General features: G+C 51.7%; 43 protein-coding genes (2 of these 43 only partly in view). 42 read left to right on the top strand and 1 reads right to left on the bottom strand.

Annotated features, from left to right (window positions below; translation table 11 throughout):
* The 8 genes from murA to L1F29_RS31940 all read left to right on the top strand — a co-directional run.
* A protein-coding gene (murA, locus tag L1F29_RS31975; RefSeq protein ID WP_258386002.1) for a UDP-N-acetylglucosamine 1-carboxyvinyltransferase crosses the window boundary here: on the top strand, positions 1-1424 show its 3' portion. The gene continues 37 nt to the left of window position 1, outside the view; the window shows 1424 of its 1461 coding nt (coding positions 38-1461); its start codon lies beyond the left edge, outside the window; it ends in the stop codon at positions 1422-1424.
* A gap of 447 nt (positions 1425-1871) precedes the next feature.
* Complete coding sequence (gene spoIID / locus L1F29_RS31970; protein ID WP_258386001.1) at positions 1872-3119, top strand: stage II sporulation protein D; 1248 nt, start codon at positions 1872-1874, stop codon at positions 3117-3119.
* Between the two features lie 203 nt (positions 3120-3322).
* Entirely contained in the window at positions 3323-4051 is a 729-nt protein-coding gene (locus tag L1F29_RS31965) for a M23 family metallopeptidase (RefSeq protein ID WP_258386000.1), read from the top strand.
* A 183-nt stretch (positions 4052-4234) separates the two neighbouring features.
* On the top strand, positions 4235-4522 hold the full coding sequence (gene spoIIID / locus L1F29_RS31960; RefSeq protein WP_125663688.1) for a sporulation transcriptional regulator SpoIIID: 288 nt from the start codon (positions 4235-4237) through the stop codon (positions 4520-4522).
* Between the two features lie 103 nt (positions 4523-4625).
* Positions 4626-5621 carry a rod shape-determining protein MreB gene (gene mreB / locus L1F29_RS31955; protein WP_258385999.1) on the top strand — a complete coding sequence of 332 codons (996 nt, stop codon included), beginning with the start codon at positions 4626-4628 and terminating at the stop codon, positions 5619-5621.
* A gap of 212 nt (positions 5622-5833) precedes the next feature.
* Entirely contained in the window at positions 5834-6697 is an 864-nt protein-coding gene (locus L1F29_RS31950) for a flagellar hook-basal body protein (protein WP_258385998.1), read from the top strand.
* A gap of 17 nt (positions 6698-6714) precedes the next feature.
* Positions 6715-7533 (top strand): flagellar hook-basal body protein, encoded by an 819-nt coding sequence (locus L1F29_RS31945; protein WP_258385997.1) that lies wholly within the window; start codon positions 6715-6717, stop codon positions 7531-7533.
* 17 nt (positions 7534-7550) lie between these two features.
* Positions 7551-7895 carry a DNA-directed RNA polymerase subunit beta gene (locus tag L1F29_RS31940; protein WP_258385996.1) on the top strand — a complete coding sequence of 115 codons (345 nt, stop codon included), beginning with the start codon at positions 7551-7553 and terminating at the stop codon, positions 7893-7895.
* A 172-nt stretch (positions 7896-8067) separates the two neighbouring features.
* On the opposite strand, the gene L1F29_RS31935 is transcribed toward L1F29_RS31940, so the two are convergent.
* Positions 8068-10254 carry an Ig-like domain-containing protein gene (locus L1F29_RS31935; RefSeq protein ID WP_258385995.1) on the bottom strand — a complete coding sequence of 729 codons (2187 nt, stop codon included), beginning with the start codon at positions 10252-10254 and terminating at the stop codon, positions 8068-8070.
* 254 nt (positions 10255-10508) lie between these two features.
* Between L1F29_RS31935 and L1F29_RS31930 the strand changes: the two genes are divergently transcribed.
* The 34 genes from L1F29_RS31930 to L1F29_RS31765 form a co-directional block, all read left to right on the top strand.
* The gene (locus L1F29_RS31930) at positions 10509-11084 is read left to right on the top strand and encodes a CDP-alcohol phosphatidyltransferase family protein (protein WP_258385994.1); all 576 of its coding nucleotides are present in this window, start codon (positions 10509-10511) and stop codon (positions 11082-11084) included.
* Positions 11085-11294: 210 nt separating this feature from the next.
* Positions 11295-11732, top strand: a complete 438-nt coding sequence (gene fabZ, locus L1F29_RS31925) for a 3-hydroxyacyl-ACP dehydratase FabZ (protein WP_258385993.1) — start codon at positions 11295-11297, stop codon at positions 11730-11732.
* A 73-nt stretch (positions 11733-11805) separates the two neighbouring features.
* A complete protein-coding gene (locus L1F29_RS31920; protein WP_258385992.1) occupies positions 11806-13503 on the top strand; it encodes a phospho-sugar mutase in 1698 nt (565 codons plus the stop codon).
* Between the two features lie 18 nt (positions 13504-13521).
* The gene (locus L1F29_RS31915) at positions 13522-15624 is read left to right on the top strand and encodes a DUF5693 family protein (protein ID WP_258385991.1); all 2103 of its coding nucleotides are present in this window, start codon (positions 13522-13524) and stop codon (positions 15622-15624) included.
* Positions 15570-16775: a polysaccharide pyruvyl transferase CsaB gene (gene csaB, locus L1F29_RS31910; protein ID WP_258385990.1), complete on the top strand. Its 1206-nt coding sequence runs from the start codon at positions 15570-15572 to the stop codon at positions 16773-16775. Before L1F29_RS31915 ends, csaB begins: the two co-directional genes overlap by 55 nt.
* 138 nt (positions 16776-16913) lie before the next feature.
* Positions 16914-17618 carry a WecB/TagA/CpsF family glycosyltransferase gene (locus L1F29_RS31905; RefSeq protein ID WP_258389872.1) on the top strand — a complete coding sequence of 235 codons (705 nt, stop codon included), beginning with the start codon at positions 16914-16916 and terminating at the stop codon, positions 17616-17618.
* 222 nt (positions 17619-17840) lie between these two features.
* Positions 17841-18971, top strand: a complete 1131-nt coding sequence (locus L1F29_RS31900) for a glycosyltransferase family 4 protein (protein WP_258385989.1) — start codon at positions 17841-17843, stop codon at positions 18969-18971.
* A 187-nt stretch (positions 18972-19158) separates the two neighbouring features.
* Complete coding sequence (locus L1F29_RS31895) at positions 19159-23304, top strand: S-layer homology domain-containing protein (RefSeq protein ID WP_258385988.1); 4146 nt, start codon at positions 19159-19161, stop codon at positions 23302-23304.
* Positions 23305-23842: 538 nt separating this feature from the next.
* A complete protein-coding gene (locus tag L1F29_RS31890; RefSeq protein WP_258385987.1) occupies positions 23843-26860 on the top strand; it encodes an S-layer homology domain-containing protein in 3018 nt (1005 codons plus the stop codon).
* Positions 26861-27033: 173 nt separating this feature from the next.
* Positions 27034-29556, top strand: coding sequence for a hypothetical protein (locus L1F29_RS31885; RefSeq protein ID WP_258385986.1), 2523 nt, complete (start codon positions 27034-27036; stop codon positions 29554-29556).
* Positions 29557-29633: 77 nt separating this feature from the next.
* Positions 29634-30158, top strand: a complete 525-nt coding sequence (locus L1F29_RS31880; protein ID WP_258385985.1) for a hypothetical protein — start codon at positions 29634-29636, stop codon at positions 30156-30158.
* 164 nt (positions 30159-30322) lie between these two features.
* Positions 30323-30607: an alpha/beta-type small acid-soluble spore protein gene (locus tag L1F29_RS31875; protein WP_258385984.1), complete on the top strand. Its 285-nt coding sequence runs from the start codon at positions 30323-30325 to the stop codon at positions 30605-30607.
* 217 nt (positions 30608-30824) lie between these two features.
* Positions 30825-32027, top strand: a complete 1203-nt coding sequence (gene metK, locus L1F29_RS31870) for a methionine adenosyltransferase (protein ID WP_258385983.1) — start codon at positions 30825-30827, stop codon at positions 32025-32027.
* A 309-nt stretch (positions 32028-32336) separates the two neighbouring features.
* Positions 32337-36713 (top strand): Ig-like domain-containing protein, encoded by a 4377-nt coding sequence (locus L1F29_RS31865; RefSeq protein WP_258385982.1) that lies wholly within the window; start codon positions 32337-32339, stop codon positions 36711-36713.
* A 294-nt stretch (positions 36714-37007) separates the two neighbouring features.
* Positions 37008-39713, top strand: a complete 2706-nt coding sequence (locus L1F29_RS31860) for a stalk domain-containing protein (RefSeq protein ID WP_258385981.1) — start codon at positions 37008-37010, stop codon at positions 39711-39713.
* A gap of 133 nt (positions 39714-39846) precedes the next feature.
* Positions 39847-40953 (top strand): sensor histidine kinase, encoded by a 1107-nt coding sequence (locus L1F29_RS31855; RefSeq protein WP_373876578.1) that lies wholly within the window; start codon positions 39847-39849, stop codon positions 40951-40953.
* A 6-nt stretch (positions 40954-40959) separates the two neighbouring features.
* Complete coding sequence (locus tag L1F29_RS31850; RefSeq protein ID WP_258385979.1) at positions 40960-41691, top strand: response regulator; 732 nt, start codon at positions 40960-40962, stop codon at positions 41689-41691.
* 1529 nt (positions 41692-43220) lie between these two features.
* Entirely contained in the window at positions 43221-43766 is a 546-nt protein-coding gene (locus L1F29_RS31845) for a sigma-70 family RNA polymerase sigma factor (protein WP_258385978.1), read from the top strand.
* Positions 43763-44272, top strand: a complete 510-nt coding sequence (locus L1F29_RS31840; protein ID WP_258385977.1) for an anti-sigma factor — start codon at positions 43763-43765, stop codon at positions 44270-44272. Before L1F29_RS31845 ends, L1F29_RS31840 begins: the two co-directional genes overlap by 4 nt.
* A gap of 2 nt (positions 44273-44274) precedes the next feature.
* The gene (locus L1F29_RS31835; RefSeq protein ID WP_258385976.1) at positions 44275-45453 is read left to right on the top strand and encodes a hypothetical protein; all 1179 of its coding nucleotides are present in this window, start codon (positions 44275-44277) and stop codon (positions 45451-45453) included.
* Entirely contained in the window at positions 45450-46166 is a 717-nt protein-coding gene (locus tag L1F29_RS31830; RefSeq protein WP_258385975.1) for a hypothetical protein, read from the top strand. Before L1F29_RS31835 ends, L1F29_RS31830 begins: the two co-directional genes overlap by 4 nt.
* Positions 46167-46380: 214 nt before the next feature.
* A complete protein-coding gene (locus L1F29_RS31825; RefSeq protein WP_258385974.1) occupies positions 46381-47097 on the top strand; it encodes a hypothetical protein in 717 nt (238 codons plus the stop codon).
* 615 nt (positions 47098-47712) lie between these two features.
* Positions 47713-50004, top strand: a complete 2292-nt coding sequence (locus tag L1F29_RS31820) for an ATP-dependent helicase ComFA (protein WP_258385973.1) — start codon at positions 47713-47715, stop codon at positions 50002-50004.
* A 3-nt stretch (positions 50005-50007) separates the two neighbouring features.
* A complete protein-coding gene (locus L1F29_RS31815) occupies positions 50008-50862 on the top strand; it encodes a ComFC family protein (RefSeq protein WP_258385972.1) in 855 nt (284 codons plus the stop codon).
* 515 nt (positions 50863-51377) lie between these two features.
* Entirely contained in the window at positions 51378-51794 is a 417-nt protein-coding gene (locus L1F29_RS31810) for a TIGR03826 family flagellar region protein (RefSeq protein WP_258385971.1), read from the top strand.
* A gap of 104 nt (positions 51795-51898) precedes the next feature.
* Complete coding sequence (flgM, locus tag L1F29_RS31805) at positions 51899-52162, top strand: flagellar biosynthesis anti-sigma factor FlgM (RefSeq protein WP_258385970.1); 264 nt, start codon at positions 51899-51901, stop codon at positions 52160-52162.
* 24 nt (positions 52163-52186) lie between these two features.
* A complete protein-coding gene (locus tag L1F29_RS31800) occupies positions 52187-52687 on the top strand; it encodes a flagellar protein FlgN (protein WP_258385969.1) in 501 nt (166 codons plus the stop codon).
* A 15-nt stretch (positions 52688-52702) separates the two neighbouring features.
* Positions 52703-54235, top strand: coding sequence for a flagellar hook-associated protein FlgK (flgK, locus tag L1F29_RS31795; RefSeq protein WP_258385968.1), 1533 nt, complete (start codon positions 52703-52705; stop codon positions 54233-54235).
* Positions 54236-54292: 57 nt separating this feature from the next.
* On the top strand, positions 54293-55201 hold the full coding sequence (flgL, locus tag L1F29_RS31790; protein ID WP_258385967.1) for a flagellar hook-associated protein FlgL: 909 nt from the start codon (positions 54293-54295) through the stop codon (positions 55199-55201).
* A gap of 14 nt (positions 55202-55215) precedes the next feature.
* Positions 55216-55785: a DUF6470 family protein gene (locus tag L1F29_RS31785; protein WP_258385966.1), complete on the top strand. Its 570-nt coding sequence runs from the start codon at positions 55216-55218 to the stop codon at positions 55783-55785.
* Positions 55786-55886: 101 nt separating this feature from the next.
* Entirely contained in the window at positions 55887-56324 is a 438-nt protein-coding gene (gene fliW, locus L1F29_RS31780; protein ID WP_258385965.1) for a flagellar assembly protein FliW, read from the top strand.
* A gap of 14 nt (positions 56325-56338) precedes the next feature.
* Complete coding sequence (csrA, locus tag L1F29_RS31775; protein ID WP_258385964.1) at positions 56339-56587, top strand: carbon storage regulator CsrA; 249 nt, start codon at positions 56339-56341, stop codon at positions 56585-56587.
* Positions 56588-56702: 115 nt separating this feature from the next.
* Positions 56703-57494, top strand: a complete 792-nt coding sequence (locus L1F29_RS31770) for a flagellin N-terminal helical domain-containing protein (protein WP_258385963.1) — start codon at positions 56703-56705, stop codon at positions 57492-57494.
* 150 nt (positions 57495-57644) lie between these two features.
* A protein-coding gene (locus tag L1F29_RS31765) for a flagellar protein FlaG (protein ID WP_258385962.1) crosses the window boundary here: on the top strand, positions 57645-57671 show its beginning. The gene runs 330 nt beyond the window's last position; the window shows 27 of its 357 coding nt (coding positions 1-27); the start codon lies at positions 57645-57647; the stop codon falls past the right edge of the window.

The raw sequence follows: 57671 nt of genomic DNA, 5'->3' as shown, positions 1-57671 counted from the left end.
CCGGAAACGTTCGTGTCAGCGGCGCCAAGAATGCCGTACTGCCAATTCTCGCGGCCACGTTACTTGCCCAAGAGGGAGAAAGCATCATTTCCGATGTGCCTTCTCTTGACGATGTTAATACCATTCAACAAGTGCTTGCCGCATTAGGGGCCAGCCTAACATACGAGAACGAAACAATGCGAATCTCGGCGCAGCAGCTTACAACCTATGAAGCGCCTTATGAGCTTGTTCGTAAGATGCGCGCTTCCTTCTTGGTTCTGGGGCCGCTGCTTGCCAGACTGGGCAGAGCCAGAATTTCGCTTCCTGGCGGCTGTGCGATCGGCACGAGGGCGATCGATCAGCATCTGAAGGGCTTTGAAGCGATGGGCGCTGAAATTGTTCTCGGTCAAGGCTTTATCGATGCCCGTTCCGACGGTAAGCTAAAGGGCGCCAAAATTTATTTGGACGTTGCCAGCGTAGGCGCAACGGAGAATATTATGATGGCGGCGGTGCTTGCGCAAGGAACGACGACGATTGAGAATGCGGCCAAGGAGCCTGAGATCGTTGATCTGGCCAATTATTTGAATGCCATGGGAGCCAAGGTTCGCGGAGCCGGTACCGGTGTCATCCGGATCGAAGGCGTGGAACGGTTAAGCGGCGTAGCACATACGGTGATCCCAGACCGCGTGGAGGCGGGTACTTATATGATCGCCGCTGCCATTACGGGTGGCGATGTTCATGTGGAAGGCGCCATTGCCGATCATCTTGCCCCTGTCATCTCGAAGCTGCAGGAGATGGGTGTGGAGATCGAAGAATCGGATAACGGCATCCATGTCAGAGCGGCAAGTCCGTTAAAGTCGGTTGACGTGAAGACATTACCGTATCCAGGCTTTCCGACTGACATGCAATCGCAAATGATGGCGCTCTTGATGGTATCCGAAGGCACGAGTATCGTAACGGAAACCGTCTTCGAGAACCGCTACATGCATGTGGAGGAATTCCGCAAGATGAGCGGACAAATCAAGGTGGAAGGTCGTACGGCTATTATTAGCGGCGGTCTACCGCTTGCTGGCGCGAAGGTATGCGCAACCGATCTTCGGGCGGGTGCGGCCCTTGTCTGTGCGGCTCTTCATGCGGAAGGCGAAACGGAAATAACCGGCATTCACCACGTCGATCGGGGATATGTCGATATTACCGGCAAGCTGGCAGGCTTGGGAGCGGACATCAGGCGGTTTGAAGCGGCAGAAGAATCGGCAAAAGCCGATGCGATGCAGACGTTCACTTCCAGCGTCGAAGCAGCCGTCAGCGCGGTTACGCAAGCCGATGCGGTTATCGCTGTTTCGGCATCCGACAAATCCGATAAAACCGATAATGCGGCCGAGAAGACGGACTTCAAGCGTGAGAAGGATGTCGCCCGCATTAAAGCACAGCCGACGTGGGCTTAATAAGACCGGCGTCGACAAGGAATCACAATTATACGTCCTGATGGAATCGGACGACCAAACCGGAACCTGCTGGCTGTTTTTAAGCGAGCAGGTTCTTTTATTTCGCTTTTAAATAACATAACGCTCCGATAAGACGCCGCAGTTCTCCTGATACTATCCGTTTATAACGGTAACCCCGCAATCTATCGTTCCAGCACCGCCCCGCCTCTTTACAGCCCATAGTGAATTCATATTTAGACCCGATATTGGATTGGAATAGTGAAGCTGCGAGACTCTACCGGTCTGGCGGCTTTTTAACTATGCGCGGGCGAAAGCTATCAAGCGAGACTCCGCTATGGATGAGCGGCTTGCGTTCTATCCTAGCAGTGCGGTTCATAGACTATAGCAGGACAAGAGGTTAAGAGTCGCGAGAGTTTCAAATCCATACTGGGCGTAAAGGAGAAATTCATGGAACGTATGAGATGGAGAACGGCGCGCCGGAGAGGCTTGCGGATAGGGACAAGACGTTGGTGGATCGGATTTGCGGGCGGAGCCCTTGTGATTCTGATTGTGAAGGGATTGCTGGTTTCGAATAACACGCCGATCCAAAATGGCAAGCAGCATGAGAGTATGGAGTCAGCTCCGATCATTCAGCTTGAGCCGTCAGACGGGAAACGTCCGGTTGACGATAGCAGCATAAGTCAATCCGGCGATACGCCGGATTCACAGAATGCCGACGCGCCGAAGGGCGGGGAAGGACCCGGCAGACAGGATGCGGCTTCTTCCGTTCCAGATCGTCAGGCGTCCGGGCAGCAGCCGCAAGCTAATGAGGCGGAGCCCGTATTGGCTCAGAGCTGGTACGACCGGCTGCGGGTTCGCGTTTACTTGACCGATGAGAAGAAAATTGAAACCATGCCTATCGAGCTCTATGTACGCGGCGTTCTCGCCGGAGAGATGCCGCTCGATTTTGAGCTTGAAGCCTTGAAAGCACAGGCTATTGCGGCGAGAACCTATATCTATCGGAGAATGAGCAGCGGCGACCGGAGCGGCTTGAAGGCGGTGAAGGCCGATGTGAACAATACGGTCCAGCATCAAGTCTATATTCCGCTGGAGAAGCTGTTAACAAGATGGAAGGGCGAAGCGAAGGAAGACAATCTGGCTATATTAAACCGAGCTGTAGAGGAGACCAAAGGGCAGATCATCACGTATAACGGCGAACCGATTCAAGCGGCTTTCTTCTCGACAAGCAACGGGTACACGGAGAATGCGGCAGATTATTGGGAGATCGACCTTCCGTATTTGCACAGCGTTGCCAGCCCATGGGATAAAGAAATTTCACCGCGATATAAGGAAACGGTTACGATGAAGCTCAGCACGTTCGCGGGCAAGCTCAATGTCAAGAAGAGCGCCGTTCCTTCCATGCGCGTCTTAGAGAAGACGGAGGGAAGACGGATCAAGACAGTGGCGGTAGGGAACAAGACATTCACGGGTCGGGAAATAAGAGAGAAGCTTGGTCTTGCATCCTCTCAATTCAGCTGGAAGATCGGTGACGGCGAAATTGCGATCACGACGTACGGGTTCGGCCATGGGGTCGGAATGAGCCAATGGGGAGCCAATGGCATGGCGCAAAGCGGCAAGTCGGCGAAGCAAATTGTGGAATATTATTACTCGGGCGCGAAGGTCGAGCAAGCTTCGAAGCTTCCGATGCGGTCATAGAGCCGTCGTCTCTGACTTTCAACTACTCGGCCATACCCCCCGCCTATAAAGTTTCTGGAGAGCTTGCTAGAGTCCGTGAGGCTTCAAATTCCCGGTCTAGCGGATCCAATCATAGAGCATGAAACTTGCAATCTTAAAAAATCCGAATCCTCACGTATAAACTGCTAGGTTGTGGCAACAATGGCTAGTGAGGTGATCAAACAATGAATGATCAAAACAAACCAAAGCTGAAAGAAGAATCTCCCAAAACTGCAATGGGAGGAACTGCCGTCAAACCTTCTGCATGGAGAAAGCTGCTGTCGAAAAAATGGGTGGCACCAGCAGCATTCGTGGCCGCGGCAGCAATCATCGTAACCTTAATGTGGATCTATCGGGGAACGGAAGAGACACCTACGACAGCCGGCAACGACAGCCTCGAAATCACCGAAGGTACCGATGAAGTCGCGCTTGAAACTCCTGTCGACGACACGCTCGAAGTCGCATCTTCCAACGAGACGCTGCAATGGCCGGTGGTCAACCGCAGCGAGCTGACCGTAGCAACGCCTTTCTATGAAGCAACCGCATCGAACGAAGAGCGCCAGGCGGCGATGGTCCAAACGGGCAACACCTTTACGCCTCATACGGGTCTGGATCTGACGAGCGCCGACGAGAAGCCATTCGACGTCGTAGCCGCGCTTAGCGGACGCGTCATCGTCGTTGACAAGCACCCGATTAACGGCAATGTCATCGAGATTAAGCATGCGGACGGTATCGTCACGGTGTATCAAAGCTTGAGCGAAGTACAGGTGAAGGTTAACGAAGAAGTGAAACAGGGTTCCCTGATCGGGAAATCCGGCCGCAGCGAGATCGAGAAGGAATATGGCAACCATCTTCACTTCGAGGTTCGCCAGAACGGCACTTCGATTAACCCGAATACGCTTTTGGAGCAGTAGACAGCAGACGAGCTCCCACAATAAAGTTTTGGAAAGGCAGGGAAATCCCTGCCTTTTTTTATTTTTCAGCGGTCTTTTTTGAAAATATTTGCACAACTGGGCTTGTCACGCTTGGACACAAAGAATATATACCCGTACCCCTCATATAATGTACCAAACTATCTCGAGTAGGGAGGCGGGAGCGTGCACGATTACATCAAAGAGCGGACCATAAAAATCGGCCGTTGTATCGTCGAGACAAAGCATACGGTTCGAACGATCGCCAAAGAATTTGGTGTATCCAAAAGCACGGTGCACAAGGATTTAACCGAGCGATTGCCGGAAATAAATCCCGATTTGGCAGACCAGGTTAAACATATACTGGAATACCACAAATCGATCCGGCACCTGAGGGGAGGAGAAGCGACGAAAATAAAATATAAGAAGAGCACGGGCCGCAAACGCGAAGTGCTGGCAGCCGCTAAATCGTAAGCGATTTTTTCAACAAAAATAGAGGATTTTCGTTCGAATTAGCGAATACTGTACGATATCAGTTTTGGATCGACTACTATTCGCTTTGGGGGACTTACGACTTATGTTTAGTAAGGATATCGGGATCGATTTAGGCACGGCTAATGTGTCCATTCATGTGAAAGGAAAGGGTATCGTTCTGGATGAGCCTTCGGTCGTCGCGATCGAAAGCGAAACCAAGCGCGTGCTGGCCGTAGGAGAAGAGGCCCACCGCATGGTAGGACGTACGCCAGGGAATATCATCGCAATCCGGCCGCTTCGCGACGGCGTTATCGCCGATTTCGAAATCACGGAAATTATGCTCAAAGCGTTCATCGATCGGGTAGGCGGACGCTCGTGGTATAGCCGTCCACGCATCCTGATCTGCGCGCCGACCAATATTACGTCGGTCGAGCAGAAGGCCATCCGTGAAGCGGCCGAGCGAAGCGGGGCAAAAGACGTCTTTCTGGAGGAAGAACCGAAAGCGGCTGCAATCGGCGCAGGAATGGACATTTATCAGCCAAGCGGAAATATGGTCGTCGATATCGGCGGGGGGACGACGGACGTAGCCGTGCTTTCCATGGGCGACGTCGTTACCGCCTCTTCTATTAAAGTAGCGGGCGATAAATTCGACTCCGCGATTATGAAGTACATCAAGAATAAGTATAAGCTGTTGATCGGGGAACGCACGAGCGAAGATATCAAAATCAAAATCGGTACCGTATACCAGAGCGGCCGCAGAGACGAAATGGACATCCGCGGCCGGGACATGGTATCCGGCTTGCCGCTGACCATGACGATCCATTCCGACGAAGTGCGAGAAGCGCTGTGGGAATCCGTGATCACGATTGTGTCGGCGGCTAAGTCGGTTCTGGAGCGTACGCCGCCGGAGCTGTCGGCGGATATTATCGACCGCGGCGTTATTCTGACAGGCGGCGGCGCACTGTTGGACGGGCTGGACGCGCTGCTTGCGGAAGAGCTGAAGGTCCCTGTGCTCATTGCGGAGAATCCGATGCATTGCGTCGTGAAGGGGACAGGCCTGCTGCTGGATCATCTGGACCGGTCTCCCCGCAAGCGTTAAGCCAAGGGAGCCGCAATAAGGGACAAGCTCAGCGAAGACGTCAAGAGCAATCGTCTCTTGTTATTTGTGCAGGTAGGACGCTTAATAGGGGGGCGTGCCGAAGCGCAAATGGGTCTAAAGACGCATGGCCAATCTATTCAGCTCTTCAATATGGATGCCGATATATACGATAGAACTATACCATAAGGGTTAATCCTCAGGAGGTCGGCTCCATGCTGAGAGGTCTTTATACGGCTGCCGCGGGCATGATTGCCCAGCAGCACCGTCATGATACCGTAACGAATAATATTGCGAACCTGAATACGCCCGGATTCAAGCAAGCCAATGCGGTGACGCGCTCCTTTCCGGAGATGCTGCTCTCGCTTACAGGTGTGGAAGAGGGACAGGGCGGAACAGTCGGGCATGTCAATACGGGCGTGTTCGCCGAAGAAAGTCTGTCGATCCAGCTTCAAGGGGATTTGACACAGACGAATCGCTCCTCCGATTTTGCCATTATTTCCGATATCGAAGTGCCGGGGATGGCGTTCGATTCATCCGGGAAGTACGTCGCGCCGGACGGACAGACGACCTTCCGGCCCCAGGCTTTCTTCACGGTTCGGGACGCTGCCGGAGAAACCCGCTATACGCGCGGGGGCAAGTTCTCTCTGGATACGCAGGGCTTCCTGATTACAGGCGACGGCTCGCAGGTGCTTGGTCAAGGCGGCACTCCGATTCAGCTTCCCGCGAATGTATCGCTGGATCAGGTGACAATCACGGCAAATCGCCAATTGGCAGACTCGCGGACAGGAGCGATAGTGGGCCAGCTCCTTATTACGCGAGTGGATAATCCCAACGACCTTGTTCGGGAGGGCGACGGCAAGTTCCGTTTGATGGGGGATCCCAATACGGCACGGGCCATCGCAGCGGGAGACCGCGTTGAAGTGCGCCAAGGGTATATTGAGCGCTCTAACGTCGATTCCGCCCAATCGATGATCGACCTGATGTCGGCATTGCGAGCTTATGAAGCGAATCAGAAAGTGGTTCAGTTCTATGACCGCAGCTTGGACAAAGCGGTCAATGAGATCGGACGCGTATAACTTAAGGAGGCCGCCGCATGAATGGCTCAATGATCAACGCGATGGTATCCATGAACAGCCTGCAGCAAAAATTGGACCTGCTGGCGGATAACATTGCGAACGCAAATACGGTAGGATATAAACGTAAGGAAGCCTCCTTCGAGGATCTGCTGTCCACGAAGACACAGCAGCCGAGCGGCTTCTCGCAGCCCGGCCGATTGACGCCGCTAGGGTTCAATCAGGGCTGGGGCGCAAGGCTTGGCATGATTCAGCCGGATCTTGCCCAGGGACCGCTGAAGCAGACGGATGAGCAGTACGACGTGGCGATTACCGGCGATGCGCTTCTCGAAGTCATAACGGATACTGCGGGCACGCGTGCTTACACGCGGAACGGGGCTCTTCAGTTAACGATGGACAATACGGGCTCCTCCTTCCTCACGACGAAGGATGGTTATGCGATTTCCGACGTAGACGGCAACCGGATTGAAATTCCGAGCGAGGTTCAATCGCTGCGAATCGATGCGGACGGAAGTCTAGTCGGCGAGACGGCGGCAGGGGCGGTTGCGCTTGGCCAGATCAAGCTGGTGCAAGCGTTGAAGCCTGCTCTTCTTTCGCAAGTGGCAGACAATTTATATACGGTGGCAGATGGCATGAATGTGGCGGACGTTCTTCGGACGGTAACAGCTGCCGCGGATAACGACATCTCGATCCGGCAAGGCTATTTAGAACAATCCAACGTCAACTTGGCCAATGAGATGACGGAATTGATTAACGTGCAGCGTGCCTATCAGTTGAGTTCAAGAGCGCTGTCCTCGAGCGATACGATGCTGGGACTGGCCAACAGCCTGCGCGGGTAAGAAATGAGTGGAGCATGATGGAAACGAAGAAAGAAACGGCCGCAGCGCTGGAAGGATTGACCGCTGCTGAACGTACCGGCTTGCAGGGAGCTTCATCTTCCTATAAGAGTACCGGCGCTCCGCAGCAGCGAAAGGCCGACAAGGAACAGCCCGGCAAGAGCGAAGTCCGGGTCAAGCGCAATCCGGCGCTGCGCGTCTTCCTTTGGCTGCTTCGCAAAAGCATCGTTCCGCTGCTCTGTCTACTTGCAGTTGTAGGCGGTCTTTATATCGGTTTCTCCGTTATAGGCAAGCAGCCTGGAAGCGAAGTGTTCGAATGGTCGACATGGAGACATATGTATGACCTCGTATTTGCGGATTCATAATTATTGCGGGAGAAGAGGGACAGCCCTTGACTCCTGCTTTTTTTTCTTAGGAAGAGGAGGTTGGCCATGCGGTCAGCCTCCTCATGCTTTGTATAGGGCTCCTGCTCGCAGGCCCAAAAAAAATCGGCCCACAGTAATATCTGTCGGCCGATTTACAACTATTCCGGAGGAGTTACTTTACCGTGACGCGCATCGTGATGCTCTTGCCTTCGAACACCGCTTTAATGGTCGCAGTGCCTTTGGCGACGGCCGTTACGACACCGCCTTCCACTTTAACGACAGAAGCCTTGGATGAGGTCCACACGGCGCTCTTCGTGGCGTCGATCAGGCGTCCGTTCTCGTATTCGCCGGTGATCTTGAATGTGCCGGTGCCGCCGATCGCGAGCTGGAGCGATTTATCCGAAGCGGTCAGCTTCTTCAGCTTCTGCTTCACGATGAGAGCAATTTGAACGACTTTGCCTTGATAGCTGCCGGTCAGCTTGCCGGTCCCTTCCTCTAACGCCTTGACAGTGGCTCCCTTGACGGTAGCGAGCGTATCCGGATCGATGGTCCAATTCATCTTGGATCCAAGGGAAACCGATTTGCCGCTTTTGTATACGCCCGTCACTTTAATGGACTTGGAACGTCCAGGGTTCAGCAGCAGTGAATTCGCCTCTACATAGATCTTCGTAATCTCTTCTTCCACGGTCACGCGGACGGTCGTGGACTTGCCCAGATAAGTGGCCGTCAACGTAGCGCTTGTTTTGACGAGGCCTCTAACGTTCGGCGCTTTAACAAGAATGTTGGTGGAGGTCGTCTTCCATGTAACCAGGCTGCTCACGTCTTCTTCGTTGCCGCTCTCATAGGTTACGGTAATCTTAGGAAGCTTCACTTCCTGGCCGATTACGATGGACATATCCGTTACTTCCGGAATTAGAATCAATGGCTTCTCATTGACAGCGACCTTGACGGTTACCGTCTCCCCGTCAATTTCGGCGGTCAGGACGGCGGTGCCGACCTTCTTGGCGACCCATTTGTCCTTCTCCAGACGGACAACCGAGTTGTCGTTGCTCGTCCAGGTGACGAGATCGGAGACATCCACAATCTCATCGGTAAGGGAAGTTGCATTTACTTTAGGCAGCGTAATATTATCGTCCACAAACACTTCGACTTTGTCTTTGGCCGCTTCAAGCTTCGAGACGGTCGGGTAGACGTTTACGACGACTTGACGGCTGAGTCCTTTGTATTCCGCTTTAATCGTTGTTTTGCCGACAGCCTTAGGCGTTACGAGGCCGGTATCGCTTACCGTAGCGGCGAATACGTTATCCGATGTCCAGGTAGCGGATGACGTTACATCCTCCGCTTCTGCCGGAGGGTCGAGCACTTCAACCTTGAACTGAATGCCAGTGCCCTTATCCTTCAGAAGGATATGCTGTGCTTGATCGGGACTAATGCGCATCGCTTCGAAAGGCGGGCGGACGACGACCGTGAATGAATCGCTTACGCCAAGATAATCCGCCGTGATGGTTGTCGTTCCGGCGCCCACCGGCGTGACGACGCCTTTCTCAACGGTTGCGACGGCGGAGTTCGCGCTTAGCCACGTTACCTTATCCGTCAGCGATTGGTCTGTGCCGCCGTCAATCAGCTCGGCCGATACCGTAACAGACTTGGCCGCGTTGCCGATTTCGAATTCCATCAAGCTGCGGGGCGAGATCGTCAGCTTCTTATAAGGTGAAGTTACTTTCAGCTTAACCGAATCGCTTCTTCCTCTATATTTGGCCGTAATCGTCGTTTCCCCCGCAGCCAGCAGCGTAATCTTGCCTTCTGAAACCGTCGCGACCGCTTCATTGGAGCTGGTCCATGAAGCAAGCTTCGTAATTTCGCTGTCGACGTCGTCCTTGGTGGCGGTCAAGGTGTAGCTCGGATCTTGGCCGAGTTTGACCTCCTCTTTGTCTTCCAAGGCCGCACCGTCCGACTTCATGGTAATCTTGTCGTATTTGTATTCGGATGTCATGATAACAGATACGGTGAAACCTTTATATTGGGCCCTGATTGTCGAGGTGCCTTTCGAGACGGCTGTGAGCACGCCTTTGTCAACTTTGATGGCAGAGGTATTGGAAGATGTCCAAACCGCATCGAGAGTCACGTCTTTAACGGATGTTGCGCCTGAGATCGCAGCATTGACGCGCAGTGCCATGGTCTCGTCATCGATATACAGCTTGGCGGGCGACGGCACAGTCTCGAAGGCTATGCCGGTTACGGTTTCTTCGGCAGCGATGGCTGCTCCGGACATGGCGGACAACATCAGAACAAGTGCAAGTCCTGCAGCAAGCGCGGCGCGCAGCGTCCGTGCCGGTGAAGACGTCGGTCTACTTATCATAGTTTTTAGGTTACCTCCAGCTTCTTGTGATTTCTTCTCCTTCTGTTATTAACGGTATCCATCCGCTAAAATTGAAGACATGTGGAAAAAGACGCCCATTTATTTTGCATAAACAGGACCCAGGTCGGGGGGGATACACGGGTTTATGAAGCTGCAAGTGGTTTTATTTTTGCATACGTAGAGGTATAATGATTGAGGAACTTTGCGGCGTCATCCTTAGAGAAACAATAGAAAAGGTTGGGGGGGCGTGACAGTTGAATCTGCCGAATTTGCTCACGATGCTGCGATTCGCGCTCATCCCCGTCTATATCTCTGTCTTTGCATCGGGACAATTGATCGGGGCCTTCGTCATCGTCGTTGTCGCCGGTCTGACAGATATATTGGACGGATACTTGGCACGCAAGCACGGTCAGGTGACAACCGTAGGTGCCATGCTGGATCCGCTCGCCGACAAAACGATGATGATCACGGTTATTTTGTCGCTGTTAATTACGGGACATATACCGTGGAGCGCAGGCGCGGCGATTTTCATACGGGATTTAGGCATGATTGCCGGATCGGCATTTTTCCATTTTCGGGGGAAGAAGACGGTGCCGGCGAATTGGATGGGCAAATTAACGACGGTGCTTTATTATTTTGCCATCATGTTCATTTTCTTCGAGCTTCCTTTTGCCCGTACCTATCTATGGGGGGTCATCATTTTTTCGTTTATTACCACGTTTATCTACATATTCCTGTTCGTTGCGCTTAACAGAGAAGAGTGGACCGATGAAGCCGCCGCGCAGCGGATGGAAGAGGAGCAAGCCCGGGACGATACGCATCAAGCTTAGGCTGCCTAGGGGGATAGCCGGAAGCGGGGGACGAGAGGCAGAGGATAAGGCGATAACAAAAAGAAGAAGCTTGGCCGTCGACGCTTTTCGTCTCTTTCGGCCAAGCTCCCTTATCTTAACCCCCATGACTGCAGTTTCACGAAGGATATGGTCTAGTGTGGCACAATTGAATGAAAATTAAACGTGAATCATGAAAGGAAGTATGCATCGATGCTCGATATTCAACAAATTCAAGAAATTATACCTCACCGTCCGCCATTTTTGCTCGTTGACCGAATTCTGGAGGTAGAAGAAGGGAAGCGCGCCGTAGGCCTTAAGAACGTTACGATGAATGAGCCCTTCTTCGCCGGTCACTTCCCGGAATATGCGGTCATGCCGGGCGTTCTTATTGTGGAAGCGCTGGCACAGGTCGGGACCGTCGCCATCTTAATGGTTGAAGCGAACCGGGGAAAAATCGGCTTCTTCGCCGGAATCGATAATTTCCGCTTCCGCGGGCAGGTAACGCCGGGCGACACCCTCATCCTTGAAGTGGAGATTACGCGCTTGAAGGGGCCGATTGGCAAAGGCCAGGCTACGGCGAAGGTTGGAGACAAAGTCGTGGCGGAAGGCGAAATCATGTTCGCCTTGTCTGACCCTAAGAAAGCATAAGGATACGTAAACATCTAACTTGATATATATTTATTAGGAAACAAGACAGAACTGGAGAGGACGGTAAGGAACTATGACTCTAACCGCACAAGAACGTTATGAAGCATGGCTGAACGATCCATCGATCGATAAAGCTACGAAGGACGAACTGTCCGCTCTGGCAGGCAACGCAAAAGAAATCGAGGACCGTTTCTATCGGGATTTGGAATTCGGGACGGGCGGATTGCGCGGCGTTATGGGCGCAGGCACGAATCGGATGAATCCCTATACGGTAGGGAAGGCGACGCAAGGCTTGGCGAACTGGCTAAACGGGAAGAGCGCAAGCCCATCGGTTGTCATCGCGCATGATTCGCGGAACAACTCGCCGGAATTTGCGCTTGATTCAGCGCTGGTGCTGGCGGCTAACGGCATCACGACTTATTTGTTCCCGTCGCTGCGGCCCACTCCGCAGCTGTCGTTCGCGGTACGCGCGCTGGGCGCCGCAGGGGGCATCGTCATCACGGCGAGCCACAACCCGCCGGAGTACAATGGTTACAAGGTATATGGCGCGGATGGCGGCCAGCTTGTTCCCGCCGATGCGGAGCAGGCAATTAGCGCAATACAGCAGGTATCGGGCTTCGATCAAGTGAAGCGGATCTGCCGTGAGGAAGCGGAAGGCAGAGGCCTGCTGCGCTGGCTGGATGATGAGGCGGATCAGCAGTATGTGGATACCGTTGTACAGCAAAGCTTGAACGGCGATCTGCTCAAGAGCGGCCTGGGCGAAAAATTCTCGGTCGTGTTCACACCACTGCACGGCGCGGGGAATATGCCGGTACGCCGCGTATTGAAGCAGGCTGGTTTCACGAACGTACATATTGTTGCGGAGCAAGAGCAGCCTGACGGCTATTTCAGCACTGTGAAATCGCCGAATCCCGAGGAGCGCGAAGCCTTCACGCTCGCGATGAAGCTTGGCGAAGAAATCGGTGCCGACATCATTATCGGTACGGATCCGGACTGCGACCGGATGGGCGCGGTCGTGCGCGACAACGAAGGCAGCTACTTCGTGCTCTCCGGCAACCAATCCGGCGCCATTATGGTCCACTACTTCCTGAGCACGCTGCAGGAACGCGGTCAGCTGCCCGGCAATGGGGTCGTCGTGAAGACGATCGTTACCAGCGAGATGGGGGCGGATATTGCCCGTCATTACGGAGTAGACGTGGTCAACACCTTGACGGGCTTCAAATACATCGGGGAAAAAATGACGGCGTACGCCCAAACGGGCGAGAAGAGCTTTCTATTCGGTTACGAAGAAAGCTACGGCTATCTGGCAGGGACTTACGCTCGCGACAAGGATGCGGTAATCGCTTCGATGCTCATTGCGGAAGCGGCTGCTTATTATAAGAGCCAAGGCAAGACGCTGTACGACATCCTTCAAGAATTGTATGCACAGTTCGGCACTTATATGGAACACTTGGAATCCAGAACGCTGAAAGGAATCGACGGCGTACAGCAAATTGCTTCTATTATGAACGATTGGCGGAGCAGCCCGCCGTCCGAGGTGGACGGCGTGAAGGTCGAGAAGGTTCTCGACTACGCACCCGGGTTGGATGGGCTGCCTCCGGAGAATGTGCTGAAGTTTATGCTGGCGGATGGATCGTGGTTCTGTTTGCGTCCGTCAGGGACGGAACCAAAGATCAAAGTATATTTTGCCGTTTGCGGCACATCGCAGAGCGAAGCGGCTGCGGCGATCAAACGCCTGACGCAGGCGGTTATGAAAAGGGTCGACAACTAGGCTTAAGGAGTGGAAGGCGTGCAACAATCTTGGCAGCAATGGAATCGTAAGGCGCGGGCATTGATGTGGGTGCTGACCCTCGTGGGCGTCCTGGCGGCTCTGCCGCTAGGCGCAACGCGCTGGCAAATGGAAGAAACGGCGAAGAAAGTGGAGTTCGTCTTCGATTATCGCGCGCTCGTCCAGGTGGCGTCCTATCAAGCGCATCCGAAGGCGTTCATCGACGAGCAGCTAACGAATATGAAGGAAGCTGGCGTTCACTCTATGGCTGTGTACGAGAGCACGCTGGAAGAGATGATATGGTCGGGCCGCCTCTCGGTCTACGATACCGAGAGCGCCAGCGAGCTTACCGGCGAGCCAATTCCTGGCGATGAAAATTTCACCTATATCTTGTTCGCGGGTAAAGAAGAAGAAACCGCACTGCGCCCGATGATCGAGGCAACGTTCGAGGGCTGGGACATTCCCGTTCGGCCTTGGAGCTTCGAAGGGCGTTCCGGGCTAGTGCTGGAAACACCAACGGCGAATGCGCTCCTCAAGCCGATGGATCCGGATCCGCTATCGGTCCAGAAGATTCGCGACAAAGGACTGTCTATCGTGCTCCGTCTGTCTGACCGGATGGCCTACGATCAGGAGGAAACGGAGAAGCTGCTTTCTGATTATAAGGAGATGGGTGTGCAGCGGATCCTGTTTGAAGGCAATGCCGTCAAGGGCTACCGCGATAACCCTGAGAAGAAGAGCATCGCCGGCTTTGCTTCGCTTCTGAAGGAATATGGTATTGGAATCGTAACAATCGAGAATTCTAAGCAGCAGAAGGGCATGAATTCACTTGCTTATCTGTCGGATTACAATGTCGTCCGGCTGTATTCGCTGCCTGACGGCGATGCGGCGACCATGAGTCCGGAGGCGATATCCGACCGGTTCCAGCTGGCTGCCAAGGACCGAAACATCCGGATGTTCTTCCTGAAGGCGGCACCGTCCCGCAACAGCGAGAAGGCGTCTGTGGTGCACCCGCTGAACAATATTTATGAAGCGTTGAAAGGGCCGGAAGGCGCGGTAGCGAAGCTTGAAGGGCTTGGGTTCACGATGGGCCAGGCGGAGCCGTTCGAACATACTTCGCCATCCTGGCATAAGCCGCTGAAGGCGATCATTTGTCTTGGGGCGGTTGCGCTCATTGCCCTGTTAATCAGTGCATTCTTGCCCGGCACCGCCATTCCGGTGTTCCTGCTGGGGCTTATCGGCAGTGCCGGACTGTATGTGGTCTCGAAGCCGATGCTGGAGCAAGGACTTGCGCTGGGCGCAGCCATCAGTGCGCCGACACTTGGGATTATATGGGCTGTTGGCCGCGTAAAAGCCCACACAACCGGACATTTGCGTCCGATAGGGGGAGCGGGCGAGACACCGGCGGGGGGGATGAGATGGTTCTTCCCAGGTCTATCGGCAGGACGCCGCTTGGCCATGGCGCTCTCGATCTTTGCCATGACCGCTGTCATCTCGATGCTAGGGACTCCATACGTATTCGGACTGTTGAACAATATTACGTATTCGCTTGTACTGGAGCAGTTCCGCGGAGTCAGTCTGCTTCATCTGGCGCCGATCGCTTTATCCGCGCTGTATGTATTCCTGTATACCGGCGATTCCGTGATCGGCAATCTTCGCAAGCTGCTCACGATGCAAATTACCGTGCTGTGGGTCGTCATAGCGGCCGTGCTCGGTGTCGTGGGCATGTACTATCTGTCCCGGACCGGCAATGAAGGACAAGCTTCTCAGCTGGAGCTGGTCTTCCGCAACATTCTCGAATCGACGTTCGGCGTGCGGCCGCGCTTCAAGGAATTTATGCTGTCGCATCCGTTATTCCTGTTCGGGCTGTTCCTGGCGCTTCGCTACCGCGCGGCGTGGGTATTCTTTATCGTAGGCTCAATCGGCCAGCTGTCGATGGTTGACACGCTTGCCCATATTCACACGCCGCTCTACATTTCACTCATTCGCGTGGCTCTCGGTCTCGGAATGGGCGCGATTATCGGACTGGTGTTCATTGCGGTATGGCAGGTACTGGAAGGGGTTTGGAATCGATGGCTATCGCGCATCGCGCTGAAGGTGCAGCACAGTTTCAAGTCCGGCGCGTAGTCGTCTCCGGTTATTATGGATTCCGCAACAGCGGCGATGAGGCGGTCTTGAAGTCTGTTCTTACCGCTCTTGCGGAAGAGGGCGCAAGTACAGGCATCCGGATCGAGCCGATCGTCTTGTCGATCGATCCGGCCTGGACGAGCGAGATGTACGGCGTCGAGTCCGCACACCGTATGCGTCTGCCGGATGTGATCAAGGCCATCCGCAGCAGCGACGGGCTCATCAGCGGCGGCGGCAGTCTGCTGCAGGATGCGACAGGTGCGCTGACGATCCCGTATTACACGGGCATCCTGCGGCTCGCGCAGCTGCTGCGCAAGCCGACGTTCGTGTACGCGCAAGGCATCGGGCCGGTGAACCGGCGGTGGATGGACCGGTTGATCCGCGGCGTTATGCGCCGCAGCGCGTACGTGTCCGTGCGAGACGCCGAATCCGCCGCCTTGTTGGGGCGGATGGGCGTGGAGCAAGGCCGGATCGAGGTTGTACCCGATCCGGTGATGGGGTTGCCGCTGCCGGCGCCGGGCGAAGCCGGCACGGCAGGGGGCGGCGGTGCCGCGGGCGCAGCCGCGGGGCCGGCCGCCGCAGGCGGCTTGGCGCCGGGCGAAGCGGCGCAGGCGCCGCTGGTCGGCGTGTCTTTGCGCCATTGGCGCAAAGATGGGGCCGACCTGGCGCGCGCAGCCGCCGCGCTTGGCGCGCTGGCCCGCAGCCGGGCGGTAAGGCTGCGGTTCTTGCCCTTTCACACCCCATCGGACGTGGAAGCGTCGAAATGGGTGATCGGGCAGCTCGGCGAGCTGGCCCCCGGCATTACGGCCGAGCTCGCCGAGTCAGGCGACAACCCCCAGCGAATGCTGCTGGAGGTGAGCCGGTGCGACTTGCTGTTCGGCATGAGGCTCCATGCGTTAATTTATGCCGCTAATCAATCGGTGCCGATGCTGGGGCTGTCTTACGATCCGAAGATCGACCAGTTCCTTAACCGGCTGGATCTGAAGCCCGTCGGTACGACGGAGTCGCTGGATCCCGAGGTATTCGCCTCCGAGGCATCCCGTCTCCTGGATCATCGCGGCGAGTGGCTGGAAACGCACCGGGCGGGGATCGAACAATTGAAGCAGGAAGCGCGCAGGCCTGCGCAACAAATCGTCCATCTGCTTCGTTAATACAAATTGAGGTGAAATACGTAAATGAGCCAGTCCACTTCCAAGCGTCAAACAAACGGCGAAGCGCCGGTAAGAGCGGCCGCTGACGCCGGAATTCCGACCGTATCGATCTATGGCATCCCTTTCTCGAAATTGAATATGGCCGATACGGTTCGCTTCTTGACGGAGCGCGTGGACAATCGCATTCTAACTCACGTCATTACAGGCAATCCCATCATGGTTATGGCCGCGATCGAGAATCCCGTCTATGACCAGGCGATGAGGGCGGCGGAGCTGGTCGTTCCGGATGGAACCGGCGTCGTATGGGCGGCCTCCCGCGTGGGGCAGCCGGTAGCGGAGCGGGTTGCGGGTTACGATCTCATGCATGAGCTGCTGCGTGCAGGCGAGACGCGGGGCTGGCGGGTGTTCCTGCTCGGATCCTCGCAGGAGGTTATCGAAGAAACCGCCAAGCGTCTGAAGCAGCAGTATCCGCGAATCACGATCGCAGGTTACCGGAACGGCTTCTTCGGACCGGAGCAGGACGAAGAGGTCATCGCTCAAGTGCGTGAGACCAAGCCGGATTTGCTCTTCGTCGCCCGGTCCGTCGAGACGCAGGAGCCTTGGTTGTCCCGTCATAAGTCAGCTTTGGACGTGCCTATCATGATGGGCGTCGGCGGAAGCTTTGACGTCATTGCCGGCGTCGTCAAGCGTGCTCCGGTCGTTTTTCAGCGGCTGCGGCTGGAATGGTTTTACCGGCTGATAAAGCAGCCGACGCGTTACAAGCGGATGCTTGCGCTGCCGAAATTCGCAGTGAAAGTGATGCGCGATAAAGAGAATGTCACGAAACATCGTCCTTCCACATGAAATTTTCGGGTATATCGCAAAAATTGCTTGAAAATGAGAGTGGAGTTTCGAATTAAATCGGAGTATAATTCATTCCGGTGATAGTTTGTTTTAGGCGGATGTTCCATTTTAGTCCCAATTATACTGTCACAGGTAGCGAATCGGATTGTTTTTCGGCCTTTTTGTGTACGACAAGGTCGAATGCGGAAGCATCCCGGTTCCTAACATGAGAGGGAGATGAAGATGGCTGTTGGCTTTCTTTACGCAATCGGATTTATCATTTCATTATGTCTTGCGCTTGTTTTAACCCCGCTTGTCATCAAGCTGGCGTACAAGGTGGGGGCGATCGACAAGCCCAATCACCGTAAAGTTCATACGAAAATCATGCCGCGGCTTGGCGGTTTAGGCATATATGCTGCTTTCGTGGGCGGTTACTTCGCCATCAAGCCTTTCCTGCCGGAGGGGCTGCTTCGGAATTATGACAACAATCTGATCAATGCCATGCTGGCGGGCGGAACGATTATCGTCATTATCGGCGCTCTGGACGACCGCTTCGAGCTATCGGCGAAGGTGAAGCTTCTGGGCCAGATTATTGCCGCATGCGTGGTCGTATTCGGCTTCGGCATTAAGATCGACCTGCTGAATATTCCATTCGGCGAGACAATGCAGCCTGTTGCATCATGGATCAGCATTCCATTGACGATTCTCTGGATCGTCGGCGTCACGAATGCGATTAACCTGATCGACGGACTGGATGGCCTCGCGGCAGGCGTGTCCGGTATCGCGATTGGCACCATACTCGTCATGGCCATATTTATGGGCTTTACTCCCGTCATTCTGCTTAGCGCCATTCTTCTTGGCGGGGTTATCGGCTTCCTGGTCTATAACTTCCATCCTGCGAAGATCTTCATGGGGGATACGGGCTCGCTGTTCTTAGGCTTCGGGCTGGCGACGCTCTCCATGCTCGGCTTCAAGCAGGTTACGATGGTATCGTTCGTAACGCCGCTCCTGATCATCGGCGTACCGCTGTCGGATACGTTCTTCGCGATCGTGCGCCGCTGGATCAACAAGCGTCCGATCTTCGCGCCCGACAAGGGCCATCTGCACCATTGCTTGCGGGAGCTTGGTTACAGCCATCGCCGCACGGTGCTGATCATCTACGGTATCGCTGCATTCTTCGGTCTGTGCGCGATCTTCCAAGCGGTTATCGTCCAATCGGATGCGGCCAATTGGATTACCTTCGCCGTCATCTGCGTGCTCTTGTTCGTGCTCCAGATCGGCGCCGAGTTTATCGGCATTGTGGACAAGACGCGGCGTCCCGTTCTTAACTTCCTGCAGCGCGTATTGCTGCGAACCCAGCAGCGCTCGGAATAAATATTATTATATGTCTGCGACGTAAGCCTCGGCTCCTACATGGAGTCGGGGCTTTTTTCGTTACCGCAAGCAGGGGCATGCATTTCCTCTTTCAAATCTGCTGTAAGCCTAAACTTTTACCAATCCGAGGCCGATAAAAGCAATACAACAAAATTCGATGATGGACCAGATTTGGAGGAGGTTTACCGTGATTAAGAAACTGGGTATGTGGCTCGTAATGCTGGCATTAGTCGTTCAACTGCTGCCTGCGGGCAGTGTGCAGACGGCGACAGCGGCCGTGGGGAATTTCAATTTCCCGGGCGAAAGCGACGTTATAAGCTCGCCAAGAGTGACAACAGATGAACGTATCACCTTGTCGGGTACACTTAGCAATGTCGATCCGAAGTCTATTTCCTATAATGTGTATCAGATCATAAACCCGGCCACGGAAGAAGTGGGCAACAAACGGGAGAACCTCACCAGCAACGTTTCGGTGAACGGGTTCGCAATTCAAATTTTCAACATTCAGTTGTTCCCGGGACTGAATAAAATTACGTTCAAGGGTACGCAAAGCGGTGGAGAAGTGTCAAACTCCATCTATGTCGATTACCGGAATGGACCGATGCTGTATGATTTGACGGCATCGCTCGACGGCAATAACTTCCCTGTTGTAGAAGACGGCACGACAGTCGTCCAATCCCAGACCTCCAGAGGCAAAGGCAGTGCCGATATTAGCATCACCGGTAAAGCGCCGAACGCGCAGCAGGTGACGATCATTGTTAACGGAAGCAGCAAGACGTACTCGGTTAACAATACGAACAATAACACGTTCGCGGCATCGCCAATTACGCTCCAGAAGGGCAAGAATCTCGTTACGATTAAGATTTCGAATGGAACGCAAGTGATCGAGACGACGAGAGACATTGCTTTCTATAATGGCAGCGTTACTTTCTTTGATGTCAACATTAATGAAGATGGAACCTCAAACTCCGCTTCGATTGAGCGCAGCCCTAACTTTGCTGTGTCTGCAGGCAGTAATTTGACATTAACAGGTAAGGTTATCGTGCCGAATAGCCCATATGCGGATCCGGGCGATCCTACTATTAAGCCTCACCCTAATCCGATTCCAAGTCTTGGCGGAAATCCGGATACGCTGCTTGGCTTTATGGCTTATAGTAAGAAAGTATCTGATTCTGCATTTAATAATATTTCGGGTAATATCACGTATGTGAAGGTCTTGGGCAATCCGGCTGTTAACGATAAGTTCTTCACCTATGAGTACCGAGTAGATCTAGGTCCGGTCGGCAGTTATGCGATGGACGAGCTCTATAATATCAAGCTCACAACTCGCAATGAAGAGAATATCCACAATAATCTGACGCCAACAGACGAGGGTACAGACGCGCTTTTCTTTACTCTCCGTGATAAAAACAAGCCTTTCATTAGCCAAATTAATTATTTGCCAGGTTACAAGTCGGATAACTATGAAGGTATTGAGGGCGTATCTTTGAACGGGAAGAACCTTCATGGTCTGCCTGTCGGGATTGAAGTGTTGATTGCCAATCCTACAACTACGAATAGTGTTGTAACGGTCACCGATATTAAGAATGCATCCAACATTAGTGCCAATCCGGTTCCCGCGCCCGCAGTGAAACCATTGGTACAAGATAGAATTACAAAGATCATTAATGGTGAAGCGCAAACGTTCCAGCGTGTCGTTCTTGAATTCGCCAAGATGCCTTTTGAAGGCACGCAAACGATCTTGATGAACTTGAACACGAACAGTGTTATTTCCCAGGCTACATTCACGCTGCTGTACGGGCCGTATGTCAACTATACGAAGATGTACGACGGCATGACGATCTATGACGACACAACGAGAACAACGGGAGATCGAATCAAAGATATTATCTTTGATTCCGCCGCACCTACGCCTGCGGACGAGAAGTCCAAGCTGGGTCTGTTTGAAGGTGAATTGCAGAACATTAACAACACGAGTGAAATACGTTACGACGCAACAGTAGGACCAAGAACGGTCTATTTCTACATCAATAACAAACCTTTTGAATTGGTACCGATTAACGGCGCGAACGACACGCGCTTCAAGCTGAAGGCAGATTTGGCGGATGAAGCATTGGATGCGATGTTCAGCGGCGAGAATATTATTAAGCTCGTCTTCCAAGGCTCGAAGACCTATTACGAGAAAGCTGTTAAGGTTAATCTGATTCCAACAAATCTACCTGTCATACCGGTAGAATCCGCCGGTGTCTATCCTTTCACCTATCAAGATACGGTGACGGATCCGAAGCCGATTCCCAATGACCCGAAATTCCCTAAACAGGGCGCGATCTTTACGACAACCGAACCGTATATGAACATCTTCGGTACATTCGATTTTATCGACTTGGGGAGATCGCTGAGTGAAGTGAACAGCAATATGACTCGTCTGCTGACCCCAGGCACTAGCGGTACGCGTCAAGCAGATGACTACATCTTCAAGATTACCGGATCAACGCTTACAAACGATATTGTTTGGAAGCTCTCCGACACTTTCCAGGTCGTCGATGGCGATACGGTGTTGGGAATGTACCCGGCATCAGGCAGCATTACGGGCGATTTGGTTGTCAGGTATGATGTGAAGACCGAATCGTTCTCCTTCATATTAAAGCGTCAAGAGCTGACTGCAGACGGCAGCTCAAGCGTCTATGTGTTTAATGTTTACAACAGCGGGGAGACAGGTCCGAAAGCTACCTATCGCCTGGAAGTAGACCCAACCGTATTGCCTTACAAAATCTTGCGTCCGTATCTGCCGGCCGAAGCTATTGTAAACAAGAACTTTGTTGACGTGATTATCAATGCCAAAGGCGCCAACAAGGTGACGATCAACAAGCAAGTCGCAGATAAATATGAGTACGACTATAACAACGACGGCGTTATTCAAGACGGGGTAGACTACCCTCACGCATTTAAGGCTACCGTATCCGGTCTTAAGCCGGGCAAGAATAAAATCAGCTTTACCATTGAAAGTGGAACCGATAAGGTTACGAACTTTTTCGAAATTACCTATACACCGACTTCTATTCCTGGCGCACAGCTGCTCGAGGAAATGAAGAACAGCAACAAGGTGTTCGACGGTGCGCTCACGCTGACGTTCCCGAAAGGAACTTCGCTGATTCGTCGCGATTATAATGTCCCTAGCGAATTCAAGGGCCAAGTCTTTACCGGTCATAAGCTGATGTTTGCGATCGCTAACCCGGAAGACGGTGTGGTAGATCGCCGCGAGTATGATAACCCGCCTGCAGGCTTTGACCTGATCATGCAAAACTTCGGTACGCGCTTTAGAGTATCGTTCCCGACCCGGTTTACGAAGTCCAGTCCTGTCTTCTGGATCGACTCGGGCTTAGCGGATGATTTGTCTACGCCAGGTTACGACCCGCTTACGCAGGGTGTAGACCCTTATCAATATCCAGGGGCGAAGGGTCCGAACAATACCAAGATTCCAACGTACGACGAGCGTCCGGATGACCGGGAGCTGGTTGCATCCAAGCGTGGTACGCTTACCCTTTCCTATGACCCAAGCATGAGAGATGGAATCGGAACGATCGTGTCCGTCTTCCGCTATGATGTGAAGAACAAGTTCTGGGTTAACCTGGGCGGAGTCGTAGATACGAAGAAGAATACGATCACGGTTCCGTTCGATCAGTTCGGATACTATGTTGTTGGCAAGATGGTCTATTCATTCGCTGACGTAACGAATCATCCATACGCACGCAATTATATGGAAGCGATCTTCTCGAAGGGTGTCATGAACGCTGCTAATTTCGATGATTTCGGTGCCGATTTGTTCACAAGCCGTGGTGAATTCGCCCGGATGGTTGTGAAGGGTCTGGAGATTCCGCTCAACTATGAGCTAAGCAAGCCGCACTTCGACGATGTGCCGCCGATCATTAACCAAGATGCGCTGTGGGACTACAGCTACATTGAGACAGCAGCTAGGAACGGTATCATTCGCGGTACGCAGCCGCGTGCGTTCGAGCCATCCACAAATCTGTCACGTGCAGAAGCTGCTGTTATTCTAGCCCGTGCGCTTGAGCTGAAGCTCGAGACGGATCCGGTGAAGATCGATAAAGGGCTGCAGAAGATCTTCAAGGATTACGGTGATATTAGCTACTACGCCAAGTCTTCTGTCCTGGCCATAGCCAAGAAAGGCTATATTCAAGGCTCGCCAGTCGATGCGAATGACAAGAAGAAAGGCTATGTGTTCGAGCCGCAATCGCAGCTGCTTCGTTCCGACGCAGCTATCATTATCGGCAAGGTGCTAGCGGATCAGAAGCGTCTGCCGAAGCTCAACTAGCCTTAAATTAGAGTAGCGGCCGTGCAGGAAAACCCTGGGCGGTCGCTATGCATGTAATTGGTAAGAGCTATTATAAATTGGCAAATGTTTTATATCGACGCCAGTTGGGTAAACAAGCTATACTGATTAGGTGATCGACAAAGTATTACACGATTGGCGGATAACTCGATCACAACCCAGAATACATATGGATCACGCGAATGATGGAGTGCAGTAAGACAACGAAAAAAGTTTTTCAAAGTTTTTTTAGCAACATCGCAACTTTTTAGAAACTACTGCGTTTAATTACATGTAACACAAAACAACACCACAGCAACGGGGACTCAAGAAGCTTGGTACATATTCTCAAAAATCTCTTTACTGGTTAATTGACCCATTGTATAATGTTAAAGTGGTGTGACAACTCTATCGATCTTTTCTGGATGATTTTACTAGTTTCCAAGTTTCTGCGACGTGTTTCTCTCGAATTCGACAGACATGATCGTAGACATTATTTATAAGAACTAGGCTCAGCTCTGGGAAGGGGGTGAATCACCTGATGAGTGAATCGAGCAAACAATATTCTAAACAAAACACTCAAGACCCGAAACACATTAGAGGAGGAGAAAAAAAGGTTATGAAGAAAAGTTTGTCTGCAATCCTAGCCGCTTCTATGGCATTCTCGATGTTCGCATCTGCAGCATTCGCTGCTGAAGACACTAAGACAACTGAACAAAAATTCCAAGAAATGAAAACAGCTGGTATCTTCCAAGGCTACCCGGACGGTAAGTCCCACCTGGAAGAAACAATGACTCGCGCTGAGTTCGCTAAAGCTCTGGCTGCTCTGCTTGGTCTTGAAGACGACGCAGCTGCTGCGAAAGTATACAGCGACGTTGCTGCTAACCACTGGGCAATCGGCGAAATCGGTGCCTTGACTGCTGAAGAAATCATGAACGGCACTGGCGCTGGTAAATTCGGTCCTAAAGTCAACGTTTCGATCGAGCAACTTGCTAAGATCGTAGTTGGCGCTATGGGCTTGGAGCCTAAAGAAGACGCTGAAGTAGAAGGTAAAACTTCCGCTTGGGCAACTGGCTATGTAGCTGCAGCTGTTGAATCTGGCCTGATCACTAAAGTAGAAGACTACACGGTTCTTGCAACTCGCGGTAACCTGGTAGACGCTTCTTACACAGTGTACTCGAAGGGTCAAATCTCCGTTAAATCCACTAAAGTAGTCGATGCGAAGAACATCGAAGTTACTTTCTCGGATGACGAAGTAGTTAAGAAAGAACTGGCTGAGCCTTTGAAAGTCGGCGTAGCTACGAAAGTAGAAGTCGAGCACAAAGGCGCTAAATACACGGTTGAAGTAACGCTGGCTGAACTTACAGCAGAAGCTAAAGCTGCTGGAGCGAAGAAAATCGAAGTTAAGTTCAACCAAGCAGTTGATACTGCAAAAGCGAAGTTTGAAGTTAAGAGAGGAAGCTCTGCTGTAACAGTAAGCAAAGCAACTTTCTCTGACGACAAAATGACTGCAACTCTGGAGCTTGACTCCAAAATCGTTGTTGGCGACTACACAGTAACGGTTAAGGAAGTTTCCGAGACTGCACTTACTTCGACATTCAAGGGAGAAGCTGAAAAGCTTACTGCACTTGAGTTCGTAGGTGAGAAGCTTGCAGTGACGGATAACACGTATTCCCAAGCGTCGATCTCTTACAAGATCACGAACCAATACAAGGAAGATGTAACGAAACAATATGGCGGCAGCGTAACTTGGACGCCTTCCAAAGGTACTGTGAAATCCAATGTCAATGGTAAATTGACGATCGGTTTCAACGCTAACGACAACATCAAGTATGTAGTTGGCGAGCAAGTTTCCATTGCTGGTATCCACAGCTCCGGTCTGACTGTTTCTCAAGTTCTTTCCGTAGGTTCCGAAGCAATGGTTGAGACGGTTACCGTTAAGGAACTGTACCATCCAGAGAAGAAAGGTCTGACGACTTCTTCGAACTATTCCGAATTCGTATTGCTTATCGAAGCTAAAGACCAATACGGCAACATCATGAATGCTAAAGACGTCAACGATGATGTTCTGTTCATGGCTAACAACCCGGCGATCTTTAACATTGCCCAAGGATCGGCTAAAGACGATCAAGGTGCTAACAAGGATACGGTTGGTATTCCTTTGGTGAACCCAGTTGGTAATATGCGTCTGGATGGAACGAACACAATTACTTTCATCTCGAAAGCATTCACGAAAACAACGAAATTCGATGTTGAAGTTACGAAGGGCGCAACGCTGCATAACTTCACTCTCGAGAATCCGTCTTCAGTTGCAGCTAACGATGGAACGATCAGAATTCCATTCAGCGCTACTGATGCCAATGGCGGAACGATTACGAAATATGACGATCTGAATGGCAAAGTATCGCTGAGCTCCAGTGCAGGTACTTTCGTAATGAAGAAAGACTTTGCTACGGGCAATGCTTACTTGGAGTGGTCGGTGCCAGCTCAAGGCAGATATACGCTGACTGCCGTTCCTAACACTTCGTTCCAACCAAGCACAATCTTTATCGACGTTCAAGCAACAGCAGTACCTACTACTGTTGAAGGCGTTAAAGACTTCGACGTGAACATCATGTTCACAGGTGCTAATCAAACTTTTGACATTACGAAAGACAACATTGTAGTGAAGGATCAATACCAACGTAATGTTGATTTGAATGCTGCATTCTTCGCGAATTATGAAGTGGAACTTGTCAATGTTGATTCTTCTGCTGATTTCAATGGCTATGGTAAAATCACGTCTGCTACTGGTGCAGGCAGCAAAATCACACTGACGGCTAACGCAGCTGCTTCCGACAAAATTGCCATCAAGTTGATTAATACAAGTGGTGCTCAAGATGTAACTGTATCTACCCGTGAAATCACTGTATCTACAGTGGCGCAAAGCAACCTGAGCAATTACTCTGTAAATGATATTGGTAAAATTTATTACGAAAACCTTGCAGATGTTAAGGTAGTTGCTAAGAACATCTATGGTGACACAGTTACGATTCCTGCAACGGCGTACAACATTTCTGCAGTAGCTCCACTGACAGTTAATGGTGGTAAGCTTGATGCAACTGCCTTCACTTTCAACCAGAACGAAGATACGAAAAAAGCTAAATTTACCGTAACATTCAACGACGGTACTGTAGCACCAATCACTAAAGAGCTCGAAGTGACTAACGTTGCTCCAGTTGCTAAGACCGTTGAATTCAAATCGGCTGCTGGCTACGCGGGCGATAACTATGTGATTACTGCTCCAACAACTATCGACAGCATTGATGATCTCTTGAATGCTGTTACAATTAAGGACCAGTATGGCAAAGTGATCACTAACCCAGCAGTAAATGCTCAAATCTCTACCGTTAATAAAGTTCAAGGTTCGAACCTTGCATTCCAAGTCGGTGGGAACAATGCTACATTCGGCGCAGCATCTGCTATTAATGTTACAGGTGCAACCGCTGGTGATACATTCAATGTTCAATTCATCGTTGGTGGAGAGTTCCAATTCACCGTTCAAGTTAAAGTTCAATAATACGACTTTAACTAAAGAAGCTCGGCATAGCCGAGCTTCTTTTTTTTTGTCAAAGTAGAAATGAATCAAGCCAATATGTTCAAAGTGTTTTTATAGCAACCTGAAACTTTTGGGAAAAAATCTCGTCTAATTAAGTAAGATACTTTAAATGTATTCAAAGGAGACTTATGCGAATGAACAAGGTTGTGAAAATAACATGCGGCACCATGTTGGCTGTGACATTATTGAGTTCTTCCCTTACATATGTGCCTACGGCGGAAGCAGCCGGTACGGTAACGAAAGCTCCGGTAGCCTCGTTGCAACCCTTTGGAGGCACCAAACTTAAAACATTTATGATTTCCTCGAAGAGCTATGTTCAAATTAAGGATGTTTATTTTCTGTATAACAATAATGAAAAAACAACCCATTACACCATAACGGTCTATAACGGTGATAACACTGAGATCGATTTCAATGATTATTGGGTAGAGATGCATTCTGTGAACGGCGGCAAGTATAACGTTACACCAAATCCGGCAAACAAGAAGTCCAGTAAAGTAGCGCCGAAGACATCAGAGGAATTTAGCTTCTATTCCAAGGTCGATCAAAAGGTCAATTATACCGACTTGAAGTTCCGCTTGGTGAAGTGGGATTTTAATGCGCCTAATTATACGCGCACATTAGGTGAGACAAGGATAACCTCGGCTTATAAAAACTCTGTACCTACTAATAACTACTATATCCTGCGGAAGAACAACGAAAAGATTAAAACCAATTTTGAATCCGGAACACGCTTTACAGTAGGAGACCAATCACAAATCCAAGTTCGCTTTAAAATGGAGAACATTGGATTCACAAGGAAAGATCTCTCTTCCTACCAATTTAGTTTAAAAACAAAGCAAGGGTACATAATAAAACTGGAATCGGATTTACAAGCAGACCAAAAACTAGATCCTAGTCAATCCGTATCTATCTTACTCACTGGATCGTTAAAATCAAATGTAGATGTAAACGGTGCACAATTATTGCTAAGTTCGATAAGTGACGGAGAAACAAAATTTGAATCGCCGGTTTCTATTTATAATGTTGTGTGGTATGCCAGCAGTAATTTCGTAGCTCCGACAAATACAGCAAAAAAATACACAGTTAATGGACAAAATATTCAAGCTATTATATCTAGCGTATATCGGGAATCAAATGATGCAAGTGACACGATTTCGATTAATATGAAGTGGCTGAACAATGGTAAAAAGGCAGTTAAGCTTCCAAAATACGAATATGTTCTGTTAAGTTCAAACGGTGCTCAATATCCGATCACAGTTAAGGATGAAGAGATTCAATTGCTGCCTGGTGTTGAGAAGGAAATGGAACTTAAAGTAAAAATTCCGACAGCGGCAACAGCTGGAATGACTCTGCTCATAAACCAGCCTAAAGAAGAGAATAAAACAAATGGTTACATAGCTGCAGCATTTAAAGTTCCACCAGTTACGACAACAACTCCTGTTTCCAAGAAAACTTATCGGAATGCGACTGGTGCTTATGAGTTTGAAATTAAAAAGGTTGAACGCTTGCCTTGGGGGCAAGAGGACCTGTTAAATATTTACGTGACGGTCAGTAACGATCATGCTACCAAGTCATTGGTTATTCCTGATATCAAAAGCAAGTTAAATTTGAACGGTGTAAATATTGATGAGAAAGCAATAACAATGATTAAAGCGGATGACCAAATATTGCTTCCAGCTAAAAGCTCTACCAGTTTTATTGTAAGCACGAAAGTACCGTATAATTATAAATTCAATGAAGTTCAATTGACATTGCTAGACCAAATATCAGAAGAGACGAAAGAAACTATCGGATTGTTTACAGCCAAAAATGTAACTGAGGTACCTAAAAGAAACCTTCAAGATCCATTTAAAATTCAAACGATGGGTCGAAAAGCTACTTTGCAATTTGAGAATGCAACCGTATTTGAAGGTAAGTCGTCGGATCTATATTATGCTGAATTCAGCTATACCAATGATGAGATGAGATTTACTACTCTGCCGGTTCTGAAAGCATTCTTCAAAACTAATGATAATCAATATATTGATGCCGATTTGCCGAATATTAAAACGAAAATCAGCCCTACCGGCAAGGCTCTGCTTGTTGTATCGGGTAGAGTTCCAAAATCCTTCTCCAAAGAAGGAGCAAAATTGATTATCGGTGAAGGTATAACGGAAGGGAAATTTAGTACTACAGAAGGCACGCCTGATAGAATGATTAACGGAATTTCATTTGATCTGCCTAAGCTTGAGAATACTGTTAGTAAAGAACTGAAAGATCTAATTATTAATCCTTACAAGTTTACGGTTAATAGTATTGATTCTGGACTTGAAGGCTTGAATACATTGAAGCTAGATATGAATTATACGCTCGAGAATCTTAATGCTTATGAAGTGAATGAAACAAAACGCAAATTAACTTTTGTCGTTAACGATGGTGTGAATGAGTATGAGCAATCATTGGAGCTGGATGCTGCTGAAGGCGGTTTGAAACCAGGTATCAAGAAAAAGGTCTCCGTATCCTTTACCGGTAATGAAATCGGTAGTGTATTGTTTAGAGGATATAAGCTATCAGTATATGAAGAGTATAATAGTCATCGTAAGCTGCTTGGAACGAAAGAATTCAGCTGGTATTCAATTGAAAAAGAAACACCACAGACTCCAGAGACACCATAACTCTAGCGATATGGGCTGACAATCTTTGCTTGAACTAGTATGCTAAAAGTAAGATACTAGGAAGGAGCTTGGCAAATTTGAACAAGAATTGGGCGAAACTCATTATGACAGTAGCCCTAATAAGTACAGTTATCGTAGCAGGATCAACGTGGTCGTCCCAAGCCGACGGTGAAGATGCGAGCACACCGGGGTCGGTACAAGATCCGATTGTCACGAAGAGCTATGTGGAGCAGCAGGTCGCCGCTCTGGTTAAGGCTGAAATGGCCAAGCAAGGCTCAGGTTCGGGTTCTAGCGGGGATAAGGAGCAAGTCGGAGGAGGCGCGGAATATAAAGTTGTGTCCGTTCCACTCGGTAAGAAGCTCATTGCGAAGGGGAGCGCCGAATTCGTTGTCCGGGCCGGCAAGCCGGTTGCCTTCGTACCGGATACGAATGGCATCGCCAATCTGACGGAAGGGACGGATCTGACCAACGGGATGACCGTTCCGATCAATCATCAGATTCTTGTCCCGCGCAGCGGTCGGGGCATTATGTCGGCTGAAGGCGCGAAGGCTGGACTGGTAGTCATGGTACGTGGTCCGTACGAGCTGCAAGCTCAAGAATAAGAGTTCAACATTAGCCTGCTGTGTAGAATATTCTGCGCGGCGGGCTAATTTTTTTATTATCAACTGCATTAGGTATTTTTCCCCGAACTGTCAACATGTTATGCGCTTCGGAACGCTGAGGTCGGCGCACACTACGTGTATCAACTTCAGGAGGTGCTTGAACAATGGCTAGTCGTTCGAATAAAGTGGTCGTTCCGAATTGTAAGGAAGCGCTGAATCAAATGAAGTACGAAATTGCAGCAGAGCTCGGGCTTACCTCGGGTGCCATTACACCGGACCGGTTGGGCATGACGGAGTTTGCTTCGGATGATTTTGGTTCCGTTGGAGCGTCCAGTGATCCAAGCAGCGTACCATGGTCCCGCTTAGCCACACGAGATGTCGGTCAAGTCGGCGGGTCGATTACTCGTCGTCTGGTGGAGCAAGCCGAGCGTGTCTTGAACGGTCTGTAGCCCCAAGCATCCGTTATTGACACAAAGCGACAGTTTCGGTATCATATTGTTTTAGAGAGTTGACTAGAGACCTTTTCCACCTCGGAAAAGGTTCATTTTTTGGAATCGAAACGTTACCGTTAGATCCATGTATGGACGTCGACTTTTCTATTGTCCCGAAGCCATGCATGAACTATCCATCATACTTACTTATTTTTAACTGTAGGAGGTTGAGCAAATGTCTCTTAAAGGAAGACACTTGTTTACATCGGAATCGGTTACAGAAGGACATCCCGATAAAATCTGTGACCAAATATCTGACGCGGTATTGGACGCGTTCTTGGAAGCTGACCCCTATGCACGCGTAGCTTGCGAAGTTTCCGTAGCAACGGGTCTTGTTCTCGTTATTGGCGAAATTAGCAGCCGTGCGGATTATGTCGATATCTCGGCGATTGCACGCCGTACCATCAAAGAAATCGGCTACACGCGTGCCAAATATGGTTTCGACTCCAGCACTTGTGCTGTATTGACATCCCTTAATGAGCAATCGGCTGACATCGCGCAAGGCGTTAACGCTGCAATCGAAAGCCGCGATGGCAAGAACATTCGTGAAGAGAACGAAGATATCGGAGCAGGGGACCAAGGTCTGATGTTCGGCTTTGCGACTAACGAAACGCCGGAGCTAATGCCGCTTCCGATCGCCCTGTCTCACCGTATCGCACGCCGTTTGTCAGAAGTGCGGAAGAACGGAACGCTTGAATACCTCCGTCCAGACGGCAAAACGCAAGTCACGATCGAATACGTAGACGGCCTGCCAAAACGTGTCGATACGATCGTCGTTTCGACGCAGCATGCGGAAGAAGTAACGCTGGAGCAAATCCAAGCGGACATCCTGGAGCATGTCATCAAGCCGGTTGTTCCAACAGAGTGGTTGGATGACCAAACCAAGTACTTCATCAACCCAACAGGCCGCTTCGTTATTGGCGGACCGCAAGGCGATGCAGGTCTTACAGGCCGTAAGATCATCGTCGACACGTACGGCGGTTATGCACGTCATGGCGGCGGCGCGTTCTCCGGTAAGGATCCAACAAAAGTCGACCGTTCTGCAGCTTATGCAGCCCGCTATGTTGCGAAGAACCTGGTCGCTGCCGGTCTTGCCGACAAATGTGAAATTCAGCTTGCTTACGCAATCGGCGTAGCCAATCCGGTATCCATCAGCGTGGACACGTATGGAACAGGCAAAGTAAGCGAAGAGAAGCTGGTTGAAATCATCCAGAAGAACTTCGACCTTCGTCCTGCCGGCATCATTAAGATGCTCGACCTTCGCCGTCCGATCTATGGCAAAACAGCTGCTTACGGTCACTTCGGCCGTACGGACATCGATCTGCCATGGGAACGCGTAGACAAAGCGGAACAATTGAAAGCCGACGCAGAAGCTTAAGCCGCATATTAAGATTTGTATTCCAACCGCTCCTTAACCGGAGCGGTTTTTCTTTTGCCTTTGAACGAATGTAAGCAGGCGGAGCAGGAAGAATGATTCTGAAGAAGCGTTAGCGTTCGCCTTTGTTCACGGAATTCGACCACTATCCAATCATTCAAGGAAATCCGGGAACAACAGCGATCGGAGGAACATTCTTACTGCGGAGCAGCTGCTTTTTCCTATATTAGAAAAAGCGCTCCAACTCTTCATTTCCACCCCCCTTTAACCGAAAAATAAAGTACGAGTGTCTTTATAGGGAGTGGGTTATTGGTGATCCGTAATCGGAAATGGTTGATTTATTTTATGGCGGCCCTTCTAACGTTTCAAGTTGGAACCGGCAGCTTACTGATCCTGCCGCAGCAGGTAGAAGCAGCATCATCAGGACCGGTAAAGCAGAGCGTGTCTCCGTCCTCCGGTGCGAGCAACGTACCCCTGAATGCGAGGCTGGTCCTGACCTTTGACGAGAATGTCAAAAAGGGAACCGGAAATGCGATGATTTACATTCGCGAATTGGGCAGCGGAGCAATGTTCGATTCGTTCTCCGTGACAGACAGCCGGGTGATGATCGGTCCATCCAGCAAGAATGTGGTCACGATCACGCCCAAATCGTTTGCCCTAAATACGAGCTATTATGTGTATATCGATCCGGGCGCATTCCTCAATGAGTCCAATAGCGCTTCGTTCGAAGGGCTTACCAGTACGATGGACTGGAATTTCAGTACGGTAAGCGCGGTGGACAACACGCCGCCGAAGCTGGACACGGTATCGCCGCTTTCACCGGCAAATGGTGAAACCAACGTATCGATCGGAACCGCATTGAGGCTGACCTTCGACGAACCGGTCTATGCCGTCAACAACAGCATCACGATCCGAAATACGGCGACCGGGCAGAGCAGCGATACCCAATACATACCTGTCGTATCCGCCAATGTGACGGGCAGCGGTACTAGAACAATCACGATATCGCCACTGTATCCGCTCAGAGGGGACAGCCCGTATGAGGTGACAATTCCATCCGGCGCCTTCCAGGATGCATCCGGTAATGCTTTCGCAGGTATTAGCACTGGAAATTGGACATGGCGTACGGCAATGCCAGCGCTGGGGATCCCGGAATTATCGCCGATGAATAATTCGTTCGGATTCCCTGTCGATAACGATCTGGTCATGATGTTTCCCGGCAATATTGCCAAAACGGGAACCGGATGGATTTCGATCAATCAGGTATCGAATAATGAACTGTTCTATCGGGTGGCTGCATCGGATGTAAATATTAACGGTAATAAAGTTACGATTAATCCGTCAAGCAATCTGAAGCCGAATACGAGTTATTATGTGCTGATCGATCCGGGCTCCTTCAAGGATGCCGGTACCGGCACGAATATCTATGAAGGCATTACAGATGCGCGAAAATGGACGTTCACGACAAACTCGGGCTACGATACGCAGGAGCCGCGTTTGTTGGAGCGCAAACCAGCCGCAGGCGGAACGCAGACAACAACCTCCTTCGACCTGGAAATGACCTTCGATGAACCGGTGTACCCGGGTAACGGCAACATCGTCATCAAATCGCATCCGAACGGTGCGACGGTAGCGACGATTCCTGTCACATCCAGTAAGGTGACTGGCGGCGGAACGACGAAGATCACGGTCAAGCCAGGTATCGTGTTTACGAATAACGTGTCCTATTATGTTCAAATCGACAGTCAAGCTTTGGTCGATTCCAGCGGCAACCATTTTCCAGGCATCTTGAACTCGTCCGGCTGGAGCTTCAGAGTGACGCAGGATAGCGTGAAACCGACTCTGTCTACGGTTACGCCCGCTAATAACGCCACTGAAGTCGGCATTACGGGAATCGTGCTCTCCGCTACCTTCAGCGAGCAAGTGCAGCCAGGCAATGGTGCTATCAAGGTGAAACGGATCTCAGGCACCGGTAATACGGAGTACGCCACAACGGTAACCGTTGACCCGGCCAATAACCGGAAGCTGAACATCGCCATTAACGGCACACTAGCTGCGAACGCAAAATATTACGTCGAAATACCCGCTGGCGCTGTTATTGATATGGCGGGCAATCCCTATGACGGAATACTGAATCAATATCAATGGACGTTCAGTACGACCAGCGCAACAGGAGCGCCGGCGCTTCTGAAGTCCGAGATGTCCGGTACATCCAGAATCGTACTGACGTACAACAAAGCGATTAATCCCGCTATCGATGCGGTACCGCTGCCGGCAAGCTTCTATGCGACAGTAAACAATTCCGGGCGCAGCGTTACAAAGGTCGAAGTTTCCGGACAGACCGTGATCTTGACTCTCTCGAGCGGAATTGTGTACGGACAAGTGGTAAAGCTGTCTTATACGCCGGGCACGACTTATGCGATTCAAGATTTGACCGGTTTGAAGGCGGTTGGATTTTCGAACCGTGATATAACGAACTCGCCGGACACCACGCTGCCAAAGCCGCTGCATGGCAGTGTACAGGGCAATACCATTACACTGACGTTCAATGAAGATCTGCAGGCGGTAAGCTCATATGCGGAAAGCCAGTTTTCGGTCAATGTGGCCGGCTCCTACCGGTCCGTAACCTATATTTCAGGATCGGGCAGCGTCCTGTTCTTGACCTTCAACGGCAGTGCGGTAACGAGCGGCCAGAATGTAACGATAACCTATACCGCCTCTTCCTATCCATTGCGTGACTGGGCAGGTAATAATGTGTCTTCGTTCAGCGGCTTCTACGTTCAGAATGGCCAGGATACGAGAACGCCGGTGCTGCAGACGGTAACGGCTGTGTCATCAACGGTTACGCTAACCTATGACGAGCCATTGAACCCGAATGTAGTCCCGTCAACCAGCTCCTTCGCCATTACAGTAAACGGAAGCGCCAGATCGGTGACGAAGGTGACGGTATCGGGCGCCCAAGTGATTCTGACGCTGTCATCGGCGATTACTTCGGGTCAAGCCGTTATTGTCACTTACTTGGGCGGTTATCCGGGTATAGCGGATTTTGGCGGAAATACGGTACCGGCATTCAGCGGAATGACGGCAAATGCGGGTTCGAATGTAAGTTCATTGTACGGGGCAGTGGTCAAGGGAAGCCTTCTGACCATGACATTCGCTTCGACGATGAACAGCAATTACAAACCGGCATCCTCCCAGTTCACCGTCAAAGTGAATGATGTGTTCCGGAATGTATCTACTGTATCGATCGTTGATTCGAACGTGCTGCTGACCCTTTCCACGCCTGTTGCGATCGGAGACCGAGTGTCGGTCAGTTACGCAACATCCCATGGAACTTCCATGCAGGAGACGAACGGCAGTATCATTCCTGCATTCGCGGACGTCGGGGTGGCCAACCAAACCACCTGGATCGATAATCCGAATGGAGATTACGAGACGGCGGCCGACGGAGGAATAGGGATCAAGGTATCGGTGGCAACGACGCAATCGGATATTTCGCCGGCGAACCGCAATGCCAAGCGATATGTGCTGTCGGCCGACAAGGTTGCCGGCGCATACAGCACGGCTAGCACGGTAGGCGGTACGGTGCCGCGCGTCGTGTTCACGGTACCTGAGAGTGAACAGGCCGCTATTGTGGCGGTTCCGCTAAGTACCTTGTACGATGCCAGGAAGAATGCAGCGAACGCCTCTTTTGTCGTGGTCTATCGCGATTCGACCTATGAAATCCCGTTGAGCGCACTGGATGTTCTTCAACCGAGTGCCGGGACGGGGTCGCAGCTGCTTATCCAGATCGACACCAATGCCGGAAGCGTTACGCCGCAGATGATTACGGCGCTTAACGGCTCGCGGGCTCAGCAGCTTGTCAGCCCGGTCAATTTCGAAGCTAAGGTTGTGACAGGCAGCCAATCCAAAGTGATCGAGGCCTTCAGCGGTTATGTAAAACGCTCGGTCTCTACCGCTTCAGCCGTTGATCCGCGCTCGACTGCCGCAGTCTGGTTCGATCCGCAGACCGGCAAGCTATCCTATGTACCGACTCGCGTAGAGACGAAGAACAGCAAGTACGTGATCACGTTCCAAAGCAAGGGGAACGGCACCTTTGCCTTTATTAAAGGATCGGTTATCTATTCGGATCTCGGCAAGCATTGGGCGCGCAACGACATTCTGCTGCTCGCCAACAAATATATTGTCGAAGGCCGGACATTGACAGCATTCGAGCCGGCAAAGCCGATCACGCGGGGCGAATTTGCGATGTTTATCGCAAAAGGTCTGGGACTACCCGGCGATAAGCAGGCAGCGGCGAAGTTCAAGGACGTAAATACGTCCACCGTTCTTGCCGCATACATTGGCGCGGCATCGAAAGCGGGTATCGTGCAGGGGATGACGGATGGAACGTTCAAGCCGAACAGCCCGATTACCCGTGAACAGATCGCGAGCATGATGGTTCGCGCGGCAGGAGCAGCCGGCGTGCAGATTAACCTGTCTCAGGATGCGAATTCGATTCTGAAACGGTTCACGGACCGTACCAAGATCGGCACCTGGGCGCTGAACGATGTCGCCAAGGCTGTTCAAGCGGGTATCATTAACGGGATGTCGAATGGCGCATACGGAGCTAAGTCGAATGCCTCGCGGGCAGAAGCCACCGTCATGATTAATCGGCTGCTGCAATATGTCGATTTTATTGACGGCTAACGTATGGCTGGAATGGAATGGGATGGGATTAAGAGAAAACGGAGCGCGAGAGGTGGCTCCGTTTCGCCATTCTTATTTGCATTCAATGTCATCGGTAACGAGTGACAAAGATAATAGAGTTCACACTTTGGCAATCGGAATGGTATAAAATACGAATATTCTGACGAATTATAGCAGATAGTTTATTCTTTTCGGTCGTAATTTGTTGATAGGAGTCTTCTATCAGCCGTAACTTTCTCCCTATGACTTGAGTCTATAACTATTAGATTTCGAGAATGGGAGAGTTGCTAGTTTATGGATAATGGAAGATTCACTCAGGCACAAAGTCGCAGAAGAGAAACCCGAAAAGCAAATAAAAAAGCAAAAAGAAACGTACAGAAGCTGCTCGTTATAACGCTTGGAGCGGCGCTTCTCGTGCAGCCGATCAGCCTCGCCATACCGCTGTCAACAGCTGCAGCCGCTGAAGCGGTTCAACAGCAGCTGTTCAAGCAAAACGAAGAGATGATCACTTCCGGTGCGAAGCGCATCGATTATAAATGGACGAAGAGCAAAGGCGGCTATTCCAACGTTCATGTCATCGAAATCGACTTGACGAATCCCTATGTTAAGCTGGATGTCATGAGCGGTAAGCAAGGACTGGCAACGGGCTTGGGCTCTGTCGGCAGCATGGTGAAGAATAGCGGCGCCGTTGCCGGCGTAAACGCCGATTTTTTCAATACCTCAGGCAAAGGCTCCACGCTGGGCGCACAGGTGACGAGCGGCATGCTGGTTGCGAGCCCCTCCCAATTGAAGGGGATGTATGCCTTCGCCGTGACGAATGAGCGCAAGCCGATGATTGATTTGTTCAGCTTCGATGGAACCGTTATCTCGGGTGACGGCGCATCCTTCCCGTTGGCGGGTATTAACAAGGCTGCCTACCGGACGGAACCGGGCGACGGATACAGCCATTCCAATGCGATGTATATCTATACAAGCGCTTGGACGGCATCGCGGCCAACGGTTGCCGATAGCGCCACGACGCCGACGGAGGTGCTGGTCGTGGACGGGGTCGTTCAGCAGATCGTCGAGAACGGGACCATTCCCGGAACGCCTCCGGCAAACGGATACATACTTCGTACACACGGGAAAGCGGCCGTCTTCGCGCTCGAGCATCTTCAGATCGGGCAGTCGGTGAATGCGACCTATGCGCTGACGGCCCAGACGACGGGGCAGAAGGTGGATCCGGCTTCGCTTCAAATGCTGGTCGGCGGCCACACGATTCTTGTCGATCAAGGCAAGACGACAGCATTCTCCCGGGATACGAGCGGCATTAGCGGGGCCTATGAACGCTCCCGTACTGCGGTCGGCTACACGCAGGATAGCGGGAAGGTCATGCTTATTACTGTGGAAGACGTAGGCAGCAGTGAAGGGATGACCTTGGCAGAGCTGCAGAAGATGATGGTGAAGCTAGGCGTGTGGCGCGGGATTAACCTCGATGGAGGCGGCTCGACGACGATGATTACCCGCCCGCTTGGAGAAGTAGAGACGGGGCTTGCGCATCCGACAGAGAATGGCTCCCAGCGCGGAGTAGCTAACGGAATTGGCGTGTTCACCACGGCGCCGCAAGGCCAGCTGCGCGGTATTACGGCGAGCGGCAGCACCGAATTGTTCGTGGGACAGCAAGCATCCTATCAGCTCAAAGGATATGATACCTACTATAATCCGATCGATCCGGGCAGCCTGACGCCGGTATGGAAAGCGGAAGGAGGGGCTGGCGCATTCAGCGGCAACGTATTCACGGCCTCCAAGCCCGGCAAAGCGACCATCACGGTCAAAGCGGGCGACATTAGCGACAAGCTGGCCGTTGAAGTTATCGGCGGCGAGCAAATCGCCCGCATGTCGATCGATGCCAGCTCGCCGGTATTGGAGCAGGGCAAAACGATATCCGTTCCCGTCAGCGTGACGCTGAATGACGGACGGAAGCTGCAGCTGCCGGCATCTTCCGTTAAGTGGGAGCTGCGCGGCTTCAGCGGCACCGTCAAGGATGGCGCGTTAACGATCGGTGCTGTAGCCCCAGGCGCGAAAGCGGGCTATGCTATTGCGCGTTACGACGGATTCTCCGCCGTAACCGTGCTTGCGACAGGAGCAGACAAGAAATTTGAAGATTTTGAAGCGCCGACGTACTCAATTAAGTACGAAGGTACGAATAATGTAGTGGGCAACGTCGGTCTTGTGACCGGCTTGACAGCAAGCAATGCTTCCCAAGCGCTTCAATTGAACTATGACTTTACGGGAGCAACGGGTACGAAGGTCGCTTATGCCGTCTTGAACGGATCAGGACGCCAAGTCGAAGGCTCGCCATCGGCTATGACGCTGGACGTGCTGGGCGACGAAAGCCTGAATTGGCTGCGGGCCGAGTTCATTGACAAGAACGGGAAAGCCCATCTGGTAACCTTGGCGGACAAAGTGACGTGGAGCGGCTGGAAGCAATTGAAGGTGAACCTGCCATCCGACAAAATGGCGTATCCGATTACATTGAAACGATTGTATATCGCTTCGATCGAAGAAGGCCAGGATGAACGAGCGCTGTCAGGCAGTATTGCGTTCGACAACATAACCTTCCAATATCCGGCATTGGTGCCGGAGCCGGCTAGGCAATCGATTCTATTAACCATTGGCTCCAAATCGGCGAAAGTCGGCGGGAAATCTTATACGCTGGAAGCGGCGCCGATCGCTCTCGAAGGAACGACGTACTTGCCGCTGCGCTTCGTGACAGAAGCCATGGGCGCTCAAGTCGACTGGGATCAGAAGCTTCAGCGGGTTACCGTGCTGCGCGGAAGCAGCTTGATGGAGATGTGGCTCGGCAAGAAAAGCTTCATCCTCAATGGCACGAAGATGGATTCGGAGGTTGCCCCGATCGCGCGCAGTGGGCGCACATTGGTTCCGATCAGGCTTGTATCGGAGCAGCTGGGCCTGACGGTCAATTGGGATTCGAAAACCGACCAGATTACCGTTCAATGATATGGACGCACCACGGCCAATGTATGATATGATAGGAACGTAACGCGTAACGCCAGAGAAGAAAGTGAGCGGTCCCAAAGTGGATTATCGAATAACCGATCTCGATCGCGTGATCAAGAACGCCGTTCTCGTCATGGAAGAAAGCAAATATCAAATATATGAAATATGCGAATCGGCACGCAAGGAACTGTATTCGCTCGGCCAGGAACTTAACCAAGTCCTGGCCGAAACGGCCGAGATTATCGACAAGGTCGACAAGCTCGAGCTCGATTACCGACGGGCGCGTATCCGGCTTACGGAAGTAAGCCGGGATTTTGTCCGGTATCAAGAGGAAGACATCAAGAATGCCTATGAGAAAGCCACGCATCTTCAGCTCGATCTGATGGTTTTTCGAGAGAAGGAAGGCTACCTGAAGGCCAGGCGTGATGATTTGCAGAAAAGGGTGCGCAATGTCGAGAAATCGATCGAGCGCGCCGAATCCATCGGGTCACAGATTAATGTGGTGCTGGAGTACTTATCCGGCGACCTTAATCAGGTGACCCGTATTCTGGAATCGGCCAAGAACCGACAGCAAATCGGACTGAAGATTATTTTGGCCCAGGAGGAAGAGCGCAAGCGTATTGCCCGGGAAATTCACGACGGGCCTGCGCAGTCCTTGGCGAACATAGTTCTTAGGACGGAAATTGCAGAAAGATTGCTGAGTAAGCAGGAATTTCAAATAGTGCAGGAAGAATTAATAGATTTGAAGGGACAGGTGCGTTCCGGCCTCGAAGAAATTCGAAAGATCATTTTCAACCTGCGTCCTATGGCCTTAGATGATTTGGGACTAGTGCCAACAGTTAGGAAGTTTGTCCAGGACTTTGAGGAGAAAACAAGAATTAGGACGAAATTCGACACGTTCGGCAAGGAAATGAGATTGCCCTCCGCCATGGAGGCAGGCATCTATCGAATGATCCAAGAAGCGTTCAGCAACGCATATAAGCATGCGAGCCCCACTTATGTCGCGCTGGAGATTACGTACCAGGCACAAATGGTGAAGATTGTCGTTCGAGATAACGGCAGCGGATTCCATGTCGATCTGATCGAATCCCGAGCGAAGGACAGCACCCATTTTGGATTAATCGGAATGCGTGAGAGGGTCGAGCTATTAGAAGGGAGGATGGAGATCGATTCGGCCATAAATGAGGGGACGAAGATAACCATTCATGTCCCCATTAACGCGGAGCTAAGAAAGGAGTAATTGACGATGGAGCTAAAGCCAGCAGCAGGCGGCAAACGGAAAATTAAAGTATTAATCGCCGATGATCATCAACTATTCCGTGAAGGCTTAAAACGGATTCTCAACATGGAGGATGACTTGGAGGTCATCGGAGAGTGCAATGACGGGATTCAAGTACTGGAGTTCTGCAATCATACGAAGCCCGAGGTTGTTCTCATGGATATTAACATGCCGATTGAGAACGGGGTAGTCGCAACCGAGCGGCTCCGGGATATGTTCCCGGAAGTGAAAGTCATTATTCTGTCCATTCATGATGACGAGAGCTATGTATTCGAGACGCTGCGCAAGGGCGCAAGCGGATATTTGCTCAAGGATATGGAAGCGGAAGCACTCATTAATGCAATCCGTTCCGTTGTCGGCGGCCATGCCTACATCCATCCGAAGGTGACCGGCAAGCTGATCAATCAGCTGCGCCGGATGACGTACCTGGATGATATCGGCGCTGTTTCGGGAGCGGCTGCAGGCCGTGAAGCAGGCGTGAAGTTCATCGCCGGCGAGAATAACCCGCTGACGCGCCGCGAAGCAGAAGTGCTGCGGTTGATGGCGGAAGGCAAGAGCAACAAGATGATCGGCGAATACTTGTTCATTAGCGAGAAAACCGTTAAAAACCACGTCAGCAGCATTCTCCAAAAAATGGAGGTCGACGACCGTACGCAAGCGGTCATCAACTCGATCAAATTCGGATGGGTAACGCTGTAAGATTTTGATTCTACATAATGGCAAGGCAATTAGAGCTTCCGTCACCCAAGTGGGCGGGGCTTTTTTTGTTTTGGTATGTTGAGAGGAGCATTTTGCATTCGTCTGATCGGGTGGGATTTTGGAGGCGGGCGTTCAAGATGAGGCATATGTTGATGAAGCGTGCTGTACAAAGCGGGCATATGGTAGATGCAGTGTGTTGCAAAAGTGAACTCATGGCAGATGCAACGTGAGGTATAAAGTGAGCTTGTGACAGTCGAAGAGTGACAACGCGAAGTATATAGTGAGCTTGTGGCAGGCGAAGAGTGATATAAAGTGCCGTTTAAGGTAGCACTACTGGTAGACGCAGTGTGAAAAGCAGATGCAACGTGAGGTATAAAGTGAGCTGGTAGCAGGCAAAGAGTGATATAAAGTGCCATTTATGGTAGCACTACTGGTAGACGCAGTGTGAAAAGCAGTTGCAACGCGAAGTAAAAAGTGAGCAGGTAGCAGGCGAAGAGTGATATAAAGTGCCGTTTATGGTAGCACTACTGGTAGACGCAGTGTGCAAAGCAGATGCAATGTGAGGTATAAAGTGAGCTTGTGGCAGGCGCAGCGTGATATAAAGTGAGGCTCACGGTAACTGGTAGCTGCTATTCGAAAAGCATATGCAACATACAGATAAGTGAGCTTATGGTAGGTGCAGCGTGCTAGATCCAATGTGTTGTATAAAGTGCAACAATATAGTGTGATTTAAAGCTAAACCGGATTATTGTTGCACAATATGCAACAATGTAGAAGCATTTGCCTCTCGACTGGAGGAACTGTTGCATCGAATACAACAATTTTCGGATATCCGGGCTGCTGACCGTTCAATGTTGTATAACATACAAGATTATGGATTTATCACGGTGATAAAGGTGGCCTTATACAAACAGTTATTGAAGTAATAGTGGTGTGCACAAGAGTGCCGACTGCCCGAGATTCAGCTGATTCAGTCGATGCAGAATAAACGAGATGAACGAAGTTCCTTTGCAATATGCGGTCGACCGACCGCCTTCATGCAGCGAAAACGCGCGCTGAGAGCTGCGTACTGTGCGAAATAGCAAGCAGCAGCAGAGGAGGCGTTGTTCCACAGTATCTTCAAAGGTTAATTGAGCAGTGTCCGCAATCCTGCTTGGGAGCCGTAAGTTCCTTCTTTTTGCAAGGGAATAGGATCAGCTTACTAGAAAACGGTTGTATGTAACCGTACCAGAGTGGATTGGGTTCTGAAGGATAGAAATTCGATGGGGTGCGGGATCGACACCGAACATATGTGAACATTTTGCTTGCGCAGCGGTTTGCGATCGCATCACGGAAATTTTTTTTAGAGGGACGCAGTGCTAATGGCGGTTTGATTCGTCTTATTTAGTAGAGGATGAGGCGCGGATGAAGGGAGGGAGAGAACGATTCAGGACGAAGAATGGATAAGCCTCGTACAGGGCGGCGATCAGGAAGCGTACCGGAAGCTTGTTGAGAGACATCGCGATGCGCTGTACGGCTTAATATGGGGCGTGCTTCGCCATACGAAGGATGCGGAGGATGCCTTGCAGGAAGCATTCGTGCGGATCTATCTTTCTCTCCCGCAATACCGCGGTCAAGGATTCAAGGCTTGGGCTTCGCGGATCGCGGTGAATATAGCCATCGATGCCCAGCGGAAGCGCATGCGAAAAGCCGAGGTGCTTATCGGTTCCTATGAAGGCTCTGCGCACACGACGGGCGATGGGCATGCGGGCGGCGAACGGAGCCGGCTGGGGAGGACTTCGGACAATGCGGCCGAATCCATCGGAGCGGGCACCCGGGGAACCGGTGCGATTGCCAATCATTCACCGCCGGCGGAGGTGGAGGTGCTTGAGCGGGAGAGATGCGAGCGAGTCCGTGAGCTTGTGGAAGAGATGCCGGTCGGCTATGGCAGTGTCGTACGGTCTTATTATTTGGAGGATAAGAACCAACGGGAGATTGCCGCTCAAGAGCGGATCGAGCTGAAAAGCGTAGAATCGAGACTTTATCGTGCCAAGCGTTGGATGCGCAAGCATTGGAAGGAGGAGGACCTGGAATGAATCACCCTGCGGAATCGATGTGGAAAGCATTGGCGGATGACCAGCTCTCTGACCAGGATCGGGAATGGGCCTTTGATCACTTGGCGGAATGTGATGAATGCTTATCCATCTATATTGAATTAATGGCGAGCCTGGATACCGTGGAGGAATTGAATCCACTGCGGGCAGATGAGTTGACGGACCTGGTCATGGAACGGGTTGGCGACTTGCCGCGATCCACAGTGGAGGCGCCTTCCAATCCAACCGGAAATAGAAGAAGGGTTATACGCAGCGGCAGCCGTCGCCAGAAGGTGCTGCACGGTATCATTGCCGTGTGCTGTATGCTCGTGCTGATGTCGGCGGGCGTGTTCGACAGATTAGCGGATCAGCCGAATCATTGGCGGGCGGAACGGAATGAACCGGAGCATAAATCGCTGACAACGGCCATTATGAAAAAGACAACATCCGTAATCGGGGCCTTGGTTGAGAAACCGGTATCCCATCATCCAACTGGAAAGGAGCAATAAGAATGGTTCGAAATCCGATTATCGCCCTGCTGCTCGGAATTGTGCCGGGACTGGGCCATCTTGCCGTCAACCGAAAGGGGAGAGCCTTTGTATACCCTTTTCTGTTTTTTGGCGCGCTGGGCTTTGGTTTTCTGTTTCTGTTAGCGAATGAAGAAGAAGGGGTTATTCTTGCGTTGATTGCGGCGGCCATAATCTGGGCGATCAACATGCTGGATTTGGTCATCTGCTTGCTCCGGCATGGCGGAGGGAACTTCAATGGGGCTACTTATGGGCCGGGATATGCAAACGGCGGCGTATATACACCGGGAGATGTGCCGCCGCCGTTAGGGGAGCACGACGGTTCTTTTGGATACGGCGCATACCCTGGCGGCACAGTCCCCCATCCAAGACGGGATGACGCAGGGGAACGCTTTTTTACGATATTACTGTCTTTCGTTCCAGGACTGGGGCATCTGCAGCTTGGACTGATGCAGCGCGGAATAACGCTGTTGATCGGCTTCTTCGGCCTGTTGACGATGATTCTGTTCGTGTCCATTCTGGCGCATGAAGAAGGCTTCCTCGTCTTTCTGGTGGCCCTGCCGATCGTGTGGCTCTATGGGATGTTCGATGCCATTCGACACGTTCAGCGCAAGCAGGCCGGGGAAATGCTCATTGACCGGTCCATTATGGAGGATTGGGACGATCACCGCCAGGGCGGCAAACGCAGCCGCTGGTTCGCAACCGTTCTTTCGATCATGCCGGGTGCGGGCCATATGTACCTAGGACAGCAAAAACGCGGACTGCAGCTGATGGCGGGCTTCCTGTTGTCGATTTATTTGCTGGATGTGCTTCAGCTCTCCTTATTTCTGTTCATCGTGCCGATCATCTGGTGCTTCTCGTTCTTTGACTCGCTTCAGCAGCAGTCCCGGTACGCCACCGAAGGCGGGTACGTAGAGGATGTTCCGGTGGTGGACGGGCTCATGCATCGGCAAAAATGGATCGGGATTATCCTGCTCCTGCTCGGTTTATATTATATGGCGGACCGGCTGCTCATCGATTTCATTCAAAGGGTCTTTGATAATTGGCAGCTGACGAGCGATATCCGCTATTACATGAAAACCGGCTTCATGTCGCTATTGCTTGTCGCGGTAGGCTTAAGATTGCTTGTCGGCAGCAAGGCCAAAGGAGGCTCGCCGGAATGAGGCAGTGGCGAGTAGGGACATGGTCGATGGGAATCGCGCTGACGATCATGGGCGTGCTGCTGGTCACTTCGCAGTTCAACGGATCGAAATGGCTTGATCAGGGTCTGCTGTGGTGGCCGCTCCTCTTCATGCTCGTCGGCTTGGAGATCCTCGTGTACCTGTGGCGCAGTCCGGGTGAGCACCCGGTGCTCCGTTATGATCTGTTCAGCATGTTTTTCATCGGTCTTATAGGAGCGGGCAGCCTTCTGTTCACGACCGCCAGCGCAACGGGAATCGTGGATGAATTGCGCAGCGCGATCGGGGCGCGCGAGGTTCGGACGGAGGTCAAGCCGATACAGCTTGCAATCCCCCCGGAAGTAGGGCGAATCGTCGTGCAAGGGGAGCACAACTGGAATGGACGAGTGCTGATCGATCCCGTCAAAATGAAGAGTCCGGAAGTCAACGCATTCGGAGCTTGCCGGTATACGATCGGCAAGGACGAGCAGCAGCCGGAAGGAATGACGATGATCAGCACCCATCAAGCGGGAGACACGCTCTACCTAACCGCGAGCCGGCCGATTGAGGAGCGATTGCTGTTTAACGAAAGCAGTTCTTCTTGTACGCTGACGGTCGTGCTGCCTGCCGACACTGCCGTGGAGGTCCAGCAAAGCTTGAATGCCTCGCTGGTGTCCGAAGCCAAGCTGCCTGCAAAATGGAAGTTTACCGCTTACTAACAGTTGGCCGAGCGTGTACCGTGCGGACTGGACTGGTTTTCTTATCGTAGAGAGAGACTTGAGATTATTTGCTTCGAGGGAAGGGCTGGCGATCGATGCCGGCCTTTTTTAGTTTGCGGGAAGGCGGTTGCCTGTTTCCCGCGACTTGTCCGTCAATGTCTGGAACCACTAGGCGGAGCGCAGCATATCATGTCACAAAAAGGAGGTGGCGGCCATGATTCCAATCCTGCTCTGGGTTTGCGGTTGTTACGCCTTAGCTGCGATAGCTGTGCATACGGCGTTCCGATATACATCGAAGCAAGAGCGGAAAGTGAAACATTATGTTCTTCTGGCAGGCAACGAGCAGCAGCAGATGGAATGGTATATGCGATCGCTGCGAAGGCATGCGATGCAGACCGGCAAGGAGGTGCAGGTGACGGTCGTCAACCGCGGCTCCAATGACGAGACGATGGATATCGCGCGGTTATTCGTGCGCCGGGGAATGAACGTGAACATCGCGACGGGAACGCCCTTCGGCAGCTCCGGACGAATCGGTTACGGGGTACATGAATTCGGCTTTCATACCGGGAGCTTCGGAGCCGGCGATGATGAGGGCTGGGGCGGATCCGGAGGAGATGAAGGCTTAAATTATCGCCCTAAGCTCATGGCGGATCGAGAGCCGGGAAGCGATGCTGATGAGATGGATATGGATCGCGAGATTCGTTTGGATACGTTTGCCGTGCAGAAGCGCTCTTCAAAATGGCAACGCTTTCGCAATAGGTTCATTGCATCCCGATTTATAGGAAAGGGTCGGGAAGGAGTGCGCGGGGATGCCTTGGAGCCGACCCATCTCATGTGGATGTTGCAGGCGGAAGGGATTATAACGGAGGCGGCCCACGCGGTTCTCGTCGATTTAAGAGACCCGAATGATCTCTCGAAGCTCCCCTTGTAGGCGGGCGGCACAGTTGTTCAGCAGGAGCGAGACGAAGGAGGGGGAATAGACGGTCTGGAGGATTGATGCGGCAATTGTGATGAAAAGGAGTAACAAGACATTGCACCGGGGACGGAGGCCATGTATAATGAGGTCATCGAATACGGACGAGTGAAGCACACGCGTACGGCTGCCGGGGGCAGCTAACGCTGTGCTTTTTTTGTTGCCATATCGTATGAACGATATCGGGGCAGTCGAGTGGGGAATCGTCTGTGTTCCCTGGAATTCATTCGAAGATGGAACTCTAGGACATAGGCGGGTTAGCGGTTGCAAGGTCATTGAACCTGTACAGCAGCGGAATGAGAGAGAAGCCGGAATTCATTCGAAGATGGGATTCTAGGACGTAGGCGGGATAGTGGTTGCAAGGTTATTGAACCTGTACAGCAGCGGTATGAGAGAGAAGCCGGAATTCATTTGATGATGGGATTCTAGGACGTAGGCGGGAAAGTGGTTACAAGGCTATTGAACCTGTTACAGCAGCGGTATGCGAGAGAACATTCTTTCGGTTTATGAAATCGGATGTTGTGCGTACGGCGTTTGCGGAGAGCTTAGGGAAGGTCGCGAAGGAGGCGATGCATGATGAAGGTGCATGTTTATGTAGTTGTGGACCGCGGGATGGCTCAAGTCCATTGGACGATCGCTCCGGAGCTTGATTGTGCCTATTGGCTGAACTCGGGCTGCAAAGAGACGGCAGAGCGGGTGGCGGCTGCTTGGTCTGGAGGGACTACTCTAGAAGGGATCGGAATACGAGACGGTGGCTCGGCTTGGGAAAGGAATTATGGACGAAGGGAAGAAGGGCATTCCGGGCGCAAATGTCTGTTCTGGTCAGAGCCGATTCCGCTCGGTATCGCGGTTGGTCTGGCCGAAGCGTGGCCGGGCGGTGCATTGAGGGAATGGGACGAGTCTTCTGCGTCAGCTGCGTTCACAGACCATATGAGGAAGGCCTTGCAAACCGATGAGGGCAGCAGCCGCGGAGGGATGAGGAGTCCGAGTCATGTTGGCGTGCGTTCTAAGGAAGGGAGTTATCCGCACGCTGCGGGAGAGCTGCAAATTATTGCTGCAGCGGATCGGACCGATCTGGATATACAAGCATTGGCAGCGCATGCTTGCCGATTATCCGCGCAGCTGCGAGGACGGGCGCTGCTTGCCGCCGAGCTGCTCGCCTTGCTCGAAGTCGCAGACGGAGCCTCTGCGGCTACCGACTTCCGCGCGGCGGCGCCCGCGCTCCAGCTGGCCGCGCTGCTCGGCCTGCTGCGCCTCGGGCGCGCGCTCGCGCCACAGCGGGCGCCGCGCAGCCTGCTGCGCAGCATGCGGGCTGCGCCTGGCGCCCGGCCGCCCGAAGGGCGGCTCCGCTGCCTGCGCTGCGGCAGCGGCGAAGCGCACATGCGCCGCACGCCATGCGCAGCGTGCGGGCGCATGTGCGCCTATTGCGAGGCGTGCCTCGCCATGGGCCGCAGCCGCGAATGCGGGCTGCTCATCCTCGGCACGCCAGCGGCTGCGCAAGCGCCGGGCCAAGTTCCGGCGCAGGGCGCCCGGGCAGTTGGCGCGCCGCCAACCCTCGGCGCACAGGCGATGGAAGCGAGGCTGGCGACATGGAAGCTCAGCCCTGCACAGGCGGCTGCGGCCGCAGAAGCGCTTCGGTATATCGAAGCGGGTGAAGCTGCGGGCGGACGCCCGATATGGAAACGATGGAAGAGCTCCCGGCTCATCCAGGCAATGACTCGGCTGTTAGCCAGATATTCCGCCTCCACACGGCAGAAGCCGGTACAGAAGGAACCCACCTCACGTCACACAAACACCGCATCTCCAGCCGTTGCCGAATACGCTGCCATACCGCGGCGGTCATTCCTATTATGGGCGGTCACCGGAGCCGGCAAGACGGAGATGATCTTCCCGCTCGTCGAGGCATGCTTGCAGCGGGGCGGACACGCGCTCATCGCTACGCCTCGGCGCGATGTCGTACTCGAGCTGGATCCGCGGCTGCGCCGCGCCTTCCCGCAGACCACAATCGTGACGCTGTACGGGGGCAGCCCGCAGCGATGGGAGAACGGCGGCATTACGCTCGCGACGACACATCAGCTTTTTCGCTTCCAGCATGCATTCGAGCTTGTGGTGATTGACGAATTGGATGCTTTTCCTTATCACGGCGATCCCCTGCTGCATTATGCGGCAGCGAAAGTGTGCAAGCCGGAGGGAGTCACCGTGCTGTTATCGGCCACACCTCCGGCCGAGCTCCAGGCTGCAGCCAGGCGCGGCCGCCTTCCGCATGTCCGGGTGCCGGTCCGGTTTCACCGGCACCCGCTGCCTGTTCCGATATACATACCGCTGCCGCCTGTCAGGCAGCTTGTTTACTTGAACAAACTGCCCAAGCGGCTGGTAAAGGCGATTCAAGCTTCCGTCGACAGAGGTGCTCAGCTGTTTGTTTTCGTTCAACAGATTCGCCATATCGATCCGTTCGTCCGTCAGCTGCGCCGGGAATTTCCCGGTATCGTGATCGAGGGCACATCGTCCAAGGATGATGCGCGCGGAGACAAGGTGCATCGATTCCGTGATTGCCAGATCAGACTTTTGGTGACGACAACGATACTGGAGCGGGGCGTCACGGTACCCAGGAGCGACGTGTTTATTATGGATGCCGACGGAAGGCTGTTCGATGACGCTTCGCTCGTTCAGATGGCCGGGCGCGCGGGAAGATCGAAGGATGATCCGGCGGGGAAGGTATACTTTTTCGCCCCGTCCCGCAACCGCGCCCAGCAGCTGGCAATAAGACAGATCACGGGCATGAATAAGCTGGCCAAACGGAAGGGCTACCTGCTCCAAGATCCAGGTGCCATTTCACAGCCGTCAGCGAAGAATAGGAGGCCTTGAAGCATGAGTTCGCTTCTTCATTATGTACGACATATCGTTCCGGGAGCCTTTCGTGCCACGATCTCGATGCTGGCGCCAACTCCATCGGCATGCTTGACCTGCAGTCGTACCTATCGCGAGAGCCGCAGTCAAGCACAAGGAGGGCTCGACGATTCCATCGTTTTTCAACGCTTATGTCCGGAATGCCGCTCCTCGATTCCATGGATCACCCGTATTGCGTGTCGGGTTTGCGGACGACCGGGCCCGTGCGGAGACTGCAAACGCAGATTGGACTCTGCCTTTGTATGCAACCGCAGCGCGGTAAGCTACGACGAGGCGATCCGCGGCTGGCTCGCGCTCTATAAATACCGGGGTCACGAGGCGCTGGGGCAGCTGTTGGGCGAGATGCTGCATGCTGCATACGTCAGGATGTACTCGGAGCTGGCGCAGCGCCAAGCAAATTTCCGCTTCGATGCGGCCATACCCGTTCCCCTAAGCGACGCGAGGCTTCTCGAGCGCGGCTTTAACCAAGCGGAGCAGCTTGCTACAGCCGTGGCGGTGCGCAACCAGCTCCCTCTTGTACGAGCGCTGCGAAGAACCCGCCACAGTGACAAGCAGAGCTATAAGACGCGTGGCGCGCGCCTAAGCAGCACCCGCAATTTATTTGCTGCCGAAGAAGCGGCGCTCCGGCCTCTGGTCGGTCTGCTTAACGATGAAGCGGTCATCATGAACAGAGCGCTGCGCCTACTGATCGTTGACGATATCTACACGACGGGGAGTACCGTTGATGCATGTGCCAGGGCGATTCTTGATACAATGCAGCGAGATTATCCTGGAATTCATACGGAAATCTATGTCCTGACGCTTGCCCGTTCATAAGGCAGGAAAGAGGAAAAGCTTCCTTGTGATACGACTTGCGAAAGCTTCAGCAACGGCACCTATTTTAATAATCACTATGATCGTTCCTAGTTACCATGGAGCCGCAAGGATACTACGGTGACCGCAGAAGGTTTCTAGGTCTTTATTCCTTATTCCTTATTCCTTATTCCTTATTCCTTATTCCCTCCCCCTGTTGAATGAAAGGAACTGAACGCGAGTGGAGCGGGAAGAATGATTCTGGAGAAGCGATAGCGTTCGCCTTTGTTCCCGAATATCCACCATACTCGTGGGATTCAAAGATATTCGGGAACAACAGCGATCGGAAGAACATTCTGCCTGCGCAGCGGTTTAAGTTCACATCATTCTATTATCTTCACTCACTCATACATTTTATCTTTCATTCAATCTTCCATCCCTTCAATCGTTCCCTCTCAATAGTAAAAAAAAGATGAATTTTGTCGATATAACTGATAGAATATGGGCAACTATATGCTGCCTGAAGGGGGGCAAGGACATTGGAACTCGACAATTGTCCTAAATGCGGAAAACTATTTGCCAAGAACTTTCGTGAGATTTGTCCAGCTTGCATCAAGGAAGTGGATGCGCAATATATGATTTGCGCGGACTATCTGCGCAAAAACAGAGGCAGCACGATTCACGAGCTGTCCGAAGCGACCGAGGTGTCCGTCCCGCAAATAACGAAATTTATACGTGAAGGCCGGATTTCATTGATCGGCGCCCCGAATTTGGGATATCCATGTGAGGTCTGCGGAACGCTGATTCGTGAGAACAATATGTGCGCCAACTGCAGAGCGCGGCTGCTGCAGGATGTGAACAAGAACAAAGGGAAGCTTTCCAAAGAATCGGAGAGCGCTCCTACGTCATCAATGGCCTCCTATCGGATTAAGGATAGTCTTAGAGACCGAAATTGACGGTTCGGTAACAATTTCTATAAATTTTGAATGGATTATGCCGATAATACTCTTAAAGAGTTTATCGGTTTTTTATTGTCGTCAACAGGTTGGAGGGATGAAACATGAAAATAAACGAACCACAGCGAATAGGCGCAGTGAACCCATATCAGAAGCACAATGAGCATCGAACCGGCGAAATGGGACGCAAACGTAAAACCGACGAAGTGCAAATTTCGGCGGAAGCGCAGGAGATGCTCTCATACAGCCGCGTGAACAATGCAGAGCGGACGAAGCGGATTGAAGAGCTGAAGCAAGAGGTCAGCACCGGTACCTATCATGTGGATGCCGGCAAGATTGCAGAGAAAGTATGGCCATTCTTGAAATAAGGGATTGCGGAAGGTGAGGCATACGTGAACAGCGCTGCTATCGTCGAAACATTAGAGAAACAAGTGCAGATATATCAAGCGCTATTAGAAACGTCCAACCAGAAGAAGCCGATTCTGATCAGCAATGACGTCGAGCAGCTCAATGCGCTAACCAAGAAAGAACGGCAGCAGATGCAACAAGCGGAAGCGCTTGAGCAGCTGCGCATTCAACAGGCCAATCAGTACTTCTTAAGCTTCGGCATTATCCGGACGAGGGCCGGAAGTATTACGGATATCATAAGAATCGTAACGAACGCTCAGGATAAGAAGCGGCTCCTCGAGCTTCAGCAGCAGCTGTCGGACTTATTGGATGAACTGAGAAGAACGAATGAGTTGAACCAGCAGTTAATTACCCAATCGTTGCGGTTCATTGAGTATTCGCTCGATTTGATGGTCGAGGATCCAACCGAAGATATTACCTATCAGCATCCGAAGAATCCAGGTTACGGTAACTCCAGGAACGGTTTGTTCGATACACGAGGATAGAGGGGGAACGCCAGCATGAGATCTACGTTTCATACGCTGGAGACGACGAAGAGAAGTCTTTTCACACAGCAAGCGGCTATTAATACAGTGGGGCATAACATTGCCAATGCCAATACGGAAGGCTACTCGCGTCAGCGTGTGACCATGGTGGCTTCACGTCCGATCGAGGCATTCGGCATGAACCGTTCGACTGCTCCAGGCCAGCTGGGCACGGGCGTTGAATTTACGGCCATTTCACGGATCCGCACCGCCTTCCTGGACGACCAGTTCCGCAATCAAGCGAAATATGTGGGTAACTGGTCCGTGCAGACGGATACGTTAAGCAAGCTGGAGGCCATCGTGAACGAGCCTTCGGACAGCGGCATTCGCACGGTCATGGATAAGTTCTATCAAGCTTGGTCCGATTTGAGCAAGGACCCGGAGAACGTGACGGGACGTAAGATTGTACGCGAGACGGCTGTAGCCCTTACCGACTCTTTCAATCAAATCAGCAAGCAGCTGACAGACTTAAACGCCGACCTGACTACGAATATTGAGGTCAAAGCTACGCAAGCCAATACGATGTTGAATACGATTGCCTCGCTTAATGCCGAAATCCGCAAGATTGAGGCGCTAGGCGACCATGCGAACGATTTACGGGATCAACGGGACTTGCTGACGGACCAGTTATCCCAAATTGTGAACGTTCAGGTGGTGGAGCAAGCGGACGGTTATTCGATTTCCATGGGAGGAACGAATCTCGTGGAAGGAGACGTGGTAACGGAGCTTTCCTCCGCTTCGCTCACGGCTGCGTTTCAATCGGGTGATTTGAACAATGGCGAAGTGTACGGGATGTTCGTTGCCCGGGATGTATATGTAGCCGATTACCGGCGTCAGCTGGATACGATGGCTAACACGCTTGCTAATGGCGATATTCAAATTACGCTTCCGGCCGGATCGGTGAAGCCGGGAACGACAACACCGATTACGGCTCCTGAGACGATAACGGTTAAGGGCATTAATGGACTGCATAAACTGGGCTATACGCTGGAGGAACCGGCGACAACGGGCCTCGATTTCTTCACTTTCAAGGCTGGAGAGAATGGAATAACGGCCGCAAGCATCCAGCTGAATCCCATCATCAGCGCCGATACGAATAAGATCGCCAGTTCCATGCGGACTACGACAGCGAATGGGGTAACATCCGTCGTGAAAGGGAATAACACCCTGGCTCTCATTATGTCCGAGCTTAAGGATACCCCGTTCAAGTTCGACCAGACGGCGACGGGCAACGGCATTACGGAAGCTACGATCGGCAATTTTTATAATTCAATGGTCGGCTCGCTCGGCGTACAATCGCAGGAAGCTTACCGGCAGTATCAGAACTCGGTGGCCCAGACGGAGCTGGTCGATAGCAACCGCCAATCGGTCAGCGGGGTCTCGTTGGACGAAGAGATGTCCGATCTTATCAAATATCAGCATGCTTACAGTGCGGCTGCAAGAGTGATGACAACGTTCGATCAAATGCTCGAGAAATTAATTAACGGCACCGGTGTTGTAGGGCGTTAATGATTAGCTTGCTTTCGAAGCGGACGACTAGCACTAAATTATAGGAGGTAATCAAAGATGGCACTGCGCGTAACGCCTAGCATGATGCACATGCAGCTGACACGGAATTTGACCCGCAACTTGACGCAGATGCAGGAGCTGCAGAATCAGGTGACAACGGGCCGGAAAATCAACAAAGCTTCCGATGACCCGGTAGGCATCACGTATTCCTTGCGTTACCGGACGGAGCTGGCCTCCAACGAGCAGTATCAGAAGAATGTGGATTCCGCCCTCTCGTGGCTGGATTTTAACGATACGGTTCTGGATCAAGCGGGGCAAGTACTGCATCGGGTGAAAGATCTGGTGGTTCAAGGCTCAAACGGTACCAATCCGCAAGTTGCACTCGACAGTATCCGCGATGAGATCAGTCAATTAAAGAACCAGCTTCTCGATATTTCCAACAGTAAAGTAAACGGCAAATACGTGTTCAACGGACAAACCTTCGATAAGATGCCGTATGATCCCAATACCCCTAACTTTGATCCGAAGACCGTCGTTACGGACACGGGCGAGATTTCGTATGCAGTCGGTGTAGGGGTCACCCTTCCAATCAACTTGACAGGTAACCAGGTTTTTGGAGCTGTAGGCGAGACGGACAACGTATTTGCAGTATTGGATAATATTATGGCAGGACTGACCGCGGGCAGTCAGGGCGCTGTATCGGCCCAAATCGGCAATATTGAGTCCAGAATGGACAAAATTTTGAATGCCCGATCTGAAGTGGGGGCTCGTGTCAATCGTGTGGAGCTGATGCAGAACCGTCTTCAGGATCTCGAGCTTAACTTGACCGATATGAAGTCCAAAACCGAAGACGCCGATTTCGAGAAGCTGTTGATCGAATCCAAAGTCAACGAGAGTATCTATCAAGCTTCACTCTCTGTCGGGGCCAAGGTCATTTCGCCAACGCTCGTCGATTTCCTGAGATAGGGGCGATTTCGTAAGTGCTCTTACCGATCATTCAAGCAGAGTCCATTAAGGGGCGAATCGGCATTGAATCTCAACCGGGGCAATATGACATAAAGACGAGACGCCCGGAATTGCAGATCGAATCCACCCCGGCCCAAATCAGCGCTCCCATGCCGGTAGTCCAGCTTAATATCGATCAAAGCCGGATGTGGGAGGCGTTCCATGGCGGCAAGCCGACCGTTTTCTGGAACCGGATTTATTCCCAGATGCCTGATATTGCCTTGCAGGGGATTGCCAAGACTGTCGAGAAGGGAAACCGGATGGGAGACCTGCGTATCCGCGTAAATCCAATACCGGATTTGGCTCTGGAACAGCTGATGGAGAAGGGACCTGCACTTTCGGTATTCGGGCCTGCGACACCGGATAATGTGGATATTCATTTCACGATACCCCCGCTGGATGTTCAAGTAACGCCAGGTCATGTGGAGATCAACGCTCAAGTATATCGGCCCGAAATCGAATACCGTCGCAGCAGCGTGCGTGTTTCAATGGAGCAATATCCAAACGTCCAGTTTCGTGTAACGAATTTGGACCTACGGATCTAAGAGTGGGAAAGCACGTAAGCTATAGACAAAACGTTGTCGTTTTGCTCTGTAGCTTTTTTCATTCTGAACCGATATCATAGCGTTAGAACGGAGGGATTTTGATGAAACTATTAACGAACCGTTTCGGTGAAATTGAATTAAATGAAGATCACCTCTATACCTTTGCAAAAGGTATACCCGGTTTCGAGACCCACCATAAGTTTGTGTTGTTGGCACCCGAACAGGACGAGCCCTTCAAGTTTCTGCAGGCGGTCGAGGATCCTGAATTAATGTTTGTTATTGCGGATCCGTTCTTGTTCTATCCCGATTATGAGTTCGATCTTCCCGACTCCGCGATCGAAGAGCTTGGGATTCAATCCCCCGACCAAGTGCGCGTGCATGCGATAATAAGTATTCATGGCGATCTTGAGAGTGCCACGGTTAACCTTGTAGCGCCCGTTATCATGAATAGAAGCTCCAAGCTTGCGAAACAGGTTGTGCTAAGCAAGACAGCCTATTCGACGAGACATCCATTGTTCGCTGCCTCGAAGCAGCTCTAAGAAGGGAGTCGCACATGCTTGTACTATCGCGCAAGAAAGGCGAGTCGGTTATTCTTCAGGACAATATTGAAATTACGATTCTGGAAGTAACGGCGGATACCGTTAAGATCGGTATAAACGCTCCCAAGGATATCGAAATATTGCGTAAGGAAATCTATACGATGGTCAAGGAAACGAACCGGGAGTCCGCAGCTTCAATAACCGGTCTTGAGCAGCTTCAAAATCAATTTAAACAAATTAAAAAAAATAGCGATGAGCTATAAACAATGTCCTATTCCTTCCCGATATAAGTTACATAACCGGCAAAGGGCGGCCGACCTCTAGCCGGTATACCACACGGATGTGGGATCATACAACCATTCAGGGAGGAATTTTACAATGCGTATTAACCACAATATTACGGCTCTTAACACCCACCGCAACATGGGTTTGAACAATGCTGCTGCAGGTAAGTCCATGGAGAAACTGTCTTCCGGTCTTCGTATTAACCGTGCTGCCGACGATGCTGCAGGTCTTGCGGTTTCCGAGAAAATGCGCGGTCAAATCCGCGGTCTCGAGCAAGCTCAAAAGAACGTTCAAGACGGGGTTTCCTTCGTACAAACAGCTGAGGGCGCAATGAACGAAGTAAGCGCTATGCTGAGCCGTATTAAAGAACTCGTTGTTCAAAAAGCGAACGGCACTTACTCCTCTTCGGATAAAGGCAACATTGATTTGGAACTGACAGAACTAACGGACCAAATCGACAGCATCATGAGCTCGACAACGTTCAACGGCATCAATATCAACACGGGTACGATTAACATCCAGGCAGACGACAGCACACAACAAATTACGATTTCTGGTATCGTGACGACTGCTTTCGTTGGCAAAGCATCTGCTTTCAAAGCTTCCGGAACGACTGGCGCTCTCTCGAGTATCGAAGTTGCGATCAAGGCTGTTTCGACGCAGCGTGCGACTCTGGGTGCGAAGCAAAACCGTCTTGAATACACTTCGAACAACCTTGGAACGACAGTTGAGAACCTTACTGCATCTGAGTCGCGTATCCGCGATACAGATATGGCAAGCCAAATGGTTAAGCTTACGAAGGAAAACATCCTTCTGCAAGCTTCCCAAGCGATGCTCGCGCAAGCTAACTCGCAGCCACAAGGCGTATTGTCCTTGCTCCGTTAATTCTCGGTTGCTCAGAAAGAGATCTTGGGATTCCCAAGGTCTCTTTTCTTTCAATATTGAAATTATGTATGTTTCTTATGATCGAGACTAACAATGGAGCTCCGTTAGTCCGATACTATTAATAAGAACTCATGATGAGGTGGAACGACGATGATGAATATTTCATCAGTAAACACC

This window comes from Paenibacillus spongiae (genome assembly GCF_024734895.1).
GTDB classification, from domain to species: Bacteria; Bacillota; Bacilli; order Paenibacillales; family Paenibacillaceae; genus Paenibacillus_Z; species Paenibacillus_Z spongiae.
Note: the sequence above shows the minus strand (reverse complement) of the source record. Positions and strands in the feature narration are given on the sequence as shown.

Bases quoted from the DNA above. Each gene is read 5' to 3' on its own strand.
- spoIID (WP_258386001.1), top strand. From the start codon at position 1,872: ATGGAACGTATGAGATGGAGAACGGCGCGCCGGAGAGGCTTGCGGATA.
- L1F29_RS31965 (WP_258386000.1), top strand. From the start codon at position 3,323: ATGAATGATCAAAACAAACCAAAGCTGAAAGAAGAATCTCCCAAAACT.
- mreB (WP_258385999.1), top strand. From the start codon at position 4,626: ATGTTTAGTAAGGATATCGGGATCGATTTAGGCACGGCTAATGTGTCC.
- L1F29_RS31950 (WP_258385998.1), top strand. From the start codon at position 5,834: ATGCTGAGAGGTCTTTATACGGCTGCCGCGGGCATGATTGCCCAGCAG.
- L1F29_RS31945 (WP_258385997.1), top strand. From the start codon at position 6,715: ATGAATGGCTCAATGATCAACGCGATGGTATCCATGAACAGCCTGCAG.
- L1F29_RS31940 (WP_258385996.1), top strand. From the start codon at position 7,551: ATGGAAACGAAGAAAGAAACGGCCGCAGCGCTGGAAGGATTGACCGCT.
- L1F29_RS31935 (WP_258385995.1), bottom strand. From the start codon at position 10,254: ATGATAAGTAGACCGACGTCTTCACCGGCACGGACGCTGCGCGCCGCG.
- fabZ (WP_258385993.1), top strand. From the start codon at position 11,295: ATGCTCGATATTCAACAAATTCAAGAAATTATACCTCACCGTCCGCCA.
- L1F29_RS31920 (WP_258385992.1), top strand. From the start codon at position 11,806: ATGACTCTAACCGCACAAGAACGTTATGAAGCATGGCTGAACGATCCA.
- csaB (WP_258385990.1), top strand. From the start codon at position 15,570: ATGGCTATCGCGCATCGCGCTGAAGGTGCAGCACAGTTTCAAGTCCGG.
- L1F29_RS31905 (WP_258389872.1), top strand. From the start codon at position 16,914: ATGGCCGATACGGTTCGCTTCTTGACGGAGCGCGTGGACAATCGCATT.
- L1F29_RS31900 (WP_258385989.1), top strand. From the start codon at position 17,841: ATGGCTGTTGGCTTTCTTTACGCAATCGGATTTATCATTTCATTATGT.
- L1F29_RS31890 (WP_258385987.1), top strand. From the start codon at position 23,843: ATGAGTGAATCGAGCAAACAATATTCTAAACAAAACACTCAAGACCCG.
- L1F29_RS31885 (WP_258385986.1), top strand. From the start codon at position 27,034: ATGAACAAGGTTGTGAAAATAACATGCGGCACCATGTTGGCTGTGACA.
- L1F29_RS31875 (WP_258385984.1), top strand. From the start codon at position 30,323: ATGGCTAGTCGTTCGAATAAAGTGGTCGTTCCGAATTGTAAGGAAGCG.
- metK (WP_258385983.1), top strand. From the start codon at position 30,825: ATGTCTCTTAAAGGAAGACACTTGTTTACATCGGAATCGGTTACAGAA.
- L1F29_RS31860 (WP_258385981.1), top strand. From the start codon at position 37,008: ATGGATAATGGAAGATTCACTCAGGCACAAAGTCGCAGAAGAGAAACC.
- L1F29_RS31855 (WP_373876578.1), top strand. From the start codon at position 39,847: ATGGAAGAAAGCAAATATCAAATATATGAAATATGCGAATCGGCACGC.
- L1F29_RS31850 (WP_258385979.1), top strand. From the start codon at position 40,960: ATGGAGCTAAAGCCAGCAGCAGGCGGCAAACGGAAAATTAAAGTATTA.
- L1F29_RS31840 (WP_258385977.1), top strand. From the start codon at position 43,763: ATGAATCACCCTGCGGAATCGATGTGGAAAGCATTGGCGGATGACCAG.
- L1F29_RS31835 (WP_258385976.1), top strand. From the start codon at position 44,275: ATGGTTCGAAATCCGATTATCGCCCTGCTGCTCGGAATTGTGCCGGGA.
- L1F29_RS31830 (WP_258385975.1), top strand. From the start codon at position 45,450: ATGAGGCAGTGGCGAGTAGGGACATGGTCGATGGGAATCGCGCTGACG.
- L1F29_RS31825 (WP_258385974.1), top strand. From the start codon at position 46,381: ATGATTCCAATCCTGCTCTGGGTTTGCGGTTGTTACGCCTTAGCTGCG.
- L1F29_RS31820 (WP_258385973.1), top strand. From the start codon at position 47,713: ATGATGAAGGTGCATGTTTATGTAGTTGTGGACCGCGGGATGGCTCAA.
- L1F29_RS31815 (WP_258385972.1), top strand. From the start codon at position 50,008: ATGAGTTCGCTTCTTCATTATGTACGACATATCGTTCCGGGAGCCTTT.
- flgM (WP_258385970.1), top strand. From the start codon at position 51,899: ATGAAAATAAACGAACCACAGCGAATAGGCGCAGTGAACCCATATCAG.
- flgK (WP_258385968.1), top strand. From the start codon at position 52,703: ATGAGATCTACGTTTCATACGCTGGAGACGACGAAGAGAAGTCTTTTC.
- flgL (WP_258385967.1), top strand. From the start codon at position 54,293: ATGGCACTGCGCGTAACGCCTAGCATGATGCACATGCAGCTGACACGG.
- fliW (WP_258385965.1), top strand. From the start codon at position 55,887: ATGAAACTATTAACGAACCGTTTCGGTGAAATTGAATTAAATGAAGAT.
- csrA (WP_258385964.1), top strand. From the start codon at position 56,339: ATGCTTGTACTATCGCGCAAGAAAGGCGAGTCGGTTATTCTTCAGGAC.
- L1F29_RS31770 (WP_258385963.1), top strand. From the start codon at position 56,703: ATGCGTATTAACCACAATATTACGGCTCTTAACACCCACCGCAACATG.